Origin of the sequence: Shewanella sp. GutCb (assembly GCF_002836135.1) — a bacterium.
In the GTDB taxonomy this organism is placed as follows: domain Bacteria; phylum Pseudomonadota; class Gammaproteobacteria; order Enterobacterales; family Shewanellaceae; genus Shewanella.
Window position 1 is genome coordinate 173,014 of sequence record NZ_PJBL01000016.1, and the last position, 55,818, is coordinate 228,831.

Sequence of the window (55,818 nt, forward strand, 5' to 3'; positions counted from 1 at the left end):
ACCTTAGTTTCAATCGAAAGCTTTAACTAAAAGCAACACCCAAAGCCCAAAGCCTCTCGCTTTGGGCTTTTTAGTGGGTCTAACCAATTATTCGTTGCCCCCACCATTAAATCCTTGAACCAAAGCAAACTCACCCGTAAGCTGTTTATATCCTGACTTTTTAAGCAAGCGTGTGCCTTCAGTGTCAATGACCTCTTATTCTCAGCGCATCAAAAAATCACTCTCGATCTACTGTCATAAACGGGTTCTGATCCTATTACTTTTGGGGTTTTCAGCTGGCTTACCGCTAATGTTAGTTTTTTCAACACTCTCTTTTTGGCTAAGAGAAGCGGGAGTAGACCGAACGGCTATCGGTTATTTCAGTTGGATAGCATTAGTATATGGTTTCAAATGGGCATGGTCGCCGCTAGTCGATCGAATGTCATTACCTATATTCACTAAGCTACTTGGCCGGCGCAGAGGCTGGATGATATTCGCCCAACTGATCCTGGTCGTTGCCATTGTAGGCATGAGCCAGAGCGATCCTCTGGTCGATATCGAAAAGCTGGCTGTTTTTGCCTTAATGGTTGCCTTGGCATCTGCAACTCAGGACATTGTTATTGATGCATTCAGAATTGAATCTGCGTCAGAAAAGATGCAAGCAGCGCTAGCCGCGGCTTATCAAGTGGGTTATCGCAGCGCAATGATTATTGCGACCGCAGGTGCATTAACCATCGCCGCCTGGATTGAACCGAGTAATGACACCTATAGCTTAGTGTCTTGGCAAACAGCCTATTTAGCCATGGCGGGCTTAATGTCCGTCGGTATCATCACCACGCTATTTAGCGATGAACCCAAAGTAGAATCTAAAGAGGCCGATGAGAAAGAAGCTGAGCTTAAGCAACAGTTTTCGATGCGTTACTCGCCAGCAATAGCGGCCACTCTGTCTTGGTTATATACCGCCAGCGTACTGCCCTTTCTCGACTTCTTTAAACGCTATGGTAAAAGTGCCATCCTAATTCTACTGTTAATATCGACTTATCGGATCTCAGATATTGTGATGGGCGTAATGGCAAACGTATTTTACGTAGACATGGGCTTCTCTAAAGCAGAAATTGCCACACTAAGTAAAGTCTATGGTTTGATCATGACGCTGGTGGGCGCTGGTGCCGGCGGGCTATTAGTGGCTCGGTACGGCACAATGAAAATATTATTTCTAGGCGCATTTTTGGTCGCCACTACCAACTTACTCTTCGCTTATCAAGCCGTCATTGGCTACAACGTGCCTTTTTTAACCCTAGCGATCTCGGTCGACAATTTCAGCGGTGGCGTTGCAACGGCAGCCTTTATTGCTTATCTCTCTAGCCTAACCAGCACCGGCTATAGTGCGACGCAATACGCATTACTGTCGTCCATCATGTTGCTATTTCCTAAGTTTGTTGCCGGTTTCTCCGGCGCGTACATAGATGCTTATGACTACGTGAGTTTCTTTGTTGGTGCCAGTCTAATCGGTTTCCCAGTATTAGGGCTAGTGCTGTTGGTGCAAAAGTATGTCCCCGAGACTCAAACAGTGACCGCTGATGAAAGCACCCAACAAAAAGAGCTCAACAGTTAACGGTGAGCTCTCTTATAACAACATGAGTTGTCGACGCCTTAGGATGAGTCGCGAAAGCGATTAATCCCGAAAGTTATTAAACTGAAACGGTTGTCCAAGATCCGATTCGCGCGCTAGCGCCATAACTGCTTGCAAGTCGTCACGTTTTTTACCGGTAATACGCACCGAGTCACCCTGAATAGAAGATTGCACTTTAAGCTTGCTGTCTTTTATCAGCTTAACCAACTTCTTAGCAATTAATGTTTCGATACCCTCTTTAAATTTCACCTGTAAAGAGAAAGTTTTACCACTATGTATGGCCTTATCAGCAACATCCATCGACTTAGGATCAACATCACGTTTGCTTAATTGCATACGTAAAATATCCACTAACTGCTTACATTGAAAGTCATCTTCGGCAGATAACGTCACCGCATGGTCTTTATATTCGAAACTGGCTTCTTTGCCGCGAAAATCAAAGCGACCTTGCAATTCACGTATAGAATTGTCCACGGCGTTACGTAATTCGACTTCATTTACTTCAGACACGATATCCATTGAAGGCATGCGCTTGATCCTTAAAATTTGATTTGACCGTATTTTACCCACGAAAAGCGATGACTTGAAGAGGTAATAAGGATTAAATTGATACCAAGCATAGTTATAGGTGACTTTATCGGCCTATTTTTTTATGATAAAGGCAAATGACTCCAGTGTGTACGATGTGATCAACAAACAAAATATCTTCAAGCTCGCGTTAGCAATAACCTTAATGGTCGTTAGTTATTTGGTTTTTTCCAAGCCAAATTATAACATCAACAGCATTCCTAACTTTGATAAACTAGGTCATCTCGGCAGTTTTTTTGTCCTATCCTGTCTGACCTATTTTGCCTTTAAACCGAGATGGTATTTACTTGCAGTCGTGTTAGCCGTCTATGCCGTCTTTATCGAAATGGTCCAATCTCAGCTATCTTACCGCAGCGCTTCCGTTGCTGATGTCATTGCTGACATGATGGGTATCGCGCTGTTTTATTTCACGCTATGGCTCTATATAAAGTACTTTAAAGCTGCGAAAGTTATCGACGACAGTGTAGGCTAAGCAAAGAAGCTAATACCTGATAATTAAAGAACATAAATCACTGATGATCTTAGCCAACGATTCAACCTCACCAAATTCGACATTATTAAAGCAGGTCAGCATTGTTGGCGCTGGTGCGATAGGGCAACTGATCTATCACCAGCTAAGCACTGATGTCTCCGCGAGCAAAATAGCAGTTAACGTCATTAGCAGAGCTGCGCATTCACAATTACAACCGCTCACGTTTACCAATCTAGACAATACTGAGTCTACTCAGATTGCAGAGTTTGTTGGCCTAAATGACTATTCGCAGCGATTGCCAGAGACCGATCTACTCATTGTTTGTCTCAAAGCATATCAAGTCTGCGCCGCACTCAAAATAATCATCCCCATGCTCAGCACTGAGTGCAACATCTTACTGTTACACAATGGAATGGGACCGCATTTAGGCGTTGCCCAAATGCTCAACGGGCAGAGCCTTAGTCTTGGCACCACCTCTCAAGCCGCATTAAAACAATCTCAGTGGCATACCAAACAAACTGGCAAAGGGGTCACTCAGCTAGGGACTTTTCACCTGCCTAAGCATTTTAAGCCGTTAGGAACGGCTTCACAGCAAAAGCCTTCTGCCCAGAAAACATTATCTGAATCGCTTAAAAACATACTTTTAACTGCCATACCACAAAGTCTGTGGAGTGAAGAGATCTTGACTATGCTCTGGCAAAAGCTGGCAATCAATGTCGCGATTAATCCACTGACCGCGATCCATAATTGTCAAAATGGTCAGCTTGCACATGAGCAATACCGTGACACCATCATAGCGGCGGTCACAGAGCTGGTAAAAGTCGCAAATGCCGAACATATTCCATTGGAGTTACCTTCAGTGTTAGATAGGGTTTACCAAGTAATAACGCTTACGGCCGACAACTATTCGTCGATGCATCAAGATGTGCTGCATCAACGAACCACAGAAATTGACTCCATTAATGGATTTGTTGTCCAGATGGCAAAACGGCATGGTATTACCACGCCTCAGAACCAACAGCTTGTCGATCAAATCAAGTGTTTAGAGCTGCAATATCGCCGCTAGAACCTGTAACTAAGGACGAGCTTACACGCCAATACCCCATATAAAGCAAGATTCTGAATTCAGACTAAAATTAAGCCATGATCTCCAATTTACAATCTAGTAATTGGCAAGAAAAAGGCGCGTTCGATGCAAAGAGAGCAATGGAATTCAAGAACAGGCTTCATTCTTGCTGCTGTAGGCTCAGCCATAGGCTTAGGCAATATCTGGCGCTTCCCCTATATGGCCTATGAAAATGGCGGTGGTGCGTTTTTTATCCCTTACCTATTTGCCATGCTCTCAGCAGGTATTCCATTTATGATTATGGAATTTAGCCTCGGCCATAAATACCGCGGAGCAGCGCCAAAGGTGTTCGCCAAGCTAGGGCAAAGTATTGGGTTACGACTCGAATGGTTAGGTTGGTTTCAAGTCTTTATCGCAGCGGTTATTGCCGTTTATTATGTCGCTATTATTGGCTGGGCAATGTCCTACTTAGTGTTCTCAGTCGACCAAAGCTGGGGCACCGACACCAATAGTTTCTTTTTCGACGAATACTTAGCGCTAGGCGATAACTCCCCCACTAAGCTTGGTGACCTACAGTTCCACATTGCAATACCGATGACGGTCGCCTGGTCAATAACCACTCTGGCGGTTTATTCCGGTGTGAAAGCCGGCATCGAACGCGCCAGTAAAATAATGATGCCTTTGCTATTTATCATGGTGTTAGTGCTTATAGGTAGGATCGTTATGTTGCCCGGCGCTTTAGATGGGCTCAACTACCTATTTAGGCCTGACTTTAGTAAAATTCTCGATGCTAAAGTATGGTCAGCCGCTTACGGACAGATATTTTTCACCCTCAGTGTTGGCTTTGCCATCATGCTGGCCTACTCCAGTTATTTACCAGAGAAATCGGATATCAACAACAATGCCTTTATGACCGTACTGATCAATTGTGGTTTCTCTATACTCGGTGGGATCATGATTTTTGCGGTATTGGGTTATATGGCTGCTGAACAATCGAAACCGATCACCGAAGTAGTCACCTCTGGGGTGGGACTCGCTTTTGTCACTATTCCTGCAGCAATCAACTTATTACCAATACCTTATATTCTCGGGCCATTGTTCTTTCTTGCCCTAGTGGTTGCAGGGCTTAGCTCGCATATATCGATAATTGAAGCCGTGGTATCCGCGGTGATTGATAAAATCACGATTTCAAGAAAGAAAGCTGCCTTGTTAGTTTGTGCCCTAGGCTATATCACCTCACTTGCATTCTCCAGTAATGGCGGCTTACTGCTATTGGATCTGGTGGACTACTTCATCAACAACGTTGCACTGCTGACCAGTTGTTTGATTGAGCTATTGATCATGGGCTGGCTGTTCAAACTGGCAGATGTCAGAGATTATGTTAATCGCAGTAGCGAGTTTAGCGTAGGTAAGTGGCTTATCGTCTGCTTACGCTTTATTAGCCCTATTATGTTGGCAGGGATCCTGGTCAAAAACCTCATTAATACTATTCAAAATGGCTATGGCGACTACCCCGTCGTCGATCAATTACTTTTAGGCTGGGGTCTTATCGCACTAATGCTTTTTTGTGCCATCTTTATCGGCCTAGTGTCGAATCAACACCTACCACAGGAGCGTAAACCATGAGTACTGGAGCAATCATTATGATGGTACTAGCACTGATCATCACTTGGGGTGGCGCTGCAATCTGTATTGCTATTGCGATGAAAAAATCACACAAAAAATAGCTTATTGGCAAACTACTTGTGCTTGGCTTTATCAGTCTCTAAACTATTATCATCTAGAACACCTATTGCTAAGCCATTGATGAACAAGCCAACATTTTCAATTAAAATGCCTTTACTTACGCCTGATGTCGTACCATCTATCAGCATACGCACCAGTATATGCCTGTACCTTAGCGCCATCACGCTGACGTTATTCTGTGTGCTATTTCTCGATCGCGGCATTGCCAGTTGGATGCATCAGTATAGTCACGCCAGTTATATCTTTAAACCCTTGAGTCAAATGCCGCTACTGTTTGAAATATTATCCGCCTTGGTACTTATCTGCTGCATTACCCCCAAAGGCCGAGAAAAGTTTGCTTCGCTCGCACTCACGCTCACTATTACCTTAATCATGGCCAGTGCCGTTCGTGTGAGTGCTAAGTTTGCCTTTGGTCGTACTTGGCCTGAAACTTGGGTCCATACCGCAACGGGGAGCAATCCATCCTGGATTACCGATGGTGTAGAGGGCTTCCACCCATTTGCCCAAGGGCTCGCTTATAACTCCTTTCCCTCTGGGCATGCCCTTTTTACCTTCGCACTAGTGAGCGTATTTTGGTGGCGGTTTCCACGCTTAAAAGGGATTTGGATGATAGCCATGTTAGGGGCGATAGCTGGACAAGTCGGCCAGAACTACCATTTCTTAGGTGATCTACTTGCAGGGGCAACCTTCGGAGTCCTAGCAGCTCACATATCGATTAACATAAGCCGCTATCTATCGCATAAGTATCAGGCTGGTTAGTTGAATCTAAGAACAGAATTAAGAGTCTCGCGGTATTGAAGTTTAGCGTTAACCCCACATCACTAAAATCGCCGCGATAGCAATCATCACTAGCGCAGCTATATCTTTTATTTTGACCTTTTCTTTTAACCAGAAAGCGGCAATTAACAGCGTAAAGAACACCTCAATTTGCCCAAGTGTTTTAACATACGGCACTGTTTGCAGAGACATAGCGCTAAACCAACCAATAGAGCCTAAACAACTAGTGGTACTGGTTAATAGCGTCAGTTTCGGGCGTTTTAATAGGCTATCAATAGTCCTTCGATCAACCACATAGGCATACAACACTAGTACCGATGTCTGGATCGCAATAACGAACAATAGTACCCAGGCCGCACGGTGAGGAAATGGCAGGTCCAAACTGAGACTAGCAGCTCGTACCCAAAGTGAAGTCAGTGCAAATGCACTGCCACAAGCGATACCTAGCATCACAGTGGGAATGGATATCTGTTTTAACTTATGACCACTGCTCATGATGAAAACAGCAACACCGCCAAGCAAGACTCCCAACCAGCCTAGCCATGATAGGTAAGTGCCAAAAAATACCACGCCAAAAATAGCAGCCATCAAAGCTTCACTTTTAGCTAAACCAGCACCCACTGCAAAGTTTCGCATTTTGAACAGCTTAACCATCAGCACGGTGGCAAGGATCTGCATTACTGCGGCAGCAAGCACATAAAGGCTAAATGTCGGAGTAACAAAAGGCAGCCCGACCGGCTGCCAATAATATAAACCGCCTAAATAAACCAGTGCAATAGGCGTCGCCCATAAAAAGCGCGCCAAAGTTACCGCTGCGGTATTAACGTCTTTACTGAGTTGGCTTTGAAATGCGTTACGCCATGCCTGCATTGACGCGGCAAGAAAAGTAAAAAGAATCCATCCCATCTTATACTGCACACCTAAATTTAGAGGATATTTCGGTCCATTATGCAATGGTTAGCGAAGATACGCTCTGCATTCAGCTAAATAGTGAATATTAGTGAGGATGATAAGGAGAGTGTACTCCATCAAATTAGCTCGATTCATCATCAGTAAAAACCTCGATATTACCAAGCTCCCGATATATAAAAGGCCAAGTTAAATAACTTGGCCTTTTATTAGCTTGCTGCACACATTAACACTGACATTAGTCACTCATTAAATTATAAGCCGTAGCTGTAACTAGACCCTAGCCCTAGCGGTAATCCGATTGACCAATAAAGCAGTAACCAACCACTCCAAATCGTCATTAAGGCAAGGCTAAACGGCAACATCATAGAGATCAGCGTTCCTATGCCAATACCCTTCACATAACGCTGGCAATAGACCACCACTAACGGGAAATAAGGCATCAGTGGGGTAATGATGTTGGAACTTGAATCCCCTACCCTATAAGCGGCTTGCGATAAATCTGGACTGATATTGAGCTGCATCAACATTGGCACCAGTACTGGCCCTATCAATGCCCATTTTGCCGAGGATGAACCCACAAACAGGTTTACAAAACCAACCAGTATAATCATCCCCACAACGGTTATCTCTGCCGGTAAGTTAAGCGCTTTAAGACCACTCGCTCCCTCAACTGCAATTAGCGCCCCAAGATTCGATGCCGAAAATGCTGCTACAAATTGAGCGCAGAAAAATGCCATTACAATGTAATGCGACATACCACTCATCGATTTAGACATTGCTTGCACTACATCACTCGAGTTTTTAAAACTGCCGGTGATATAGCCATACACGAGTCCGGGCAACATAAAAAAGATAAATATCAGCGGTACAATAGACTGCATCAAAGGAGCACTAAAACTGGTAAGTGAGCCGTTACTATCACGCAGAGTTGAGGTTTCTGGCAGAGTTAGTGAGAAAAAGCCCACTATCGCGATTAACATCACTAAAGAGGCACTTCGAAATGCTTTCAACTCTATAGGCGTAACCTTATCCATCGCCGGTAAGTCCACTTCGTCGCGGTTTACCTTATGGGTTCGATTTAGTCTAGGCTCAAGCACTTTATCGGTTAACCACCAAATCAGCAGCGTGATTGGAATACAAGAAGAGGCCGCAAAAAACCAGTTGTTAAGCGGGTTTATCTCAATACTTGGGTCAACAATTTGCGCCGCTGACTGAGTAAAGCTTTGCAGTAACGGGTCAATTCCCGATGGAATGAAGTTGGCACAGAATCCACCCGATACTCCTGCAAAGGCTGCAGCTATTCCCGCTAATGGGTGTCGTCCGACAGTGAAAAAGATAACCCCAGCCAGCGGGATCACCACCACGTAACCCGCATCGGTTGCGGTATGCGAGATAATACCCACCAGCACCACTGCAGGAGTCAGAAACTTTGCCGGCGTTATCTTGAGCATCTGTTTAAGCGCTGTATTGATAAAGCCAGAATGCTCTGCTACGCCAACACCTAGCATAGCGACTAGTACTACGCCTAAAGGAGCGAATGCGGTAAAAGTGCTAACCATGGAGGTTAGGAAGTGAGTGAGCGCATCCGCACTCAGCAGATTGTTCACCACAATTGGGCTGTCAGTGCGTGGGTCTATCGCATCAAAACTGACACCTGACAACAGTGCTGAGAGCCCCCACACTGCAAACATCAGTATTAGAAATAACATCGCCGGATCAGGTAATTTATTACCCACACGTTCAATACCGTCCAGCGCTTTACCTAGCATGCCCTGCGCACCGTTATCAGCAGGGATTTGTGTACTCGCCATAATCAATCCAACCTATTTTGTTTTTATCCGTCTGGCTAAAAAGCGAAAACCTATACATCAGGCTCAACCTCAGCAACGCGGATTTCTTAGTAAACGATAGGATATAATTCGTGGCTTTACCCAAGCTTAAATTAAGCGGCTGATTTTAAATTAGATAGCGTTATACCAATCAGTATCTACTCAGAGTGTTTTTGGCAAACTCATTCAAGGCGAATGGGGGACATAATGGTTATCCCCTTATGAGTACATTCAACGCAGAAGTAGGCAGTCCAAAACACTCCTAATAGGCGAGTTTTAGCGATTCTGATGCGGCGTTAACGAGCTTAAACGTAGAATGACTATGCTCTTCACTCGCGGCCTTGCCTAAGAACCGCTAAATTCTCGCTGAGCGATCAAATCTTTATACTGATTGGTATTACTACTGTTGCAGTTTCAGATAGGCATAAAAAAGCCCCGTTGTTCAACGAGGCTTTAGCAGTAAATAGACTTTAAGTGACAAATTACTTACTGGTATCGATTGGCTCAAATGACTTAACAAGATCATCGACCGCTTTCATTTGTTTTAAGTAGTTTTCTAACTGGTTTAACGGCAATGCACAAGGTCCATCACATTTTGCGTTATCTGGATCTGGATGCGCTTCAATAAACAAGCCCGCTAAACCTAATGCCATACCACTGCGTGCAAGCTCTGTTGCTTGAGCGCGGCGTCCACCAGCACTATCGCTGCGTCCACCCGGCTGTTGTAAAGCATGAGTCGCATCAAACATCACTGGATAGCCTGATTGTTTCATCTCATCCATGCCTAACATATCAACCACTAGGTTGTTATAGCCAAAGCTTGAACCACGCTCACACAATATAATATTGTCGTTACCCGCTTCATTAAACTTAGAGATGATATGACGCATCTCATGAGGCGCTAAAAACTGTGGCTTTTTAACATTGATAATCGCGCCAGTTTGAGCCATTGCCACGACCAAGTCAGTTTGACGTGCTAAGAACGCTGGCAGTTGAATAATATCAACAACTTCAGCCACTGGAGCACACTGATGTATTTCATGAACATCGGTAATGATCGGTAGGTTAAAGGTCGCTTTTATCTCTTGAAAAATCTTTAAACCTTCTTCCATGCCAGGGCCACGGTAAGAGTTAACCGATGAGCGGTTCGCTTTATCAAATGACGCTTTAAATACGTAAGGGATCCCCAGTTTCTGAGTCACTTCCGCGTAAGTCTCGGCAATCTGCATTGCAAGATCACGTGACTCCAGCACATTCATACCACCAAACAACACAAAAGGTTTGTCATTTGCGATTTCAATCGACCCTAAACCAATGGTTTTATTGCTCATCAATCTCTTCTCTCTTGGTGAGCCAAGACCTTTGCCTTGGCGTTATTCAAATTAAATTGTTACCGATAACACTAGGTTGCGACTATTTGCAGGATTTGACCACACATCCATGCCATATAAGTGCCTAAAGCATAGCCCAACACGGCCAGAAGCACACCAACAGGCGCAAGCGCTGGATGGAATGCCGCAGCAACCACTGGCGCAGACGCTGCGCCACCGACGTTAGCTTGACTGCCCACCGCCATATAAAACAGCGGCGCTTTAATTATTTTGGCGACAATGAGCATAAAGCTCGCATGCACTGTCATCCATATTATACCAATCGCAAAGTACCATAGGTTCTCGGCATCGAATAGCTTAGACACATCCATATGTAAGCCGATAGTCGCGACCAAGATATACAAGAATACCGTGGCGACTTTCGATGCACCAGCCGCTTCTAAGTGACGCACAGGGCTGAACGACATTGCCAAACCGATAGTCGTTACAGTGACGATTAACCAGAAGAACTTAGAGGTTAAGCTGTAATCACGTGTCCATGGGTAGTTAGCTTCGAAAAATGGCCCTAAGAAGTCGGCAAATAAATGGGCTAGGCCGGTGATACCAAAACCCACAGCTACAATCATCATTAAGTCATTTAGACTCGGAATGCGTGAGTTCTCGGCATGGTACTTTTCAACTTTGTCTTTCAATGCTTCTAAAGCCGTTGTATCAGCCCCTGTTTTAGCATCGATCTCTTTGGCTTTTGATGCCATAAACAACAATACAGCCATCCATATGTTGGCCACGATGACATCGACGGTCACCATGATAGAGAAGATATCGCCACCGGCTTCGTAAATTTCTTTCATTGCCGCCTGATTCGCGCCGCCGCCAATCCAACTTCCTGCAAGCGTAGTCATACCGCGCCATACAGCCTCAGGGCCTGTCACGCCTAGTACTTCAGGGTTGATGCTAGAGACGATAAGCAAGGCAATCGGACCGCCAATCACAATGCCGACGGTACCCGTCAAAAACATAATAATCGCTTTCGGACCCAGTGACATGATGGCTTTCAAGTCGACACTTAAAATAAGCAGTACTAAACAAGCCGGTAGCAAATAGCGCGAGGCGACAAAATACAGCTGCGAGGTACTACCATCGATAATATTAAAGGTATTGAGCAATGATGGTAAAAAATAACACATCAATAATGCGGGAATGAACTTATAAAACTTCTTCCAAAAAGGGTGACTGCTGTTGCTGGTATAAAAAACAAAACCCAACACAACGGCGAGTATGCCGAGCGCTGTTGCATCATTAGTGACTAATGCGCTGGTGACCGAAGCGGAACTACTCATTGACGCTATCTCCCTGATAATGGCGGTACTTTTATTTACAGTACTTTGCCTAGTTATTATTCTTGCTGTTCAATTTGTTGTTTCATTAATGGCGCATTAGTGCGCTCTAATACTAATGATAGCTTTACTAAAAAAGGGCCGTTAGGCCCTCCTTTTTTTTACACTTAATGGAACGTTTCAACGTCCTCTTTAAGTTCTTTCAATTGCATCTTCACCAGTTCAATAACGGGATCATGTGGACTGTTATCGACAAAATGCTTTAAGTCAGCCGTTGCAACGCTGATACACCCCAACTGCTGGGCAATAAAAGCCCGTTCACGATTGAGGTTAAGATCTTCAGCGTGCCATTGAAGCAGTAAATTACAGCACTCCATCGCAGGCTCAAATTTATGCGCAACAATACTGCCCGCTTTCATCTCATGGATCATGCGTGATACTAGACGCTTGACTGAAACTGGCTTTAAGTAACTAGGCTTTAACGCTGCCGCATTACCAAGCTCACCCCGCACCAATATATGCAACTGGTGCTTGCTAAACTCATTACCGGTTAAAGGGTCGATATAACGAATATCGTCATCAATCTGGCTAAGCAGTACGGTTTGTCCCGGTAAAAGTAACGGTTCAAGTTTCAGATCTAACTGCTTTGCGAGTAGCATTAACACTGTTGCCAGTGTGGTGCTATTACCTTGCTTTGACGTCATGCATTTACCGAGATCTGCCGCCTCAGCACTGTAATAATCTTCGCGAGGACAGAAACCCAAGTCATTATAAAACCAATTGAGTAGCCCAGCTAAACGTTCATGACGATCGACAACATAAAAGCTCAGCACTGAACCCGCAAGTTCAAGCCAAGCCCAGTTAGCATTCTTAGCTTTTGAAAAGCCAAGATGCTCAGCAACTTCAAAAGCCGTTTCGGGTAATTTAATTGAATCGTTAAGTTTCAAGTCAGTCTTCAACCTAACAACATTGCTTGCTTAAACACCGCGAGTTTAGCGGCATAAAACACCCAACCTAAAGCACCTAATGCAGCAAAGACTTTAAATAATTTATTACGATCGGCTTTAAGCGCGATGGTCGCAAGTGCTATGTAAGCAACGACAGCACCTAGTTTCTCGGTCATCCAAGTATCAACAAATGGATACTGCTTAATCGAGAAGCACAAAATCAATCCAGACAAAAGCAGGAAGGTATCGATAACATGAGGCGCTATCTTAATGAATTTTTTGTCCATTATCGGAGACTGACGTAGATGAAGAGAAAAACGTACAATAAAAAACAACACGCTTAACGCAACAAATGTCATGTGAGTATGCTTAAACACAGGGTACAAACTATAGAACGTTTCCATGATTTTAGGTCTTTTGGCCGACAAAGGCGCTAGTGTACCCGATCCCCTTAACCATAACCAATATCAGACAATAGTATCCTGATGAAGTGCGTGAATTTTAGCCATTAGTCATGTCGTTTTTTACAACTGCTTAGCTTAATCAGCAACGAGTATGCGTATTATTTACCACGGCCTCTATTTTTAACACTAAGTTCATATATTATACCGTCAATAAAAAAAGGTGGAGCAGCAAGCGAATGGGTCTATTTACCTCGGACGACAGCAACACATTTGCCCAAGTGGTAAAAGACAAAATTGCATAGTTTAATTGGCAACACTGGGAAGTATCAGAAAGGTTGCCGCTAGGATTAAAGCTGCAGAGTGAAACAGGTGAACTTCTAGCGGGGTTTTCAGGAAGAACCTTTGGCAACTGGTTAATGATTGACAACTTATGGGTATCGGAGAGCTTACGAGGGCAACAAATCGGCCATAAACTGCTTGCTGAAGCAGAAAGTATTGCGCTATCGAGAGGCTGCAAATGTGCCATGCTCGATACGCTAAACTTTCAGGCCAAACCTTTTTATGAAACCAGAGGTTATGACGTTAAGTGGATACAACAGGCTTACCCAGAAACGGGCTGTAAATACTTCATGGTTAAAGCCTTATCGTCATCTTATTTAAGTGTATAGATACAAAAAAGGCACTTTAAAAGTGCCTTTACAATCAGTAATAATGACTCGCTATCTAGGCCAACGACCTAACGTACAGCGATCGTTACTGCCAAAGTCGCGCACTGTGGCCACATTTTCATAGCCTAGCTCAATCAACTTCTCTCTAAGCTCGATAGCTTGCTGATAACCATGTTCAAGTAACAAATAACCGCCTGGCGCTAAATAATCACGGGCGCAATCAGCAATATGAAACAGGTCGGCAAAGCCTTTTAACGGCGCAGTTAAGGCGCTTTTCGGCTCAAAACGTACATCGCCTTGAGAAAGATGTTCATCTTCTTCGTCAATATAGGGCGGGTTAGACACGATCAAGTTAAAATCATAGCACTCGACGGAATCAAACCAATCGCTTTGGAACACATCAACTTGTTCAAGCTTTAAGTTAATACGGTTTTCAATCGCCAGTGCTACCGCCTCGTCGACTTTATCAATAGCACACACCTTCCACTCGTTACGCTCATGCGCTAACGATAATGCGATTGCGCCCGTTCCCGTGCCTAAATCTAATACCCGCGCATTTGCAGCGAGGGGTAAGTTTAGTGCCGTTTCAACTAATATTTCAGTATCAGGTCTAGGGATCAAAGTGGTGGCATTGACTCTAAACGGCAGAGACCAAAACTCTCGTTCACCCACGATATGAGCGATCGGATTACCTCTAAGGCGCTTAGCAAGCATCTGCTTAAACTCAGAGACATGCGCTGAGCCCAAGCTTTTTTCTGGCCAAGTGTAGATGTAGCTACGCGGCTTATTGATGACATGAAGCAGCATGACTTCAGCATCAAGTGACGCTGAATCGGATATGGTTTCTAACTGAGAAGAGGCCCATTTAAGGGCCTCAGATATAGTCAATTGCAAGGAATGTCCTTATTCTAAGATTCAAGCTAACTCAATAGTTCTTGAGTTAGTTGTCACCCAAAGCTGCAAGCATATCGGCTTGATTTTCTAGGATTAGCGGTTCAAGAACCACATCCAAATCACCTTCCATAAACTCATTTAAGCGGTAAAGGGTTAGGTTGATTCGATGCTCACTAACTCGACCTTGAGGGAAGTTATAAGTACGAATACGCTCAGAGCGGTCACCACTACCCACTAAATTACGGCGAGTACTTTCTTCTGAGCTACGACGCTTTTCATCTTCTACAGCTTGAATACGGGCTGTAAGCACACTCATCGCTTGAGCACGGTTCTTATGCTGTGAACGCTGGTCCTGACACTCGACCACAATACCGGATGGGATGTGCGTAAGACGGATAGCCGAATCTGTTTTGTTGACGTGCTGTCCACCAGCGCCTGATGCTCTAAAAGTATCGACTTTCAGATCGCCCTTATTAATTTCAATTGCTTCTGATTCAGGAACTTCAGGCAAAACAACAACGGTACATGCTGAGGTGTGCACGCGGCCTTGAGATTCAGTTTCTGGTACACGTTGAACACGGTGTCCGCCAGACTCAAACTTCAATTGTCCGTATACACCTTCACCGCTGATTTTAGCGATAACCTCTTTAAAGCCACCATGATCGCCTTCGTTAGTGTTCATCACTTCTAACTGCCAGCGTTTACTTTCAACGTATTTGCTGTACATACGGAACAGATCACCAGCAAAAATTGCCGCTTCATCGCCACCCGCACCTGCACGGATCTCAATAAAGCAGTTGTTATCATCATTAGGATCTTTTGGTAGCAATAGGATTTGCAGTTCATCTTCAAGCGATGCTATTGCTGCTTTAGCAATTTTAAACTCTTCCTGAGCCATCTCTTTAAGTTCAGCATCATCCTCTTCCATCATCTCTTTAGCTGACTCAAGATCTTCCTCGGCCTGCTGAAAAGATTTAAAGGTACTGACAACATCCTCTAATTGAGAATATTCTTTAGACAAGGCGCGAAAACGCTCCTGATCGGCAATAACACCTGCATCGCTAAGTAGCGCCAACACTTCTTCATTACGTTCAAGCAAGCCTTCAAGCTTGCGAATCACACTGTCCTTCATTAAAACGCTAACCTTAGTCTTTATCTAATCCGAGCACGGTTCTTAATTGTCCAAGAGAATTGAGATCCCCTCGGCGACTCGCAGCAGTAAGCGCTTGGGTCGGGGCATGGATCAATTTATTGGTCAGCTTATTGGCAAGCTCTAGCAACACTTGTTCGCTATTACCACCTTGGGCCAATTTATTGACCGCTCGCTCTACCAGCTCATCTTTTATCGCCATACTCTGACTGCGATATTCACGGATACTGTCAACCGACTCTAATGAGCGGATCCACTCCATAAATTGATAAGATTGATCGTCTGCAATTAATTCTGCTTGCTCGGCAGCTTCTCTTCGAGAAGCCATATTCTGTTCAATGATGCTTTGCAGGTCATCTACGGTGTATAGGAACGCATCATCCAGATCCGCTACTTCGGCCTCAATATCTCGAGGAACTGCTATATCTACCAACAACATAGGCTGATGACGACGCTGCTTAAGCGCTTTTTCTACCATGCCTTTACCAATGATCGGTAATGGGCTAGCCGTAGAGGATATCACGATATCGGCCTTAGGGAGAAAATCAGGGATCTGTTCTAGCGTAATTGCTGTCGCGCCAAACTCATCACACATGGCTTCGGCACGTGAAAGAGTTCGGTTTGCAACGACCATGGTCTTTACACCATTGTCTTTTAAATGACGGGCAACCAACTCTATCGTCTCACCCGCGCCAACCAATAGTACTTGGGTGGTGCTTAAAGAGGAGAAGATATGCTTTGCCATGCTTACCGCAGCAAATGCAACGGATACCGCTGCGGCACCGATTTCTGTTTCAGTACGAATTTTCTTAGCAACAGAAAAAGTATTTTGAAATAAGCGGTCCATTGTGGACGCAACGGTGCCAGCTTCTTTTGCTTTAACAAAAGATTGTTTAACTTGCCCTAGGATTTGAGGTTCACCAAGGATCAGCGAGTCTAGTCCTGCAGAGACACGCATCAAATGTTTAACCGCTTCCTGATCTTTATATTGATACAGGCAGGGCTCTACATCTGCATGAGAAAGTTGATGATATTCTTCCAACCACCGCACAACATCGGCCTCTTCACCGTTATTACAGTAAAGTTCAGTCCGATTACAGGTGGAAATAATGACGGCTTCACCCGACTGAGTGTGCGACGCTAGACTCTTCATGGCCTCATGAATTTTGTCTGGCGAGAATGCAACTTTCTCACGAAGGTCGACCGTGGCCGTTTTATGATTTATTCCGATTGCTACAAGGCTCATTTGATTATTTCTGGACTCTTGGGCATCTTATTTATGGGTGCCATTCTACTGAATTAGATTTGTTAAAAACAGAATATGCTTAACAAAACCGAATAATAATCTCTGTTCTTACCCATTTTTTCTATTAGCATCACTTTTTTAACTATTTTTACACAGAGATGACTCTCATTTACGCTGATGTTCATTGTACAAATAGTTATTTTTACATATGGGCATTGGTAATTTATCTAACCCCTCGTATCATAAGGGCTCTTTTATATCAGTAATAGATGAATAATTTGAGCAGCTTCACAAAAAACACTTATGCATGGGTGATATTGAGCTTTATTTTTATTAGCGGTTGCTCAACTACCATACCAGACAACTTAGTACCCGTCTCTGTCGACCAAGTCGAACAAGCCCATGCGTGGGAAATGCAGGGCAAGTTAGCGGTGCGCACCGCCGATGATAAATTTAGTACCAACCTGTATTGGTTGCATACCCCATTCTCTAATGAGTTAAAGCTCACCACCATGCTGGGCACCACAGTGTTAAGTTTAACCAGCACAATGGGCAATACAATATTAGAGCTCGATGGCAAGACCTACACCGATACTGACGCTCAACGCTTGCTCACTCGGATCACCGGTTGGACCATTCCCATAGATGCCTTACCACTTTGGATAACCGGTCAGCTCAGCAGTGGCGATGAAATTATTAGCCAAGATGCGCTAAACCGTCCGCTGAGCCTCGTTAATGCCACCCAGCCTCCCCCTTGGAAGGTCGACTTTAAAAGTTGGCAAACCCAGAGCGGTGCCGAGCTACCTCGACTGCTGGATTTAAAACGAGATGACATTCAACTTAAAATACAGATAAACCAATGGCAAGCACTGGCAGCAGAAGATGCCCCCGCGACCAATCGTTCACAACCAAACTCAAGTGAGCCCTCGTTATGACCGCCCCACTGTCTTTGGGCTGGCCCGCGCCAGCCAAGCTCAACCTTTTTTTACACATCAACGGTCGCCGCGATGATGGTTACCATGAATTACAAACTCTGTTCCAATTTGTAGCGCATTGTGATTACCTCGATTTTAAAGTCACTGATAAAACGACCTTGATATTGCATTCAAATATGTCAGACGTTGTTGCTGATAGCGATAACTTAATTCTGCGAGCCGCAAAATCGTTACAAGAGCACACCCAATGTCAGCAAGGTGCCGAGATTTGGTTAGATAAACGCTTACCTATGGGCGGGGGGTTAGGCGGGGGGTCATCTGATGCTGCAACCACATTAGTGGCGTTAAATTCACTTTGGAGAACCGGTTTATCCACTAAGGAATTAGCAAAGATAGGCTTAATTTTGGGAGCCGATGTGCCTGTTTTTATTAATGGTTTATCTGCTTTTGCCGAAGGTGTTGGTGAACAATTGCAGGACGTCACCCCAAGTGAACCTTGGTACCTAGTTTTAGTACCCGATGTGCATGTATCTACCGCTGCAGTGTTCCAAGATCCTGAACTCCCGCGCAACACGCCCAAGCTCACACTTGAGTCTTTAATGGCCAATCCTTGGCATAATGACTGCCAAGAGTTGGTCGCAAAACGTCACCCTCAAGTTGCCAAGACCTTAGCGTGGCTGCTAGAATATGCGCCGTCAAGAATGACTGGAACAGGAGCATGTGTTTTCGGTCAATTCGAGCAAGAGCAACAAGCTAAAGATGTCTTGGCGAAGCTGCCAGCATCGATAAATGGCTTTGTCGCGAAGGGAACAAATAAGTCACCGTTAATGCAGAGATTAGCTCAGTGTTAACGACATCTGGGATATCTTTTCTGTCCCAGCCACAATCATGAAGCATACGCCTGAGGTTCTACAGTGCCTGACATTAAACTTTTTGCCGGTAACGCAACACCTAGTCTCGCTAAGAAGATAGCCGATCGTCTATTTTGTAAACTTGGAGACGCAGATGTAGGCGTTTTCAGTGATGGCGAAATCAGTGTCCAGATTAATGAAAATGTACGTGGTGCGGATGTATTCATCATTCAATCTACTTGTGCTCCGACTAACGATAACTTAATGGAACTGATCGTTATGGTTGATGCACTCCGTCGTGCATCTGCTGGTCGTATTACAGCCGTTATCCCTTACTTCGGTTATGCACGTCAAGACCGTCGTGTGCGTAGCGCTCGAGTACCTATTACCGCTAAAGTTGTTGCCGATTTCCTATCAAGCGTTGGTGTTGACCGCGTATTGACTTGTGACCTGCACGCTGAGCAAATTCAAGGTTTCTTCGATGTTCCCGTTGATAACGTTTTCGGTAGCCCTGTGTTGCTTGAAGATATGTTAGCTAAGAACCTAGACAACCCTGTGGTTGTTTCACCCGATATCGGTGGCGTTGTACGTGCTCGTGCAATCGCGAAGTTACTTGATGATTCAGATCTAGCGATCATCGATAAACGTCGTCCAAAAGCAAACGTTTCACAAGTGATGCATATTATTGGCGATGTTCAAGGCCGTGATTGCATCATCGTTGATGACATGATTGATACTGGCGGTACACTTTGTAAAGCAGCTGAAGCGCTTAAAGAACACGGTGCAAACCGCGTTTTTGCTTATGCTACTCACCCTGTGTTCTCAGGTAATGCGGCGAAGAATATCTTAGAATCAGTCATTGATGAAGTGATTGTGACAGACACTATCCCATTGAGCCCTGAAATAGCGGCACTTGAGAAAGTCACTCAGTTAACAATGTCTACTGTTATGGCTGAAGCGATTCGTCGCGTAAGCAACGAAGAGTCTATTTCGGCAATGTTTAAGCACTAATCACTATTTGATTAAAGCTTAATGCTGAAATAAAAAACGCACTCAATTGAGTGCGTTTTTTGTATCTATTACTTTTCATTTTGCTTTGCCACTAAGCGTTAACCTGTAGTAATACATATCTTAGAGTGATACTTGCTCTCGATGAGCCCAAACCATGGTTTCGCCCCATAGTGGTAGCATCCACACGCCACTGTCATCATCTTGATAAAGTTGCCTGATGACCATACGTTCATTTTGCAGAACATTTTTACGGATCTCTCGGTATATCGTGGCCGATTCTTTCGATATCTGTTGTGGGCTAGTGAAAGAGCGCTCTTTTACATCGACCAGAAAAGTACTAACGACTTTGCCATCAACCTGACTTTTGGTCAGCTTAAAGTCGCCACTAAACTGATACCGAATTGAGATTTCTCTAAGCATATCATCGGTAATACATGCCGCAGCAACCAGCTTACCTCGATTCGCTGAATCAAAAATCAATGACAATCTGACATCTGCGCGCACCACATTTTTACTTTCAGAGTAATAGTACACGTCAGCCCGAAATACATCCTCGACCAAATCTTTATCGGCAGGCTCGAATTCATCTAACAGAATATTATTATAGGTTACCTGCTCCATTCTTAGCTTGGTATCCGCCAACCATTGAATATCTAATGGTGTAGTCGGCGCATTGACCGAGCGCACTAGGTTAAGCGGCTGCTTGTCAATGCATACTTCATTGAATTCGTTACATAAAGCGACTGATTCATAGCGGCCGTTATCAAAAGAGAATAGTTGTTTATCAGTCGAGTTTTGGAAAATGTTGTCATAATTAAACCAATTTTCGACCACATCGTCAGCGCTAATAATTTCTTTACGTTGATTTTCAAGTTGAACCGCATTGAGTAATGATGGGGTTTTCGCCAATGAAAATCGCTTTTGAGTGATTGACGCCACATCAGGTTCGGTCAATAAGGAAAGCTGGTTAACAATTGTTTTAAGCCCTCCCGAAAAGTGCAATCCAGCCACAAAAGTCACGACGACAGCGATGCCAATAAGCCGATAAAGTCTGGGGGTTAATGCCCCCTGCCAACCGGCCACGTTAGCGATTATGGGGTTTATTCGGTGTGAGTTTGGAGCTTTGAACTTGCCAGATGCCGGCTTAACGAAAGTACTGACATTATCGATATCTGTAGAAGTTACTGCTTCGGCATGCTCTATAATGCATAAGCTATAGCCGTAACGGGGGATATTTTTTAACTCTATATCAGTTTGCCCTGCCAGCTTTTTTCGTAAACTGCTCATGCATTGAGTCAATGATGAGGGCGCAACCACTCTACCGGGCCAACCAGCGGCATTAAGTGTCTCTTTGCTAACCACTTCACCCACATGGTTGACTAAGCTTTTTAGTACTTCTAGCTCTGCCAATGATAATGCGCAACGAGTCGAATGATGGATATCAACTAACTCTCTGGCATCTAAATCAATAATTAAAAATTCAGTAATATTCACAATCTAACCTCTACTACTTTTAGTAGATCCCCAAACAACATTTTAAACCATTTTGATAATACTAAACCTGACATAATGCTGAGTTCTGATTAAACAATTGATGCTTTGTTAATATTTGTGATCCCCGTAAAAAAAGACCCTAGCAAAATGCTAGGGTCAAAAAATATTGCAGGGATGAGAGCTTTATTTCAGGTTATGTGATTCCTTCAGGTTGTTTAGATCATGACATACTGCACATGACTCTTCACCAGTATACTGACCAAGTTCGACACCGAACTGAGCGCCATTTTGCTTCATATGACTAACAACGTCTTTACGGACTTGACGGCGGTCTTCACCCTCTTCCGCAGCGCGCTTACCATGACAGCTCAAACATACAGCGGCGGTTGGCGATACAAAAGCATCTGCAACCGCATCGACGGCATAACGTTTGTTACCGCTAGTGTCTTTGCCATTTGCAGGGTCCAAACCGTCATAAGTATCCATGTAGTCAAGATCCAGCGCTAGCGGCTTGCGGCCCACTAAATACTTGGCATCATAACTATCTTCGATATGGCATTTAGTACAGTTAGCTAGGTCAGCTGAGTACTCAACATTACGCTTCCAACCTTCACCACTTTGGTTGGCACGGTTGTTGGCATGCATAGCATGGATCCATACTTTCTGATCCGGGTGACTCATCGTCAGTTGCTCAATATAATCCTCATCACCTTGTTTGGTTTGCGAATTACGGATGACCTGAGTTGGCATATTGTTGGCGTTATGGCAAGCCACACATTCTTCGCCGGCATTAGATGCTGTCGTCCAGTCACGCTCGCCGCGTGGCATCAGGTTCTTCATCATAACCATTGGGTCTAAAGAACCGTCACCATCGGAATCAACCGAGCCAGAGGCGCAAGTGGTACTGAAGTAAGTGCTATCGTTCTTAACTACAGAGTGACAGCTACGACAGTTAAGCGTCATCTGTACAAAACCATCGTCTGAGGTAGTGGTACCATGACAGTCGCCACACAGCTCGTTGGTCACGATTTGACGACGTGGGCGCTCTTCCATCATGCCTTGTTTATTGAAGAAGTGTTGCCAGTTATAACCCGCTGCACCGTTACTCCAATCCGTTTCGCCATCACAATCCTGGATTGTTTCGCCATCTTTGTCGATGCAGAACCAGATACGTGGCGTAACCATGCCGTAGCTATCGTTCAAGTCACCATCGAAAGTATCTTCAAGATCGAATGGGCCGATTTCAAACGTCGTCTTACCATTTTCATAGTTAAGCACGATTGGCTCATCTACATAGCCAGGGAAGTTTTCTTTGTTGGTATGAACACGCAGAACTTTACCACGCTCCATGCCCATATCCTGACCACCCCAGTTGATATAGAACTCGGCGTAGTACATGTACTTAACCAGATCTAACTGCTCATTACGCGTGTTACCATTTTTGTCCAAAATATCGACGGTTAGCTGCACATAGCCAGTCTTATCAGTATCTAGGTTGGCATCGATGTTGGCTTTTGCTTCTGGAGCATCAACCATCTTAGCTTCAGTCACCGTAAGGTGAAGATTTTCACGGCGCTCGTTCTGACCTTTATAGGTAGACAAATGCACCATTTCTAGGGTATCTGGCGTGTGACAATTGGCACATTGTGCATTGTCCTGATATGGCCAGTGGCCAATGCCTTCCTTGAAATTGACGTCTGTATGACAGGTAATACACGTTTCCTGAGTAGGCACGTTCTTCCAGTTTGCAAAATCAGTAGCTTGCTCATTTTCAGCATGGCAGTTATCACAACCACCCACGGGAGCAGGGATCACTCCGATATGTGCTTCATGCGCTAGCATTGGAAATACTTTGCTGATGTCACTGACTTTGTTGTCCGCATGGCAAGAAACGCATGTTTCGACTTCAGTGTATTTACCGCCATGGATACTGAAATCATCATGACAGCTAACGCAGTTTTGGTTGTTGACCACATTCTTAGTATAGAGCGGCTCTAAGCCTTCACCTCTAAAGTCATAGTGCATGTTCGCATAGCTTAACTCAGTTGCTCCTACAGCTTCGCCACCGGTTCTTAGCACTAATCTTAATGTCTTTTCATCAGTGATAGTAAAGGCTGTTTCTGCGCTAACGTCTTTCTCAAAGCTATAGGTATAAGTACCGTCTTGATTATCAAGCAAGCTACCACACTTAGAGTATTTGCTGGCAGGACAAGCTTCAGAGCTGAGCAACTTCCAGTTATTAGCATCCCCCTGAACGCCTTGCTCAAGACCTGAAAGTATAAAACCAAACTTTTCTAACCCTACAACAGGGAGGTCTTTTTCATTGGTGACTGTAAACGTAATATCAGACTGCGCCCCAACAACAATCTTATCTATCGCTACGGTTAATGCCTTTGCATCTGCTGCGACAGGAATGCCAGGTTGACCAGGAGTACCTGCTTCACCATCTTTACCATTTTGTCCGTCATCACCAGAACAACCCGTTAAGGCCAGTCCAATGAAGGCTGCTAATGTCGCAACTTTTATATCGACTCGTTTCATCATCTGTTCCACTCTCTTTTATTTAGCCCTCTTTTTTGGGGCAAACGAAATGTAACGAAACGATTGCAATTAAAGTGTGACAACCTCGGTTGTATTTTGAAACAAATTGGTTAACGAGAAACCCAGCACAAATAAAGCCTTAATCGATAACAATAAGTAACCAAAAGGATGCCAAATAAAAACCAAATGTTAACGCTAGGTGAAAAGCCAACGCTAAAGCGTGATTGTTAGCACTAAGTGAGCTAACAAAAGTTAACAAAAGGCTGATTTGTTACCAAGCATTAGGATTTCAATCTAATTTGCTAACTAGACTCATCGCAGATATGGCAGCACTAGCGCAATGACCCAAAAAATAGATGACTGGATTTAGGGTTTTTAATGCTTGTGCCATTGAAATGTTGCGCTTAAACGTGTTCAAACAGTCGTCACAGCGAGTAACATGACAGCCATTATCAAGACGGGGACATGGAATTAATTGAGTCGCTAGTGTTAAATGCGCTCACACCTCTCAGTCAGCGTAGGCTCAACCTACTTAGGCATACGATACACCGTCTTAAAGTCCCTCAGCATTCTCTGCACGTTGGCAATCGCCCTAAGTGTGATGACTACCATTATGTGCCGTCTCTTATGCAGAGCCTATTTAGATCAGTTGCATTAAAAGTTTGACCATTGCGCGGGAATTCAAAGCCCTGTAAGCAAGGTGGGGGATTGAAGCTAATCGTTATTCTCGGCTCTGGCATCCTCGGTAATAGCTCTATGAATGACTCTCGATAATTGCTCTTGCATTATTCTACCTTCGTCCATCCGTGGACTCGTACCTCCTCAATCTGACCGCCAAGGAGGGTGGAAATGTCTTATTTTGTATGGAACAAAATAGACCATTTAGTCGTATATCCAAAGCCCACAACGAAGCTTAAAGGCCTTTTCCATTTGCTTTAAACGTCGACCGCACTCGTTAAGCGACTCAGATTTTCCACTTCTGCTTTGCATTGGCTTAAGAGATAGTAACTATTTCTTCACCAATGGGCCTTGAATTGAAACGTCTGTAGCGCTCTGAATCGGTCAAATACTTAATGCAATTGGTATCAGGCGTGCAGTCAGAACACTGCTCAATACGCTATTGATGGCAATAACAGTAGCGATTGCTTTAGACAAAGATTGGATCTATGTGGTGCATCGAAAAGGGGGATTTTGAAAAGCAAAAAGCCCGTCTATTAAGACGGGCTTTTTGTGTTTGGCTGGGATACCAGGATTTGAACCTGGGAATGCCGAGATCAAAACCCGGTGCCTTACCGCTTGGCGATATCCCAATTAAACTGTTTAAAACTCGATGGTACGGGAAGAGAGACTTGAACTCTCACACCTTACGGCACCAGAACCTAAATCTGGCGTGTCTACCAATTCCACCACTCCCGCATCGAATTTTACTGCAAGTTTCCTTGCTTCATCTTTATAGCCTGCAACAATACAATTGTCTAGTAGCTATTAAGACAAGGTCAATAAATCAACCTTTTAAAAATGGCTGGGATACCAGGATTTGAACCTGGGAATGCCGAGATCAAAACCCGGTGCCTTACCGCTTGGCGATATCCCAATTAAACTGTGTTGCTAGTAACAAGTCGAAACTCATTACGTCAAAATAAATGGTACGGGAAGAGAGACTTGAACTCTCACACCTTACGGCACCAGAACCTAAATCTGGCGTGTCTACCAATTCCACCACTCCCGCACTGCATCAAGTTTTACATCTAGATTAAGATGCATTTAGTTATAGCGTGTCTAATATCAACATCCACCACTTCCAAATTCTATCAAGTTTACATCTAGATTAAGATGTCTCATATTTTACATCTTGAGAAGATGGTAGCATATTGCCGGGACTTACGAACCGTCTTTGCTACAATCCCACTTTTTACATCCTGAGAAAGATGGTAGCAATGGCGGGACTTGAACCTGCGACCCCAGCATTATGAGTGCTGTGCTCTAACCAGCTGAGCTACATTGCCAAAGATGGCTGGGATACCAGGATTTGAACCTGGGAATGCCGAGATCAAAACCCGGTGCCTTACCGCTTGGCGATATCCCAATTAATCTTTCTTACTAATAACCAGCCTAAGCTCATTACTTTTCAATAAATGGTACGGGAAGAGAGACTTGAACTCTCACACCTTACGGCACCAGAACCTAAATCTGGCGTGTCTACCAATTCCACCACTCCCGCACTGCATCAAGTTTCACATCTAGATTAAGATGGCACTCAGTTATAGCGTGTCTAATATCAACATCCACCACTTCCAAACTGCATCAAGTTTTACATCTAGATTAAGATGTTGCCAACCCTATTTCTGAAAGTAAACTTTCAACTAGTCGGCCATTCTCAAGTTTACATCTAGAGAAGATGGTAGCAATGGCGGGACTTGAACCTGCGACCCCAGCATTATGAGTGCTGTGCTCTAACCAGCTGAGCTACATTGCCATCTATATTTCGTCCCTCTCACTGAGGAACGGGGCGTATTATGCTTATTCAGCGTATTCAGGTCAACTGCTTTTTTTCGCTAATTTAAACTAATCACACTGTTAGGCTATTACTTCGCCAAACTGGGCAACAGATGCGCAATATATTGCGATTTACGCTAATTTAGCAACTCAAAATAATTTTATTTCTTTGATCAAGCCTCTACAAATCGCAACGACAAGCTCAAAATCCAAGCATTCGCCAAGCTTAGCACTAAAAATGAATCATTTTTAACTAGGTTAACAGATGCCCAAATACAAACGCGGCGCTTAAAGATGACTTTAAGCGCCGCGTTTTACATTTTTTTACGGCTATAGCTACCGCAAAGAACTTATACGTTAAATAAGAAGTGCATTACATCGCCATCTTTAACGACGTATGTTTTACCTTCAACGCGTAATTTACCCGCTTCTTTAGCGCCTGCTTCACCTTTATGGGTGATAAAGTCCTCATACGCCATCACTTGAGCACGAATAAAGCCACGTTCGAAGTCAGTATGGATAACACCAGCAGCTTGTGGAGCGCTTGCACCGATTTTAACGGTCCATGCACGCACTTCTTTAACACCAGCGGTAAAATATGTCTGTAGCGTAAGCAAGTCGTAACCAGCGCGGATGACGCGATCAAGACCGGGCTCTTCTAGACCTAAATCGGCCATGAACTCTTCACGGTCTTCGGTCTCCATTTCTGCAAGTTCAGATTCAATTGCAGCGCATACTGCCACTACAACTGCATTCTCTTCAGTAGCGATGGCACGAACAGTATCTAAATGAGGGTTATTTTCAAAACCGTCTTCTGCAACGTTAGCGATATACATCGTTGGTTTAATGGTTAAGAAGTTCAAGTAAGTAATTGCTGCTAGCTCTTCCTTGCTTAAATCCATTGAACGCAACATTTTGCCTTCGTCTAATATTGGGCGCATCTTCTCAAGTACGGCAACTTCAAACTTCGCCTCTGAGTCGCCGCCTTTAGCGCGTTTGGCTTGACGAGTAATAGCACGCTCGCATGAATCTAAATCGGCAAGCGCAAGTTCAGTATTGATAACTTCGATATCACTTGCAGGGTCTACCTTGTTTGCGACATGCACAATGTTGTCATCTTCAAAACAACGTACAACATGGCCAATTGCATCAGTCTCACGGATGTTAGCTAAGAACTTATTGCCTAAGCCTTCACCTTTAGATGCGCCTGCCACTAAACCAGCAATATCTACAAATTCCATTGTTGTAGGCATAACACGCTCAGGCTTAACTATCTCAGCTAACGCATCCAATCTTGAATCAGGTACAGGAACAATGCCTGTATTTGGCTCAATCGTACAGAACGGGAAGTTTGATGCTTCGATGCCTGCTTTAGTTAACGCGTTGAAAAGTGTTGATTTACCAACATTTGGCAGGCCTACGATGCCACATTTGAAACCCATATTGTTACCTTTATATCAATGAATAACCTGGGGGTATTCCCCAAGCATTTGTTTATGCTTTAAAAGAATGCAACCTGTGCATCGCCTTTGCCATATCGTCGTTAAATAAAATCTCTGTCGAGCGCACCGCTTCATCTATAGCAGCGTCCATCATCTCTTGATCCGTTGGCGGAGCCTTACTCAACACATAGTTACTGACCTGGTTTTTATCACCTGGATGTCCAATACCAATGCGTAAGCGATAGAAGCCTTTATCATTAGCCAATTTAGCAATGATATCTTTTAAGCCATTATGGCCACCGTGCCCCCCGCCCAACTTAAACTTTGCAACCCCAGGTGGCATATCAAGCTCATCATGCGCGACCAATATCTCTTCTGGAGCAATACGAAAAAAATTCGCCAATGCGCCAACCGACTTACCACTTAAATTCATAAAGGTTATCGGGATCAATAAGCGGACATCCTTGCCATGCAGTGTCACTCTCGCTGTCATACCAAAGTACTTGCTGTCTAATACTAACGTCGCACCACAGACGCGCGCGAGTTCTTCAACGTACCAAGCACCCGCGTTATGGCGTGTTCGATCATACTGTGCGCCGGGATTTGCTAACCCAACAATAAGTTTTATATTGCTCATAATACTCAGTCTGTGTTTACTTATTCATGTTTTGCCGCACTTAGCCACAAAATTAAAAACGCGGCATTTTAGCACTCAAACCGCGTACCAACAAATTATACGCAAAATGGGCAATATCGCGTGGTAGACATCGCCTGCAAATTTTGCCTGACTCCCCCTAATAAACAAGAAAGCGAAAAGCTGTTATGCAGCTCTCCGCTTTCTTGTTTAATCCTTATATAGGACGGTGACCCATTAAAAACCCATAGCGTATTTTAATACCTGTTTTTTTATTGGGCTGTCAATGTTAGCTAATTTAAGTACGCCATTTCTTAATAGTTTTAGCGGTAAAATGTCGTTGCTAAAACTGGCGTAAAACATATCCATAGCGGTCATCATCAATTGATTATCTCGATAACGGAATTTTTGGTACTGTAGTAGTACTTCAGTACTCCACCAGCCCGCATCGTGCTTTATGTACGACTCGACGGTGGTGATAAGTGCATCAACATCTTTAAAGCCGAGGTTAACGCCCTGCCCTGCTAAAGGGTTAATGGTATGCGCGGCGTCACCAAGGATCACCAAATTGTCGCCATAATATCGCTCGGCATGACGACGAGTCAGCTTAAAGCTCGCTTTATTCATCACTTTAAAATCACGATCTAGCCTCGCTGGAAAATACTGATCAATCTGACTTTTCAAGGCCGCATTATTCAACTGAGACAACTGCGCAATGCGATTGGCATCGTCGTACCAAACCAAAGAGGCATTGTTGCCAGGAAGTGGTAGTAAAGAGCGAGGACCTTTGGGGGTAAATTGTTGCCAGGTAACATCTTGCTCGCCACAATGGGTTTCGATATTAATCAGCATTGCTGACTGACGGTAATCCCAGCCCGTAATACCGATCTTTGCCCATTGCCTAACATAAGAGTTTGCACCATCTGCGCCAACCAATAACCGAGTAGAGAACGCTTGGCCATCCTCAAGCGTAATATCGATAGCATCATTTGCGCGCTTTAACTGACTGATTTTTACTGGACAGAATAGAGTAATATTCTCTAACTGTGCCATACGATGCCATAAAGAGAGCTGGATTAAGCGGTTTTCGACAATATGGCCAAGATGCGAAGTGCCAATTTGATCGGCATGAAATTGGGTGATGCACCCGTCTAATTCCCAAGTTTCGAGTCCTTTATAAGCGACTTGTCGCATTGTGCCTAAATGCTCCAGAGCCCCAAGGCGGTCCAGAAGCGCTTCAGAGGCCGCACTAATGGCAGACACTCTTAAGTCAAGCGGTTGTGAGCTTTCATAAGCTTTGGGCGCAAATGCTTCAACCACTGCAACTTTTAGTCCTATCTGGGCTAAACCAATCGCCGTCGCAGCTCCAACCATGCCGCCGCCAACGACAACAGCGTCATACATACTGCTTTTATTCTTCAGCTGTTCCACAGACCTTAGACTCCTGAAAGATGATCCGACTTATATTGGGAGAAGTTTACACTCAAAAACGATTCTATTTGTCCTTTGCATAGCAAAAATTGATCAAAGTAGCGCTTCTTAAGCAAGGACGATGCAATTAAGCCAAACAAAATATGTCGTTTAATGTCTCAGAGCACTCTAACGTATATAAATGTGTCTGAGACGCCAATGATTAACAACTGGTTACATACCATTCACACTCATATTCAAACCATACCATAGACTCAAATTGTCAAATGGATATATCCCTAAGGAATGAGTGAGAATAATATGAAATCATTAACCCTAGCTACGTTACTAATAACGCTATTCACCCCATTAGCCAGCATCGCGGCAGACTCACAGCAAGATATAGAGCACATGTCCGTCACTTATCGCAGTCCAATGGATTATGCTATTTACCAATATACCACTCATGTATTCAGCATGTTCAAACTGCAATTACGTGCTGACATCCACATACAAGCACGTATGAGTAGCCTGCAAATGGCTCAAGAACAAGGTGTTATCGACAATACTGTTAGTACAGAACAGCAAAAAACCATACCCGTACGTTTAACAAGGGCAATCAAGGCAGCAGATTAATTTCACTCAAACATAGGCTAAATGCTAGCCAGCAGCCCGCATAAGCGTTAAAATATTTCGCTATTTTTTCGGTGCATCTAGAGTGATACAAACTGATGAGTAAAAAACTCCATATTAAAACTTGGGGCTGTCAAATGAATGAGTACGACTCATCAAAGATGGCCGATCTTCTCGACGAATACGAAGGCTATACCCTGACAGATGATGCAACGGAAGCCGATGTGCTTTTGCTCAACACCTGTTCTATTCGTGAGAAAGCACAAGAAAAAGTTTTTCATCAGCTAGGGCGTTGGAAAACACTAAAAGACAAAAAACCGGGCCTTATTATTGGTGTTGGCGGCTGCGTAGCATCTCAAGAAGGTAAGGCAATTAAAGACCGTGCCCAGTGTGTGGATCTTATTTTCGGCCCACAAACACTGCACCGTCTACCAGAAATGATTGACCAGATTAAAGAGGGTAAAAAAGTCGTTATTGACGTCAGTTTCCCTGAGATTGAAAAGTTTGATCGCCTCCCCGAACCACGTGCTGACGGCCCTAGTGCCTATGTTTCCATCATGGAAGGTTGTAGTAAGTATTGCTCTTTCTGCGTTGTACCTTATACCCGCGGTGAAGAAGTCAGCCGTCCATTAGACGATATCATTCTTGAAATAGCCCAATTGGCTGATCAAGGTGTACGTGAAGTGAATTTGCTCGGCCAGAACGTAAATGCCTATCGCGGTGCAACCCACGATGATGAGATCTGTACCTTTGCAGAACTACTACGCTACGTTGCTGCGATTGATGGTATAGACCGCCTACGTTTTACCACCAGCCACCCAATTGAGTTCGGCCAAGATATTATTGATGTTTACGAAGACACTCCAGAGCTTGTGAGCTTCTTGCATCTACCGGTTCAATCTGGCTCAGATTTGATCCTGACGCAGATGAAGCGTGGCCATATGGCTATCGAATATAAGTCTATTATTCGCCGCTTGCGTAAAGCGCGTCCCGATATTCAGATTAGCTCTGATTTCATCATTGGCTTCCCAGGTGAATCTAAGCAAGATTTTGCTGACACAATGAAACTCATCGAAGACATTCAGTTTGATCATAGCTTTAGCTTTATTTACAGCGCACGCCCAGGTACACCCGCTGCCGATCTGCCAGATAACGTCTCACTGGAAGAGAAAAAAGAGCGCTTAGCCATATTGCAAGATCGTATCACTCAACAAGCCATGCGCTATAGCCGCCACATGGTCGGTACAGTGCAGCGCATTTTGGTTGAAGGGCCATCGGTTAAAAACCCAATGGAACTGCGTGGTCGTACTGAAAACAGTCGCGTGGTTAACTTTGAAGGTAAGCCGGAGCATATTGGCGGCTTTGTTGACGTTGAAATTGTTGATGTATACACCAACTCATTGCGCGGTGTATTTGTCCGCGCTGAAGATGAAATGGATTTACGTCGCGACTTACGTCCATCAGATATCGTCGCAAAGTATAAGCAAGATGACGCCATTGGTGTCACCCAATTTACCCCGTCTTAAAAGACTCGATAACCAAGGGTAAACACGTTTATAGGGCGGCATCTTAGATGCCGCTTTTTTCGTCCCTATAATCATTCAAAAATACCATTCGCATTTATTGATTATGCCTCGTAAACTAGAGTGCTCTCGCTCGGTAATATTCTTGAATCTGGAGTTATTTTTTGTCTAATAAGTTAACGACACTCAACCTGTATTTAGAGCCAGCGGAAACACGCAGACTAGCGTCACTTTGCGGTCCTTTTGATGACAACATTAAGCAATTAGAGCGCCGTATTGGTGTTGAGATCAGCTATCGTGACAATCATTTTCAGATAGTCGGCGTACCTAAAAACTGTTTAACTGCCAATAACTTACTCAGAGACTTGTATGTTGAAACTCAGCCTCTTAAAGGCAGCACGCCAGATCTAGAACCTGATACTGTTCATATTGCCATTCAAGAAGCTGTCGCATTTGATATGGAAGCGCCTCGCGATGAGAAAGAGCTTTATATCAAAACAAAGCGTGGTGTAATTAAGCCACGGAATCCAAATCAAAGTGATTATGTGCGTAATATTGTCTCCCATGATATTACCTTTGGTATTGGCCCCGCGGGTACCGGAAAAACATACTTAGCCGTTGCCGCCGCGGTTGATGCACTAGAGCGTCAAGAAGTTCGCCGTATTCTTTTAACGCGTCCAGCCGTCGAAGCGGGTGAAAAACTGGGTTTTTTACCCGGCGACTTGAGTCAAAAGGTCGACCCGTATTTACGACCACTGTACGACGCGCTATTTGAGATGATGGGCTTTGAAAAAGTTGAGCGCCTATTAGAACGTAATGTCATTGAGGTTGCGCCACTGGCTTATATGCGCGGACGCACCTTAAACGATGCTTTTATCATTCTTGATGAAAGCCAAAACACTACAGTTGAACAGATGAAGATGTTTTTAACCCGTATAGGATTTAACTCTCGTGCGGTTATCACTGGTGACATCACTCAGATAGATCTGCCGAAACATCAAAAATCAGGTCTGCGTCATTCAATTGAAGTGTTAGGCGATGTCAGCGAAATTAGCTTTAACTTCTTCCAAGCCAAAGACGTCGTTCGTCATCCTATTGTGGCCAGAATTGTTGAAGCCTATGAAGCCTATGAGCTAAAGAGCCAGACAAGTAAAGGCAATAAAGATAGCCAATATCAGCTACAGGAAACACCCAATCATGACTAATGCACCAACAAGTGTAGATCTCGATCTGCAAATTGCAGTTGATGCCGTTGCACTTCCTTCAGCACAAGAGCTGGAACTTTGGGTGAAAACAGCACTCAGAAGTAGTATGGACCACGTAGAATTAACCATAAGAATTGTCGATTCTGCAGAAAGCCAGATGCTAAATAACACCTATCGCGGAAAAGATAAGCCCACCAATGTGCTCTCTTTCCCGTTTGAAGCTCCACCCGGCATAGAACTGCCACTACTGGGCGATTTAGTTGTCTGTGCAGCTGTGGTAGAGCAAGAAGCAATTGATCAAAACAAACCCCTTACCGCACATTGGGCGCACATGGTTGTACATGGTTGCCTCCATCTGCTAGGGTATGATCATATAGACAATATAGAGGCTGAAGAGATGGAGTCATTAGAGACCCAACTGATTGAAAGCCTTGGTTATAACAACCCTTATGAGGAGCAATAATTGACTCGAAAGAGTCAATAAAACACTATGAGTGACGATATCCCCCCGAGTACCAACGCCTCCAAGAAAGGCTGGTTGGAAAAAGTAAGTCAGTTATTCCAGGGCGAACCCAAAAGTCGCGAAGAATTGGTTGAGGTCATTCACGGTGCAGAACTACGTGAAGTGATCAGCGAAGACACGCGTGAAATGATTAAAGGTGTATTGGAAGTCTCCGATCTTCGGGTGCGGGACATAATGATCCCACGCGCGCAAATCGTCGCACTTCAAATAGACAACACAGTAGAAGAACTACTCTCTACCGTTATTGGCTCAGCACACTCCCGCTTTCCAGTAGTCAATGAAGACAAAGATCATATCGAGGGTATTTTACTCGCTAAAGATCTACTTCAGTATGGCTTTAAGAACAATGAAAAGCCTTTTGAACTTGGGCAAGTTATCCGCCCAGCAGTGGTCGTTCCGGAAAGTAAACGGGTCGACGTATTGTTAAAAGAGTTTCGTTCTCAACGTTATCATATGGCGATCGTCGTCGATGAATACGGTGGAGTGTCAGGTTTAGTGACAATTGAAGACATTCTCGAAGAGATTGTTGGTGATATTGAAGATGAATTTGATCATGACTCAGCTGAAGAGACTGAAATCAAACAAATCTCAAAACAAGTCTATATGGTCAAAGCATTAACGCCGATAGATGACTTTAATGACGCGTTTAGCACTCAATTCAGTGATGAAGAGTTTGATACCGTGGGTGGCTTAGTTTCTCATGCTTTTGGGCACCTGCCTGAACGTGATGAAAATGTCATGATTAAAGGCATTGAGTTTAAAGTCGTCAACGCAGATACCCGTAGATTAATCCAATTACGCGTAAAATTTCCCGATCCAGCTGCTAAAGAGAGCGTTGCCTAGCAATCGGCTCCCTTAACAGCGCCCAATGATGAGGCTGTATGCTGAGTAAATTACGGGCATTCGCCCATCATTCCTATCTGAGATTGGTGCTAGCCTTTGCGGCTGGCGCCATGACAGCGCTTGCTTTTGCCCCCTACTCTATTTGGCCACTTTATATCGTTGCGATGGCATTTGCCCTGCATCAAAGTGCCGGTTTATCTGCAAAACAAGGATTACATTACTGGCTAAGTTTCGGCTTTGGTTGCTTTTGTGTTGGTATTAGTTGGGTGCATGTCAGTATGGACACCTATGGTGGTATACCGCTAATTGCATCGATGAGTTTGATGGCGCTATTGGCACTTTATTTAGCAATCTATCCAGCGCTAACCGGCTATTTACTGCAAAAAATAGCCCCTAAAACCAGTATCAGCCGTAACTTAATGTTGTTCCCTGCGCTTTGGACATTAACGGAATGGGCTAGGGGCTGGGTACTCACTGGCTTCCCATGGCTTTGGGCGGGTTATAGTCAAACACAAGGACCACTGAAGCCCATTGCCTCGATGACGGGGACTTTGAGCTTAAGTTTTATCGTGGCTTTACTGGCCGGCGCATTGGCGCTTGGTATGGTTAAACGCTGGCGCAGTGCACTCATTATTGTGCCTGTAGCTGCAGTGCTCACGTTTATTGCGCCCTATACCTCCACGGTTGAGTCAAAAGGCGAAAGTCTCAGCGTTGCACTTGTCCAAGGTAATATTCCCCAGAGTATGAAGTGGGAGCCCGACGCACTGTGGCCAACAATGCTCAAGTATATGGACTTATCTCGGCCAGAGTTTTCAGCAGATCTCATCGTCTGGCCAGAAGCGGCCATTCCGGCCCCCGAACACATGGTCAAAGATTTTCTTTATAATGCTAATCAAGCGGCTAATTTAAATAACAGTGCCATTATTACTGGGATTATCAGTCAGCGTGGTAACAGCTACTATAATTCACTGATTGTTTTAGGGAATTATGATGCAAAACAACAAGACAAAGGCGATTACTATGGTGAAGAGAAGAATGAATTTAGAAAGCACCACTTGTTACCTATCGGCGAATTTGTCCCATTTGAGTCACTGTTACGCCCTATAGCACCCTTGTTTAATTTGCCGATGTCATCCTTTAATCGTGGTGATTATTTGCAAGATAACTTAAATGCCGTTGGACACCAGATTACACCAGCAATTTGCTATGAAATTGCATTTCCTGAGCAGTTAAGAGCCAACGTAAATGAGCAGACTGACTTACTGTTAACGGTCTCTAATGATGCTTGGTTTGGCACTTCAAACGGACCGTTACAACACATGGAAATAGCTCAAATGCGTTCAGTTGAGCTTGGCAGACCTTTGGTCCGCGCCACCAATAACGGCGTGACTGCTGTCGTCAATGAAAAAGGCGATATCACCCACCAGCTCCCCCAGTTCGAAGCCGGTGTGTTAACAGCAGATATTCCATTGGTTAAAGGCCATACACTCTTCACCCTCTTCGGCCAATGGCCGGTGCTATTACTTTCAGCTCTTCTATTCGGTTTAGTATCAATAAGAAAGTTAAAGACAAACGGATTTACAAAGGCTAAATAACCTCAATATGTAAAAATATGAGATAAAAAAATACCCGTTATAAACGGGTATTTTGCTATCTGCTCTACTCACTAAAAATAACGTTAGACAATAAACTGGTTCAGCAGGGCTTCTTGTTGCTTAACCTGCTTCATCTGAGTCACCATGGCTGCATTAGCCTGTGTGGCGTTATCAGCCACCTCCATGGTTAGATCTTTAATGTTAGACGTATTTTTATTCATCTCTTCAGCAACCTGGCTCTGCTCCTCTGCAGCACTGGCTATCTGAAGATTCATGTCGGTAATATCCTGAATACTCTTGCGGATCTCTTTCAGGGTATCATTTGCCATCAATGCCTTTTCTACCGTGGTTTGGGTGGTGCCACGGCTTTCATCCATCACATTAACAACTGTAGCGACTCCTGACTGTAACTTCTCTATTTTGTCCTTAATTTCCGATGTGGACTCTTGAGTACGCGCTGCCAAGTTACGAACCTCATCAGCAACCACTGCAAAACCGCGGCCCGATTCACCGGCTCTAGCAGCCTCAATTGCGGCATTCAGTGCCAATAAGTTTGTTTGACCCGCGATTTCATTGATGACGCCAAGTATAGATTCTATACTAACAGTGTCTGCTTCTAACTCTTTTACAGCTTCGCTAGCTTGCATAATTTGTTCTGACAGATGATCAATGGAATCCGTTGTTTGATTCACTGCCGCTGCACCATCATTGACGGCAGCATCGGCTTGCTGAACAGCGGATGCTGCGCTCTGCGCATTTCCAGCCACTTCCGATGCAGTTACCGCCATTTCATGCATTGCCGTTGCAAGTTGCTCGATCTCCTGCGTCTGCTGTCCCATCGCACGAGAAGCCGATTTAGCGCCTTCTGCGGTCATTTCAGTCCCAATAGCAACTTCACCACCAATGACTTTTACCTGCTGGATCAAGTCTTGCAATTTGATAACAAAACTATTAAAACTGCTGGCTAAACTCGCGAACTCAACGTCAGATTCAGTGCTCAAGCGTCGTGTCAAATCCCCTTCGCCAGATGCCACGTCTTTCATCGCTTCGTTCAATATTCCCAATGGTTTCATTAGATGCCTGATGAGACCGGCCATCAGCAACGTCGCCACGACCAGAGCTAACAAGGAATAGAAGATAGCGTCACCACGCAACTTGTCAGCAGCGGCATAGATAACCTGTTCATCTAGTACGATACCCAAACTCCAATCTAAGCCGGATAACGGGTTAAAAATAACAGTATGTATTTTACCATCGATGTTGATGTGGCTAGTTTTCTGAGTCACATCCAATTGTTCCCCGAATACCTGACTCATAGGACGTCCATTCATACTCGCATCTGGGTAGGCAATAAAATCGCCGTTGTTGCCTACAATAAAGGCATAACCCGCACCGAATAAGTTCGCTTTGTTACTAATATCCGCTAACGCTTTAAGACTGATATCCGCAAACATAGCTCCCTCAAACTGACCATTTTTAAACAGAGGTGCAGCCACAGACACTAAGATCTCTCCAGTGCTAGCGTCAGCATAGGGCTCGGTAAATAATTGTCGCCCTTTTTGTTTCGCCTCTTGATACCACATTCGCTTGCGAGGATCATAGTTTTGCGGTTGCCAGCTCGCTTCATTGCCGATGAAATGCCCCGACTCCAGCCCCATACCCGCTAAGATAAAATGTTGCTTAATGACAGGCTGACCTAACACTTGCTGAAAATGTTCATCCGAGAGGTCTGACTCGAATAGAGAAGCAGCAAAACGAGTAAGATCTGCTTTTTCGGCCATAACAGCTTCTATATTATTTTTCATCGAATCGACCAACTCAGCCACACTCAGACTGACCTGATCATTTATCTGCTGTTTAACTTGGAAATACTGGTAGCTCGATAAGCTCCCTAGCGACAAGAGCAAGATCAGACTCGCGCTAATAACAATTTTATGTACAAACTTCATGCTAATCCCCAAAAACTACCGATGCTTTACTCGAATCTAAAGCTTGCATCTACAACGACCCAGTCGAACATCTCCATATGATTGACCAGAAATGAATATCATCTATTACTGTTATTAACATCGGCTGCGTTCACGGGTAGCTTTAGTGATTTGTGGTAAAAAAGTATATGGAATGTAACTTTAGGATAGAAAACAAGTAAATAAGCAGAAGTAAATATTGAAGGACCGCATTGTTATTTAAGCAATGCGGATTAATAAGCGTAAAAAACATTCAAAATGACCACGGTATTGAGCTAAGGTGCTAATGCTTCACGAGTAAACTCGCCGTTATCACACTCAGTACAATCAGATAGAACCCCTGGGAATTCGATTTTCGATTCATGGCCACAAGCCGTGCATACCATGGTTCCTTGGCCAACTATTTCGCCCGATACATAATAGCCGTGATGCTTAAAATCTTGTGCCACCTCATGCCATTCAATCTGGCTTCTGTCAGTAATTTCACTGAGCCAATGCCATAACGTATTTTCAACCGTGATCATTGTTGGACTATGACTCAGATCTTTAGCGTTTCTCTCTTGTAGGAAACTGGCGATATCACGTTTTAAAAATTGTTCAACTAAAGCTAACTCTTCAGCCTTTGCTTGCTGTTTAATAGCCAAGTATTCTTTACAGGTCTGAGTCTGACTATATAAACTCTTTACAGTCAGAGAGTTATCGTCACTGTATTGCGTTTTTATTTGTTGAATTAGTGCCTCGTAAAGCGAAAGTAACTCAGTACTTTGTTCACTCATAATAAATACTCCTTAGACGAACCTTTTTAATGACTCACTTCTAGTTTATTCTATGTCGATATAACTCGCGCATAAACAGCGCTAGATCAAACAATGGCCGGAAATACATTGATGCAAGAGCAATATACTCCTTCTGAAATTGAAGCAAAAGTGCAACAGCACTGGAAAGATGAAAAGACATTTGAAGTTACCGAAGATGAAAACAAAGAAAAGTTTTACTGCCTTTCTATGTTTCCTTACCCTTCAGGTCGACTCCATATGGGCCATGTGCGTAACTACACCATAGGTGATGTTGTTGCTCGTTACCAACGACTGCAAGGCAAAAATGTTCTGCAACCTATCGGTTGGGACTCTTTTGGCCTGCCTGCAGAGAATGCGGCAATCAAAAATAATACCGCGCCTGCGCCATGGACTTATGAAAACATCGACTACATGAAGAACCAGCTTAAAATGCTTGGCTTTGGTTATGACTGGTCACGTGAAATAGCCACTTGTACACCTGAGTATTACCGTTGGGAACAATGGTTTTTCACCAAACTTTACGAGAAAGGCCTCGTTTACAAGAAGACGGCATCGGTTAATTGGTGTCCAAATGATGAAACCGTTCTCGCGAACGAGCAAGTCATCGACGGCTGCTGCTGGCGCTGTGATACTACTGTAGAGCAAAAAGAGATCCCACAGTGGTTCATTAAGATCACTGAGTATGCCGATGAGCTTCTTAATGACCTCGACCAGTTAGACGAATGGCCTGAGCAAGTTAAGACCATGCAGCGCAACTGGATTGGCCGCAGTGAAGGTATCGAAATGACGTTCCAGGTTGCTAATAGCGACCAGAGCTTCGATATCTATACCACTCGCCCAGATACTGTTATGGGAGTCACTTACGTTGCTATTGCAGCCGCTCATCCATTAGCAGAGCAAGCTGCAGCGAATAACCCTGCCCTTGCTGATTTTATCGAAGAGTGTAAAAACGCTGATACTACTGAAGCGGCTATGGCTGCAATGGAGAAAAAAGGCGTTGCTACCGGTCTTAATGCTATTCACCCGCTAACCGGTAAAGAAGTGCCTATCTGGGTCGGTAACTTTGTATTAATGAACTACGGTACTGGCGCTGTTATGTCGGTCCCGGCACACGATCAACGTGATTATGAATTTGCCAAAAAATACGGCCTAACCATCGAAGGCGTTGTTAAGCCTATTGATAGCGAACTTGATATCAGCGAAGAGGCTTACACTGATAAAGGTGTACTGTTTAATTCAGCTGAATTTGACGGTCTTGATTTTCAAGCAGCGTTTGATGCCATTGATGCCAAGCTAGTAGCTGAAGGCAAAGGTAAACGTCAAGTGAACTTCCGTCTACGCGACTGGGGTGTTTCACGCCAACGTTACTGGGGCGCACCCATTCCGATGGTCACCTTGGCTGATGGAACCATTATCCCAACACCTGAAGATCAACTTCCTGTTATCTTGCCTGAAGATGTCGTCATGGATGGGATTCAGAGTCCTATTAAAGCTGACAAAGAGTGGGCAAAAACGCAAGTTAATGGTCAGGAAGCTTTCCGCGAAACAGATACCTTCGATACCTTTATGGAGTCATCTTGGTACTACGCGCGTTACTGCAGTCCTCATGCCGATGAAATGCTAGATCCTGCTAAAGCTAACTACTGGTTGCCAGTCGATCAATACATTGGTGGCATTGAGCACGCTTGTATGCACCTATTGTATTTCCGCTTCTTCCACAAATTGTTACGCGATTCAGGTCTAGTGAACTCTGACGAGCCCGCTAAGCGTCTACTGACTCAAGGTATGGTACTGGCTGATGCTTACTACTATAACAATGCAAAAGGCGCACGCGTTTGGGTTGCCCCAAGCGATGTCACAGTGCTTGAGACTGATGATAAAGGCCGTACTGTTAAAGCCGTAGACAGCGAAGGTCATGAGCTGGTTTATACTGGTATGAGCAAAATGTCTAAGTCTAAGAATAACGGTATTGACCCACAAGAGATGGTCAATAAGTACGGTGCTGACACCGTTCGTTTATTCATGATATTCGCCGCGCCACCAGAGCTAACGCTTGAATGGCAAGAGTCGAGTGTTGAAGGTGCACATCGCTTTATTAAGCGTTTGTGGAAAACAGCACATGATCATGTTGCCGCGGGTCCAACTGTAGAATTAGATTTAAAGTCACTTAACGCTGCTCAAAAAGAGCTGCGCCGTGAACTGCATAAAACCATTGCTAAAGTGGGTGATGATATTGAGCGTCGTCAAATGTTCAACACTGCTATCGCGTCGGTGATGGAATTGATGAACCGCTTACAAAAAGCTGCCACTGACACTGAACAAGACAGAGCATTGATGCAAGAAGCATTAAGCGCTGTGACGCGTTTGCTTTACCCTATCATTCCTCACACTAGCTTTAGCTTGTGGAATGAACTGGGCAATACCGGTGCGATTGAAGACGTACTTTGGCCAGAAGTAGACGAAGCAGCACTGGTTGAAGACAGCAAGCTTATTATCGTGCAAGTTAACGGTAAGCTACGCGCTAAAATTACTGTTGCAGCAGATGCAAGCAAAGAAGAAGTTGAAGCGACAGGGTTGGCTGAAGAGGGTGTGGTTAAGCACACTGAAGGCAAAACTGTTCGTAAAGTTATCTACATCCCGGGCAAATTGCTCAACATTGTAGCTAACTAAATGCAGGCTAATTTGCTTTGCACACCGACAATGCAAACAAGGAAGACTAAACAAAGCTTATGCTAATTAAACGCATATTTTTAGTAACCTTAGCACTGAGCGTACTGCTCAGTGCGGGTTGCGGCTTTAAATTACAGGGAAGCTACTCTATCCCTGAACAGCTGCAAACATTGAGCTTAAGCAGCCAAGACGAATACAGTGAATTAACTCGTCTCGTGCGTGAACGTTTAAGACTTAACCGTATTGCCGTTGTTGAGCCAACAGATGAGATCCCAACCGTTCGCATTATTAGCGACTCACTAGACCGTTCAACGCTGTCTATTTATCCAACAGGTAACGTGGCTGAGTATGAGTTGATCTACCAAGTCTCTTTTGCTGTGCAACTGCCAAATGCTGAATCTCAGCGTTTTGAAGTTGATATTCACCGTGATTATTTGGACGATCCGCGTACTGCGCTAGCAAAGAGCCGCGAGATGCAATTGCTGCTCAAAGAGATGCGCAATCAAGCTGCCGATCGTATTATTCAGACTTTGGCTACTATAGAGGTTAATTGATGCGGGTATACCCAGATCAATTGCTGCGAAATATCAGCCCCTTGCCACAATGCTGCCTTATTTTTGGTGATGACCCTTGGCTATGTGAACAAAGCCGAATTGCATTGTACCAAGTCGCTAAACAGCAAGGCTTCGATGAGAAAATTCAATTAACCCAGGAAACTGGTTTCAATTGGAATGAGTTAATCGAGCAATGGCAAGCCATGAGCTTGTTCTCCAGTCGCCGTATTATTGAACTCACACTGCCGACGGCAAAACCAGGCACTGAAGGTAGCGCCATGTTCCAATCTTTAATGCAGATGGATAATCCTGATGTATTGTTGATTTTAACGGGCCCTAAACTTGCTGCAGAACAAACCAAGAGTAAATGGTTCAAATCCCTAGACGCTAAAGGCGTTTATGTTCCGTGTATCACCCCAGAAGGCGCACAGTTTCAGCGTTGGCTTGATACTCGGATCAGCCATTATGCATTGTCTTTATCTCGTGATTCCCGAGAGATGCTATTTGCATTATATGAAGGCAATTTACTTGCCGCGGATCAAGCGTTGCAGTTACTGCAGTTACTCAGCCCAACAGCGCCGATTGAACCGGAGCAGTTAACTCAGTATTTTGAAGATCAGTCGCGGTTTAGTGTTTTCCAGCTAACCGATGCCATGTTGAGTAACCAACAAGACAAAGCGCAACATATTCTGTCACAGCTAAAAAGTGAGGGAGTGGCAATGCCAATCATACTCTGGTCACTATTCAAAGAGTTGGCCGTTTTGCTGCAGCTCAAAACAGCGGAAACCAGCGGCCAACCAATACAAGCCCTTTGGAGCAAGCTACGCATCTGGGACAAACGTAAGCCCTTATATCAACAGGCACTCAAGCGTTTATCACTGTCGCAAGTCAAAACGCTGCTTTCAACCTCATCGGTACTAGAGCTAAAACTTAAGCAGCAAGGCATAGAAGACTGGACCGGACTTAGCCATGTAAGTCTGCTTTTTGATGCTAAAGCTCATAAAGCACTTGAACATATAGCCATAGACTAATCATGAAAATAGGCATTCTAGGCGGTACCTTCGACCCCTTGCATTTTGGTCATCTTCGTCCGGCGATGGAGGTGCAGCAACAGCTTGAGTTGGATGAGATCTGGCTAATGCCAAATCATATTCCGCCGCACAAAAACAGCACCCATGTCAGCACTGATGACCGATTGGCAATGGCGCAAGCGGTATGTAATGAATTTCCACAACTCCAACTATGCGCAATTGAAGCCAGTCGAGAAACCCCCTCCTATACCGTCACCACGCTCACGGCATTAAAACAACAATACCCAATGCATGAGTTTTATTTTTTAATGGGGATGGATTCATTTTTAGGATTACAGAGCTGGTATCAATGGCAGAGCCTATTTGATTTGTGCCACTTAGTTGTGTGTCAGCGACCAGGATGGACACTATCAGATGAGCACCCAATGCAAACGGTGTTAGCTCAACAGAGTGCAATAACAGCAGTAGAAAGCAGGCCAAAAACCGGCGGTATTTTTTGCGTATCAATCACAGAGCAGCCGTTTTCGTCAACTCAGATACGCGCCGATATTAGCAAGGGCTTATCGGTTGATGAGGCATTACCCACCAGTGTCCAGTTGTATATAAAGCAGCATAGACTATATGGCTCAAAGGCTTAGTGCTGGCCACAAAAATCTTCACGGCTAATCTCATTATTTCTAAGCTTCGCTATTAATCTAAACCCTATAACCTGCTATACTATCGCGCTGTCTAAAAATTAATGGGGTATCCGCGTGGAAAGCGCCGAGCTAAAGCAATTTGTAATCGATAAGGTTGAAGACCTTAAAGCTAAAGATATTGTCGTCATGGACATATCAGAGAAATCTAACATCGCCGATTTTATGGTGGTTTGTACAGGTAACTCAAAAACTCATGTAAAATCAATCGCAGAGAACTTAGTGGTTGAATCAAAGCGTGCTGGCCTAAAGATTTTAGGTGTCGAAGGCCGTGAGAGCAGCGAATGGGTTCTTGTTGACCTAGGCGATGTGATCATGCACGTAATGCAAGATCAAACTCGCGACTTCTACCAGCTTGAAAAGCTATGGTCAGAAAAACCTGAATAATGAAAATTCAGTTAGTTGCAGTAGGGACCCGCATGCCAGATTGGGTCGAAACAGGTTTTAAAGAATATCAGCGCCGATTCCCTCGGGATATGGCGCTTGAGTTAATTGAAATCCCTGCTGGCAAACGCGGTAAAAATGCCGATATAACTCGTATCCTCCAAAAAGAGGGCGAGTTAATGTTGGCGGCAATCCCTAAGGGTAACCATATTGTCAGCCTCGATCTTCCAGGTAAAAACCTGAAGACTCCAGAACTGGCGCAACAGATGAACAAATGGCTACTCGATGGCCGAGATGTCAGTCTGTTAATTGGCGGCCCCGAGGGTTTATCTCCTGACTGTAAACAAGCAGCAGCGCAAAGTTGGTGTTTATCAGCGTTAACCCTTCCTCACCCTTTGGTAAGAGTGATTGTTGCAGAAAGTCTTTACCGAGGCTGGAGCATTAATAATAATCATCCCTACCATAGAGAATAATATCGACTTTACATTCAGTTAGTCTTACCTTTACGGGAATAAGATATGTGCCTGGCACCTTTTTTTGAGCAGGAGAAAATGTAAGTGTCCCCTAGAAAGCGCATCACCATGAACGACCATGCAGCTGAGGCCTCGCTGTTTAAACGTCGCGCTCTTTTTACTTTCCTTTGTGTTTTCATTCTGCTGAGCATACTTTTCGTCAATCTGTATCAGCTGCAAATCCTCTCATACAACGATTATGAAACACGATCCAACGATAACCGGATCAGGGTCGTACCTGTAGCCCCGAGTCGAGGTCTTATATACGACCGTAATGGACAGCTACTTGCCGAAAATCAACCTTTCTTCTCTTTGGAAATGGTGCCTGAAAAAGTCGACAACATCAGTGAAACCTTGGACAAACTCGGCCAAATAGTCTCTCTCACTGATGATGAAAAAGAGAGTGTCATTGAAGCACTTAAATACCACCGCCGCTTTAAACCTCTCACCATAAAGAATAAATTGACTGAAGAGCAAGTCGCGGAGTTTAGTGTTAATCAACATCGATTCCCTGGTATTTCGATAGAAGCGGGGTTAAAACGCCATTACCCTTATAATGGCCTAATGACTCATGCGTTGGGCTACGTTGGAAGAATCAACGGTCGCGACAGAACATCGCTTGAGAAAAATAATCAGTGGAGCCGCTACGCCGCCACCAAAGATATTGGCAAACTGGGTATAGAAAAATTCTACGAAAGCATGCTACTCGGTAAACCAGGTCATCTGGAAGAAGAGGTCAATAACCGCGGTCGTACCATTCGTACATTAAAATCAGAGCCACCGGTTCCTGGCCAAGATATATACCTAACCTTAGACCTTAATCTGCAAAAAAAGGCCATGGAATTACTCAATGGTCGCCGTGGTTCGGTGGTTGCTATTGATCCACGCGATGGCGGAATTTTAGCTCTTTTATCAAGTCCAACTTACGATCCAAACCCATTTGTTCACGGTATTAGCAGTAAAGCTTATAACAAGCTGCTCAATTCAACATCACGTCCATTAATTAACCGTGCAACCCAAGGCCAATATGCTCCAGCATCGACGGTGAAACCACACCTTGCGCTACTGGGGCTAGAAAGTAAGGCTATCACACCAAAAACCCGTATTTGGGATCCTGGTTTTTGGCAGATCCCAGGGGTTGAACGCAAATACCGAGATTGGAAGCGTTGGGGTCATGGCTGGGTTGATGTTAACAGCGCTATCGTTGGTTCCTGCGATACCTATTTCTATGATTTAGCCTATAAAACAGGGGTCGATGCCATTGCCAAATTTATGGAACCCTTTGGGTTTGGTGAGCGTACGGGTATCGATATCTATGAAGAATCCGCCGGTATCATGCCATCTAAAGATTGGAAACGTCTGCGCTATAATCAGCCTTGGTATATTGGTGATACCATTTCCGTGGGTATTGGTCAGGGGTACTGGACTACAACCCCACTACAGCTGGCAAATGCTGCAACTATTATGGCCAATAAAGGCCGCCGTTTTGTACCGCATCTACTTAAATCAATTCAAGACCAAACTGCCAAAATTGATTCGCCCACAGACGAACTGGCTCCCATTGTGCTTAACAATCCAAAGAACTGGGACATCATTAGTGAAGCTATGCGGGACACCGCGCACAAATCTCGTTTCAAAGATGCCAAATATACTGCTGCAATGAAAACAGGTACAGCTCAAGTGTTCAGTCTGGCAGAAGATGCTAAGTATGACGCTGATACCATTGATGAACGCTTACGAGACAATGCATTGGTTATTGCCTATGCACCCTATGAGAACCCCACGATAGTACTGGCTGTAGTGCTTGAAAATGCGGGTTGGGGTGGTAAGAATGCCGGCCCTGTAGCACGGGCTCTACTTGATGAGTATTTACTAAGAGATTCATGGGACAAAAAAGAATGAGTGCACACAACCATCGGCAAAATATATGGCAGCGCCTACATATTGATCTGCCTTTGCTCATTGGACTATTAGCATTAATGGGCTTTGGGCTATTTGTTATCTACTCCGCTGGCGGTGAAGACTTAGCCTTAATGGACCGCCAATTAGTGCGTATGGGCTTGTCTCTGGTGATCATGTTTGCCGTCGCGCAAATAAACCCTGAAGTTTTTCGCCGCTGGGCGTTCCCCATCTACATTACGGGAATAATATTGCTACTTGGAGTACATTTTTTTGGCGAGATTAATAAAGGAGCACAGCGCTGGCTCAATCTTGGCTTTATGGAGTTCCAGCCTTCTGAGTTAATGAAACTCGCTTTCCCGATCACCATGGCTTGGTATATCAGTAAGTTCCCACTGCCGCCTAAAAAACGCTATTTAGCCGGCGCTATCGTCATTTTACTGGTGCCAACCTTACTTATCGCCAAGCAGCCCGACCTAGGCACCTCTATTTTGGTCGCGGCATCAGGTATATTTGTATTGTTTCTATCCGGCATGAGCTGGCGAATTGTCGGCGGGTTTATCGGTTCGGTGTTAGCCATGTTACCCGCGCTATGGTTTTTCTTCATGCACGATTACCAGCGAACCCGCGTTCTAACGCTACTGAATCCAGAAAAAGACCCTCTTGGTGCCGGCTACCATATCATTCAATCTAAAATTGCTATCGGTTCTGGTGGGCTTTGGGGCAAAGGTTGGCTAGAGGGTACTCAATCTCAACTCGAGTTTTTACCTGAGCGTCATACGGACTTCATCTTCGCCGTCATTGGTGAAGAATTCGGTCTTATCGGAAGCTTGTTACTGTTGACTCTGTATCTTTATGTCATCGGCCGCGGACTCGTTATCGCTTCACGCGCCCAAACTAGTTTTGCTCGATTATTAGCGGGCAGCATAACCTTAACCTTCTTTGTTTATATTTTTGTAAATATAGGCATGGTTTCAGGCATATTGCCTGTGGTAGGTGTACCACTGCCGTTAATCAGTTATGGTGGTACATCCATGCTGACATTGATGACTGGATTTGGGATTCTAATGAGTATTCATACTCACAGACGATTCATCGATAGATAACCTTCACAGCAACCGAAAACAAATATTAACTCGATAGTGTTTACCGTATTCAGGTATCGCCGTAAACGTTTAATCGACATTGAGGATTGTATAGCAGATGACACTGTTAAACCGTTTTATAACACCCTTAGCGCTCACCATTTTGTCGGCTTCCGCATTCGCAAACGTCATAGAACCCTCTGTCGATGAGCTAAAAGCTGAGTTTATTCAAACACAAAGCGCTAAAGGCTTTAGTGATGCCGAAACTAAAGCCTTTATTGATAATGCGGAATTTAACCAAGCCGTTATTGACGCTATGACCAAGCCTTGGGAAGCTAAACCTTGGCACCAATACTATCCGATTTTTCTTACCGAAAAACGTCTCGCGGCAGGGCTAGCATTCTGGAAAGAACATGCCGAAACCATCGATAAAGCCGCTAAAGAGTTCAATGTTGATCCGCAAATAATTGTCGCCATAATCGGAATAGAAACTTTTTACGGCGGTTATATGGGCAACTACCCGGTTAAAGACGCTTTATACACATTAGGGTTTCATTACCCCCCGAGAGCAACCTTCTTCCGCAGTGAGTTTGCTAACCTGCAAGCATTAGTAAAAGAAGAGAAGCTTGATATCAATAGCCTAAAAGGCTCGTATGCCGGTGCGATGGGATTTGGCCAGTTTATCCCCTCGAGTTACCGTCACTACTCCGTAGACTTTGATAATGATGGCAGTCGAGATCTACTCAATAGTCCGGTTGATGCTATTGGCAGCGTCGCAAATTACTTTCATCAACATGGCTGGCAACAAAACCAGCCAGTGGCAGTAAAATTAACCTTGACTAAAGAACTGCCTGCTGCGGTAAAAACATGGGCTGGAGAGAAGATGCACTACACGATTGCGGATATTTTATCACCCAGTGTAGCGCTTGCTAAATCGATGGATATAGATGTATCTCAACCCGCACTAGTGGTTAAGCTAGAACAAACTGACAAAGATGAGTACTGGCTAGGCTTAAAGAATTTCTACGTCATCACCCGTTATAATCGAAGCCCTCTTTATGCGATGGCGGTATACCAGTTTAGCCAGGAACTTGAACAAGCTTATGCAGCGCACTAACGCCCTTGTTGTTATCTTATTAGCCGCTATTTTGGCTGCTTGCTCTAGCAGCAACCAAAACAGCCGCTACGATATTGCCGATGATAAAGCGCCAGCAACGGCGCCAGACGTATCAAAAGTCGAAGACGCTCATCCAAAGTTTGAACCCTATAGCCGTGGCGGCAATAAGACTAATTACACTGTTCGCGGTAAAAACTATCAAGTCATGGATAGCAGCCAAGGCTATCAAGAAAAAGGCATTGCCTCCTGGTATGGCGCTAAGTTTCATGGCCATTTAACTTCTAATGGTGAAACCTATGATATGTACTCAATGTCAGCGGCACACAAAAGCTTGCCACTGCCGAGTTATGTGAGGGTCACTAACCTAAAAAATAATAAAAGTGTCATTGTTCGAGTCAATGATCGCGGCCCTTTTCATGAAGACCGACTCATTGATTTATCCTATGCTGCCGCCCATAGACTCGACATGCTAAAAACCGGCACCGCCAATGTAAGCCTTGAAGTGATCTACATTGCCAACCCGGAATCTATTGCATTAGCAGAACTTAAAGGGACTGAACTACATTTTATCCAAATTGTGGCGTCTTCTAACAAAACACGCCTAGAAACCTTAGCTAAAGATCTTGAAAAAAAATACCAAGTAAACAGCCGGTTGCAAGAATCTAACAATCTATACCGCTTGCAGCTTGGTCCGATTGGACAAGCGCAGTTAGCGAGCAAACTGACAGAAACACTCAAACAGCAAGGTTATCCACAAAGCTACTTGATAACTGAATGAAACAAGATTAATGAACCTAGCGCGAATTAGCTTGTCGACTAATGATATACTTTGCGGAACTTCGCTTTCATCATTCCTAAAAATAAAGACGTGCATGATTAATATGAACTTATTAGACCAACCTATAAAAACGCTTTTGCTCGCGACCTCAATCGCCGCATTTTCTGCACAAGCTGCCCCAGTTATGACACCAAATGCACCGACTGTTGCGGCTAAAGCCTATGTCTTGTTGGATTACAATACCGGGCAGATCATTGCAGAAAACAATGCATACGAAAGCCTTAATCCTGCGAGCTTAACTAAAATGATGACCAGTTATGTCATTGGTCATGAGATAAAAGTTGGCAACGTATCACCTTCAGATGAAGTGACTATTAGTAAAAAAGCTTGGTCAAAGAACTTCCCTGATTCATCAAAAATGTTTATCGAAGTCGGTAAAACTGTTTCGGTGGCAGAGCTTAACAAAGGCATTATCATTCAATCTGGTAATGACGCTTGTGTCGCAATGGCTGAGCATATCGCCGGTACAGAAGACGGCTTTGTTGACCTGATGAACTCATGGGCAAAACAATTAGGCATGCAAGATAGTTATTTTGAAAACTCCCACGGACTTGATTCAGAGAACCATAAAAGCACAGCTTATGATATGGCTATCTTAGGCGCTGCTATCATTCGTGATGTGCCTGATGAATATGCAGTCTACAAAGAAAAATCCTTTACTTATAATGGCATCAAGCAATATAACCGCAACGGTCTTTTGTGGGACAAGAGCCTAAATGTCGACGGTATAAAGACTGGCCACACCTCTGGCGCAGGCTATAACCTTGTGACTTCAGCGACCAAAGATGGCATGCGTCTTATTTCAGTCGTCATGGGTACCAAGAGTGAGTCAGCTCGTAAAGCAGAGAGTAAAAAGCTGCTTAATTACGGCTTCCGCTTTTTCGAAACCGTCACTCCTTACCAAGCAGGTGATAGTTTCGTTACTCAAAAAATTTGGTATGGCGATAGAGAAACCATTGATCTTGGCGTTACCACTGATACACCCATCACGATTAGCCGTGGGCAAGCCAAAAACCTACAAGCCAACTTTGAGCTAACCAAAGAGCTTAAAGCGCCTATCGCCAAAGGCGAAACGGTTGGTCGCATCTACTTCCAGTTAAATGGTAAGGATATTGCGCAGTTCCCACTTGTAACATTACAAGAAGTGAACGAGGGCAGTTGGTTTAGTCAACTCATGGATTACTTTAAGCAGATGTTTGAAGGTTGGTTGAGCTAATCAGACAAACGCGATTATAAGCCACCTCAGGGTGGCTTTTTGCGTTTAATAGCTTTGATATTACCTAGAACCAATTGCATTAAGTAAGTCGTCAATTCAGAAACGCTCAACCTTTTCAATTCAAGGTACATTGGCGAGAGAATGGTATTCCCTTGTGAGCCAATGTAAAGCAGAAGTGGAATGCCTGAGTGCTTCCCTTTGGGTGGGTTTCAAAGCGCTGCATGCTGCGGCAGAATCTCTTGCTATAGAATAACTATTAACTTCAAGCTTCCGACTTGCCTTCAGCGCTTTGAACTCCCACTGAATGAACAGATACTTAATGCAATTGGTATTAGTACACTTGAATTCGCTATAATTGACACCATATAACAGTTAGAGAAATTGCTGAGAGTAAAAAAATGTTAGATACTAAATTTGATGAATTAATGGAATTCCCAAACTCATTTCCATTCAAAGTTGTCGGTGAAGCTCACGAAACTTTAGCCGAACGTGTTGTTTCTGTTGTCCAACAACATGCTCCAGGCGATTACTCGCCAAGCACGAAAGTCTCAAGTAAAGGCACTTATCACTCAATCACCATTCGAGTAACGGTCCTTAGTAAAGAACATGTAGAAATTTTATACGTCGAACTTGCCAAAATAGAGGGTGTTAAACGCGTCTTATAAATATTACTCGTTGCTGATAAATGTGATCTGTCTTACATTTATCAAATTGAGGCGTATAATAGCCACACTTATATTTGGGGGAGAGGTTGCCCTTGCTAGAAAGCGTTTTGCATATTCGACATCTTGGTAAGCAAGATTACGAATCAGTGTGGCATGCGATGCAGCACTACACAGATAATCGCGATGAAAACAGTCCTGACGAGATCTGGATTGTTGAACATACGCCCGTCTTTACTCAAGGCCAAGCTGGCAAGAGTGAGCATATCCTCAATCCTGGAGACATCCCAGTTATCCAAGTTGACCGCGGCGGTCAGGTGACTTACCACGGCCCAGGACAATTGGTTGTTTATCCTCTGTTAGATATTAAACGACTCAAAGTGGGTGTACGACAACTCGTCACTCATATTGAACAAAGTATTGTCAACATGCTCAAACGTTATGATGTAGAAGCTTATGCTAAAGCTGATGCACCTGGCGTGTATGTGGAAGAACGAAAAATTGCATCACTCGGTCTACGGATTAGAAAAGGATGCTCTTTCCATGGATTGGCTCTCAATGTAGATATGGACATGTCCCCCTTTCAACGCATCAACCCATGTGGGTATGCCGGAATGGAGATGATCCAATGCAAACAGCTCGGTGGACCACAAACTGTCGAAGAAGCTGGAAAACAGTTAATAGAAACCCTTAGCCACGAGCTTGGTTTAAGCAATCTAGTTCATCATCAAGGATTACCAGAATCATTATGAATAGGCCTGAAAGATTACAACCTGGCGTTAAGTTAAGAGACGCAGACAAGGTTTCCCGCATTCCAGTGAAAGTTGTCCCTTCTGAGCGCGACACCATGCTGAGAAAGCCCGATTGGCTGCGCGTTAAGCTACCCGCTTCTAATCAGCGTATTACAGAGATAAAACAAGCCCTACGTAAGAATGGTTTGCACTCAGTTTGCGAAGAAGCGTCATGCCCTAACCTGTCTGAGTGTTTCAACCACGGTACAGCCACCTTTATGATTTTGGGTGCTATCTGTACTCGACGTTGTCCTTTCTGCGACGTTGCACACGGACGCCCACTAAAGCCTGATGGAGAAGAGCCGAAGAAACTAGCTCAAACCATCAAGGATATGAAGCTTAAGTACGTGGTAATCACCTCAGTAGACCGTGATGACCTGCGTGATGGTGGTGCACAACACTTTGCTGATTGTATTCGCGAAATCCGCGTATTAAATCCTGAAATTAAGATTGAAACCTTAGTGCCTGATTTCCGTGGCCGCATCGATAAAGCGCTCGAGATTTTAGCGACTGAGCCGCCAGATGTGTTTAACCACAACTTAGAAACAGCGCCGATGCACTATCGTAAAGCGCGACCAGGTGCGAACTACCAATGGTCACTCGATCTACTTAAGAAGTTTAAAGATCGTCATCCTGACATACCGACAAAATCAGGGCTAATGATGGGATTGGGTGAAACTAACGAAGAGATAGCGCAAGTGCTGCACGATCTTCGGGCTCACAATGTTGAGATGCTAACCTTAGGTCAATACTTGCAACCATCAAAATTCCATCTGCCAGTCGAGCGCTACGTGCCTCCAGCAGAGTTTGATGAGTTAAAAGTATTAGCAGAAAGCATTGGATTTACCCATGCAGCTTGTGGACCTTTAGTTCGCTCAAGCTACCATGCAGACCTGCAAGCACAAGGTAAAGAAGTTAAATAGCTTCACTTGTGTCAGCGATAAAAAGATAAAAAAATAGCGCCTATCTGGCGCTATTTTTTTATCTACAATTCATACAGATTATGCGTTCTAAAAGGTCAAAGTCATTAATATGGCATCTTCAGGTTCGCCTGCGGTCTTATAGTAAGCTTTACGCACCCCTGATTGCTCAAAGCCAGCCTTTACATATAACGCCCTAGCACCCACACCAGACTCTCGCACTTCAAGCATAAACGTTTCAGCCTCTTTAGCTTGAGCTTGTCTAATCACAGTATCAAGCAAGGCTTTGCCGTAACCTTTACCTTGATGCTTAAGCTCAACACAGATATCCATTAAGGTCGCATCTTCAAAAATCTGATGCAATATCGCAAAGCCACACAACTCATCGCCTTCATATACACCTAAGCAAGTATACAAAGGCCCAAAGCAACTCTTTATTGTCGACTCAGACATCGGGTGACTATGCGCACTGGCCGCTATTAGCGCCATCTCAGGCGTCGATAGTTCAGTAAGAGGGATAACGGTCACTCTGAATCCTTTTTAACGATAAAGGGCTGCATATTACGCCATAGTAACTTTTTAGCTTCAGGGTTAGATTCAATCTCATTAATCGGAGCCGAGATTAATATATTGTCAACGCTGTCCACTTGTTTACCGCGCATATCCCAAATGACTTTTGAATTTGATTCAGCACTTGTGGCAAAACGTACATGCTTACGATCGTAACCAAGCATCTCAAGCACTTTAGAAATGATGGGGCTGTCAGTCTCAGTCAGCCTACGCGGACTCACCAGTACGGTTGATACCTCAGCCTTCAATTTAGCTTTTACCCAACGGGTAATCCCCATTGCATCTAAGTAGTCATTCGATTTCATGCTGGCTCAAAAGAGAATAAAGGTGAGTAAGGATAACAGTTCACTCGCAAGCTTGTGAAGCCATCTAATCCTAACGTTGAGGTTTCTAAATTCCAGATGCAAAAAAGCCGAGCGAATGCTCGGCTTTTTCTAATTTGGCAGGGGTGGGGAGACTCGAACTCACAACATGCGGTTTTGGAGACCGCCGCTCTACCAATTGGAGCTACACCCCTGTTGACGAGACGCATTATGCGTAAACAGACCTAAAAGGTAAAGTACTTTTTTATATAAAAGCTATCGACTGCAGGTTTTTCGGTCAACACACGCATAACAGCGTAAATGTGTAGAAAGCAGCCCAAATAGCAGCACCAAAAAAGAGTGAGAAAATAGCGGATGCAAAAAAGCCGAGCTAATGCTCGGCTTCTTCTAATTTGGCAGGGGTGGGGAGACTCGAACTCACAACATGCGGTTTTGGAGACCGCCGCTCTACCAATTGGAGCTACACCCCTGTTGAAGTCGTTACTATGCGTAAACAGACTAAAAAGGTAAAGTACTTTTTAAGGCAAACTCTCTGACTGCCTTTTTTTCAATCAAGAAAGCAATAAAGCAAACCCAATTATGCTCTTTCGACACACTATATATTTCCGTTACTGGCCAAGTTGCTAGACGAGAAAATACAAGAACTCTAGATTAACTCTAAACATGATGCTTCAACTATCACTATTTTAGGAATATCTATCTAATTGGCACTATAATCCCATCTGTATCTAACAGATATTATCTTAATTTTAGAAGTCGATTTAGCATTGTCCATTACCACTCTACTAAGCTTCTGCTATCGAATAGTCAGTCATGGTAAGCATAAACCAATGCTTATAATCGACAGTAAAATCTAGTCATCATATTTTATGCGACCAAGTCCTAAATACTGCGTTAACTGAAGTAATTAACGCCACCTTCTAGAGTTCTATGCTGATAATCCCCTATTAACAACGGGCTGTTCAATCTCTTTCGAGACCGATCTTAGAAAGAGTGGCGCCTGAAAATGTTCGATTCGCAACTGGGTTATATCGCCCACAACACGATTATGCCGATGCTATTGCCCTGCATTCCATCGTTCCGGCAATTCAACAACGTAAAAACGCCCAAATCGCAGACGTAAAAAAGCCCGTTGCGTTAGCAACGGGCTGTTCACTCTCTTTCGAGACCCATCTTAGAAAGAGTGGCGCCTGAAAATGGTCGATTCGCATCTGGGTTATATCGGCCACAACACGATTATGCCGATGCTACTGCCCCTGCATTCTGTCGTTCCGGCAATTCATCAACGTAAAAACACCCAAATCGCAGACGTAAAAAAGCCCGTTGCGTTAGCAACGGGCTGTTCACTCTCTTTCGAGACCCATCTTAGAAAGAGTGGCGCCTGACAATGTTCGATTCGCACCTGGCTATATCGGCCACAACACGATTATGCCGATGCTACTGCCCCTGCACTCTGTCGTTCCGTCAATTCAGCAACGTAAAAAACGCCCAAATCACAGACGTAAAAAAGCCCATTGCGTTAGCAACGGGCTATTCACTCTCTTTCGAGACCCATCTTAGAAAGAGTGGCGCCTGGCAATGTTCGACTTGCACCTGGGTTATATCGGCCACAACACGATTATGCCGATGCTATTGCCCAGCATTCCGTCGTTCCGTCAATTCAGCAACGTAA

The 55,818-nt window shown here is 44.2% G+C and carries 51 protein-coding genes, 10 tRNA genes and 1 pseudogene (1 of these 62 only partly in view); 33 read left to right on the top strand and 29 right to left on the bottom strand.

What is annotated here, in order from left to right; all coding sequences use genetic code 11:
• Together CXF86_RS09265 and CXF86_RS09270 are read left to right on the top strand one after the other, a co-directional pair.
• Positions 1–7: the final stretch of a hypothetical protein gene (locus CXF86_RS09265; RefSeq protein WP_101089947.1), read on the top strand. 314 nt of this gene lie to the left of the window's left edge; only the last 7 of its 321 coding nucleotides appear in the window; the start codon falls outside the window, past its left edge; it ends in the stop codon at positions 5–7.
• Between the two features lie 180 nt (positions 8–187).
• On the top strand, positions 188–1,594 hold the full coding sequence (locus tag CXF86_RS09270; RefSeq protein ID WP_374702331.1) for an AmpG family muropeptide MFS transporter: 1,407 nt from the start codon (positions 188–190) through the stop codon (positions 1,592–1,594).
• Between the two features lie 60 nt (positions 1,595–1,654).
• Here the strand turns inward: CXF86_RS09270 and CXF86_RS09275 are convergent, their stop codons facing one another.
• Positions 1,655–2,140: a YajQ family cyclic di-GMP-binding protein gene (locus CXF86_RS09275; protein ID WP_101089946.1), complete on the bottom strand. Its 486-nt coding sequence runs from the start codon at positions 2,138–2,140 to the stop codon at positions 1,655–1,657.
• Between the two features lie 124 nt (positions 2,141–2,264).
• Here CXF86_RS09275 and CXF86_RS09280 point away from each other — a divergent pair, with 124 nt between their 5' ends.
• The 5 genes from CXF86_RS09280 to CXF86_RS09300 all read left to right on the top strand — a co-directional run bounded on the left by CXF86_RS09280 (position 2,265) and on the right by CXF86_RS09300 (position 6,243).
• Entirely contained in the window at positions 2,265–2,672 is a 408-nt protein-coding gene (locus tag CXF86_RS09280; RefSeq protein WP_374702332.1) for a VanZ family protein, read from the top strand.
• A 43-nt stretch (positions 2,673–2,715) separates the two neighbouring features.
• Positions 2,716–3,738, top strand: a complete 1,023-nt coding sequence (locus CXF86_RS09285; protein WP_102038822.1) for a ketopantoate reductase family protein — start codon at positions 2,716–2,718, stop codon at positions 3,736–3,738.
• 126 nt (positions 3,739–3,864) lie between these two features.
• Positions 3,865–5,364 (top strand): sodium-dependent transporter, encoded by a 1,500-nt coding sequence (locus CXF86_RS09290; protein ID WP_101089944.1) that lies wholly within the window; start codon positions 3,865–3,867, stop codon positions 5,362–5,364.
• Complete coding sequence (locus tag CXF86_RS09295) at positions 5,361–5,465, top strand: methionine/alanine import family NSS transporter small subunit (RefSeq protein ID WP_102038823.1); 105 nt, start codon at positions 5,361–5,363, stop codon at positions 5,463–5,465. The genes CXF86_RS09290 and CXF86_RS09295 overlap by 4 nt, the downstream gene beginning before the upstream one ends.
• A gap of 79 nt (positions 5,466–5,544) precedes the next feature.
• Entirely contained in the window at positions 5,545–6,243 is a 699-nt protein-coding gene (locus tag CXF86_RS09300; RefSeq protein WP_102038841.1) for a phosphatase PAP2 family protein, read from the top strand.
• Positions 6,244–6,291: 48 nt separating this feature from the next.
• Here the strand turns inward: CXF86_RS09300 and CXF86_RS09305 are convergent, their stop codons facing one another.
• The 6 genes from CXF86_RS09305 to CXF86_RS09330 all read right to left on the bottom strand — a co-directional run bounded on the left by CXF86_RS09305 (position 6,292) and on the right by CXF86_RS09330 (position 13,021).
• A complete protein-coding gene (locus CXF86_RS09305; RefSeq protein ID WP_102038824.1) occupies positions 6,292–7,167 on the bottom strand; it encodes a DMT family transporter in 876 nt (291 codons plus the stop codon).
• Between the two features lie 257 nt (positions 7,168–7,424).
• Positions 7,425–8,984, bottom strand: a complete 1,560-nt coding sequence (locus CXF86_RS09310; protein WP_102038825.1) for an AbgT family transporter — start codon at positions 8,982–8,984, stop codon at positions 7,425–7,427.
• 500 nt (positions 8,985–9,484) lie between these two features.
• On the bottom strand, positions 9,485–10,333 hold the full coding sequence (gene kdsA, locus CXF86_RS09315; RefSeq protein WP_101089939.1) for a 3-deoxy-8-phosphooctulonate synthase: 849 nt from the start codon (positions 10,331–10,333) through the stop codon (positions 9,485–9,487).
• Between the two features lie 71 nt (positions 10,334–10,404).
• Positions 10,405–11,673: a DUF819 family protein gene (locus CXF86_RS09320; RefSeq protein ID WP_102038826.1), complete on the bottom strand. Its 1,269-nt coding sequence runs from the start codon at positions 11,671–11,673 to the stop codon at positions 10,405–10,407.
• A 164-nt stretch (positions 11,674–11,837) separates the two neighbouring features.
• The gene (locus CXF86_RS09325; protein WP_101090033.1) at positions 11,838–12,617 is read right to left on the bottom strand and encodes a transglutaminase family protein; all 780 of its coding nucleotides are present in this window, start codon (positions 12,615–12,617) and stop codon (positions 11,838–11,840) included.
• Between the two features lie 8 nt (positions 12,618–12,625).
• Entirely contained in the window at positions 12,626–13,021 is a 396-nt protein-coding gene (locus CXF86_RS09330) for a SirB2 family protein (protein WP_101089937.1), read from the bottom strand.
• Positions 13,022–13,257: 236 nt separating this feature from the next.
• Here CXF86_RS09330 and CXF86_RS09335 point away from each other — a divergent pair.
• A pseudogene (locus CXF86_RS09335) lies at positions 13,258–13,689 on the top strand (GNAT family N-acetyltransferase).
• Positions 13,690–13,740: 51 nt separating this feature from the next.
• Here CXF86_RS09335 and prmC read toward each other — a convergent pair.
• The 3 genes from prmC to hemA are packed head-to-tail and all read right to left on the bottom strand — an operon-like array spanning position 13,741 to position 16,979.
• Positions 13,741–14,583: a peptide chain release factor N(5)-glutamine methyltransferase gene (gene prmC / locus CXF86_RS09340; protein ID WP_101089935.1), complete on the bottom strand. Its 843-nt coding sequence runs from the start codon at positions 14,581–14,583 to the stop codon at positions 13,741–13,743.
• A 46-nt stretch (positions 14,584–14,629) separates the two neighbouring features.
• Positions 14,630–15,715 (bottom strand): peptide chain release factor 1, encoded by a 1,086-nt coding sequence (gene prfA, locus CXF86_RS09345; RefSeq protein ID WP_101089934.1) that lies wholly within the window; start codon positions 15,713–15,715, stop codon positions 14,630–14,632.
• A gap of 13 nt (positions 15,716–15,728) precedes the next feature.
• Positions 15,729–16,979, bottom strand: a complete 1,251-nt coding sequence (gene hemA / locus CXF86_RS09350; RefSeq protein WP_101089933.1) for a glutamyl-tRNA reductase — start codon at positions 16,977–16,979, stop codon at positions 15,729–15,731.
• Positions 16,980–17,248: 269 nt separating this feature from the next.
• On the opposite strand from hemA, the gene lolB reads away from it, so the two are divergent.
• The 3 genes from lolB to CXF86_RS09365 all read left to right on the top strand — a co-directional run bounded on the left by lolB (position 17,249) and on the right by CXF86_RS09365 (position 19,776).
• The gene (gene lolB, locus CXF86_RS09355; protein WP_101089932.1) at positions 17,249–17,914 is read left to right on the top strand and encodes a lipoprotein insertase outer membrane protein LolB; all 666 of its coding nucleotides are present in this window, start codon (positions 17,249–17,251) and stop codon (positions 17,912–17,914) included.
• Entirely contained in the window at positions 17,911–18,765 is an 855-nt protein-coding gene (gene ispE, locus CXF86_RS09360) for a 4-(cytidine 5'-diphospho)-2-C-methyl-D-erythritol kinase (RefSeq protein ID WP_102038827.1), read from the top strand. Before lolB ends, ispE begins: the two co-directional genes overlap by 4 nt.
• 63 nt (positions 18,766–18,828) lie before the next feature.
• Entirely contained in the window at positions 18,829–19,776 is a 948-nt protein-coding gene (locus CXF86_RS09365) for a ribose-phosphate pyrophosphokinase (protein WP_101089930.1), read from the top strand.
• Positions 19,777–19,896: 120 nt separating this feature from the next.
• On the opposite strand, the gene CXF86_RS09370 is transcribed toward CXF86_RS09365, so the two are convergent.
• From CXF86_RS09370 to CXF86_RS09430, 13 genes are all read right to left on the bottom strand, one after another.
• Positions 19,897–21,270: a winged helix-turn-helix domain-containing protein gene (locus CXF86_RS09370; protein ID WP_180961040.1), complete on the bottom strand. Its 1,374-nt coding sequence runs from the start codon at positions 21,268–21,270 to the stop codon at positions 19,897–19,899.
• Positions 21,271–21,453: 183 nt separating this feature from the next.
• Positions 21,454–23,814, bottom strand: coding sequence for a multiheme c-type cytochrome (locus CXF86_RS09375; RefSeq protein ID WP_101089928.1), 2,361 nt, complete (start codon positions 23,812–23,814; stop codon positions 21,454–21,456).
• 1,232 nt (positions 23,815–25,046) lie between these two features.
• A tRNA-Gln gene (locus CXF86_RS09380) sits at positions 25,047–25,121 on the bottom strand.
• A 21-nt stretch (positions 25,122–25,142) separates the two neighbouring features.
• A tRNA-Leu gene (locus CXF86_RS09385) sits at positions 25,143–25,227 on the bottom strand.
• Between the two features lie 103 nt (positions 25,228–25,330).
• Positions 25,331–25,405 (bottom strand) — tRNA-Gln (locus tag CXF86_RS09390).
• A gap of 50 nt (positions 25,406–25,455) precedes the next feature.
• A tRNA-Leu gene (locus tag CXF86_RS09395) sits at positions 25,456–25,540 on the bottom strand.
• Between the two features lie 200 nt (positions 25,541–25,740).
• Positions 25,741–25,817, bottom strand: a tRNA-Met gene (locus CXF86_RS09400).
• A 5-nt stretch (positions 25,818–25,822) separates the two neighbouring features.
• Positions 25,823–25,897: transfer RNA gene (locus CXF86_RS09405), tRNA-Gln, on the bottom strand.
• A gap of 50 nt (positions 25,898–25,947) precedes the next feature.
• Positions 25,948–26,032, bottom strand: a tRNA-Leu gene (locus CXF86_RS09410).
• Positions 26,033–26,210: 178 nt separating this feature from the next.
• Positions 26,211–26,287: transfer RNA gene (locus CXF86_RS09415), tRNA-Met, on the bottom strand.
• A gap of 370 nt (positions 26,288–26,657) precedes the next feature.
• Positions 26,658–27,749 (bottom strand): redox-regulated ATPase YchF, encoded by a 1,092-nt coding sequence (gene ychF / locus CXF86_RS09420; protein WP_101089927.1) that lies wholly within the window; start codon positions 27,747–27,749, stop codon positions 26,658–26,660.
• Positions 27,750–27,801: 52 nt separating this feature from the next.
• Positions 27,802–28,386 carry an aminoacyl-tRNA hydrolase gene (gene pth, locus CXF86_RS09425; protein ID WP_101089926.1) on the bottom strand — a complete coding sequence of 195 codons (585 nt, stop codon included), beginning with the start codon at positions 28,384–28,386 and terminating at the stop codon, positions 27,802–27,804.
• A gap of 234 nt (positions 28,387–28,620) precedes the next feature.
• Complete coding sequence (locus CXF86_RS09430) at positions 28,621–29,787, bottom strand: FAD-dependent oxidoreductase (protein WP_102038842.1); 1,167 nt, start codon at positions 29,785–29,787, stop codon at positions 28,621–28,623.
• 327 nt (positions 29,788–30,114) lie between these two features.
• Here CXF86_RS09430 and CXF86_RS09435 point away from each other — a divergent pair, with 327 nt between their 5' ends.
• The 6 genes from CXF86_RS09435 to lnt all read left to right on the top strand — a co-directional run bounded on the left by CXF86_RS09435 (position 30,115) and on the right by lnt (position 36,115).
• The gene (locus tag CXF86_RS09435; protein WP_101089925.1) at positions 30,115–30,429 is read left to right on the top strand and encodes a hypothetical protein; all 315 of its coding nucleotides are present in this window, start codon (positions 30,115–30,117) and stop codon (positions 30,427–30,429) included.
• 95 nt (positions 30,430–30,524) lie between these two features.
• Positions 30,525–31,952 (top strand): tRNA (N6-isopentenyl adenosine(37)-C2)-methylthiotransferase MiaB, encoded by a 1,428-nt coding sequence (gene miaB, locus CXF86_RS09440; protein WP_101089924.1) that lies wholly within the window; start codon positions 30,525–30,527, stop codon positions 31,950–31,952.
• A gap of 161 nt (positions 31,953–32,113) precedes the next feature.
• Positions 32,114–33,154 carry a PhoH family protein gene (locus tag CXF86_RS09445; protein WP_101089923.1) on the top strand — a complete coding sequence of 347 codons (1,041 nt, stop codon included), beginning with the start codon at positions 32,114–32,116 and terminating at the stop codon, positions 33,152–33,154.
• Positions 33,147–33,617 (top strand): rRNA maturation RNase YbeY, encoded by a 471-nt coding sequence (ybeY, locus tag CXF86_RS09450; protein WP_101089922.1) that lies wholly within the window; start codon positions 33,147–33,149, stop codon positions 33,615–33,617. Before CXF86_RS09445 ends, ybeY begins: the two co-directional genes overlap by 8 nt.
• Positions 33,618–33,644: 27 nt before the next feature.
• Positions 33,645–34,520, top strand: coding sequence for a CNNM family magnesium/cobalt transport protein CorC (gene corC, locus CXF86_RS09455; protein WP_101089921.1), 876 nt, complete (start codon positions 33,645–33,647; stop codon positions 34,518–34,520).
• Between the two features lie 38 nt (positions 34,521–34,558).
• Entirely contained in the window at positions 34,559–36,115 is a 1,557-nt protein-coding gene (lnt, locus tag CXF86_RS09460) for an apolipoprotein N-acyltransferase (protein WP_101089920.1), read from the top strand.
• An 83-nt stretch (positions 36,116–36,198) separates the two neighbouring features.
• Here lnt and CXF86_RS09465 read toward each other — a convergent pair whose 3' ends face one another.
• Positions 36,199–38,064, bottom strand: coding sequence for a methyl-accepting chemotaxis protein (locus tag CXF86_RS09465; protein WP_102038829.1), 1,866 nt, complete (start codon positions 38,062–38,064; stop codon positions 36,199–36,201).
• A gap of 293 nt (positions 38,065–38,357) precedes the next feature.
• The gene (locus tag CXF86_RS09470) at positions 38,358–38,858 is read right to left on the bottom strand and encodes a zinc ribbon-containing protein (RefSeq protein WP_101089918.1); all 501 of its coding nucleotides are present in this window, start codon (positions 38,856–38,858) and stop codon (positions 38,358–38,360) included.
• Between the two features lie 111 nt (positions 38,859–38,969).
• Here CXF86_RS09470 and leuS point away from each other — a divergent pair, with 111 nt between their 5' ends.
• The 14 genes from leuS to lipA all read left to right on the top strand — a co-directional run bounded on the left by leuS (position 38,970) and on the right by lipA (position 53,256).
• Positions 38,970–41,549 carry a leucine--tRNA ligase gene (gene leuS / locus CXF86_RS09475; RefSeq protein ID WP_102038843.1) on the top strand — a complete coding sequence of 860 codons (2,580 nt, stop codon included), beginning with the start codon at positions 38,970–38,972 and terminating at the stop codon, positions 41,547–41,549.
• Positions 41,550–41,608: 59 nt separating this feature from the next.
• Complete coding sequence (lptE, locus tag CXF86_RS09480; RefSeq protein ID WP_101089917.1) at positions 41,609–42,103, top strand: LPS-assembly lipoprotein LptE; 495 nt, start codon at positions 41,609–41,611, stop codon at positions 42,101–42,103.
• On the top strand, positions 42,103–43,134 hold the full coding sequence (holA, locus tag CXF86_RS09485; protein WP_101089916.1) for a DNA polymerase III subunit delta: 1,032 nt from the start codon (positions 42,103–42,105) through the stop codon (positions 43,132–43,134). Before lptE ends, holA begins: the two co-directional genes overlap by 1 nt.
• A gap of 2 nt (positions 43,135–43,136) precedes the next feature.
• The gene (gene nadD, locus CXF86_RS09490) at positions 43,137–43,772 is read left to right on the top strand and encodes a nicotinate-nucleotide adenylyltransferase (RefSeq protein ID WP_102038830.1); all 636 of its coding nucleotides are present in this window, start codon (positions 43,137–43,139) and stop codon (positions 43,770–43,772) included.
• Positions 43,773–43,886: 114 nt separating this feature from the next.
• Positions 43,887–44,216, top strand: coding sequence for a ribosome silencing factor (gene rsfS / locus CXF86_RS09495; RefSeq protein ID WP_101089914.1), 330 nt, complete (start codon positions 43,887–43,889; stop codon positions 44,214–44,216).
• Entirely contained in the window at positions 44,216–44,686 is a 471-nt protein-coding gene (gene rlmH / locus CXF86_RS09500; protein WP_101089913.1) for a 23S rRNA (pseudouridine(1915)-N(3))-methyltransferase RlmH, read from the top strand. Before rsfS ends, rlmH begins: the two co-directional genes overlap by 1 nt.
• A gap of 84 nt (positions 44,687–44,770) precedes the next feature.
• Complete coding sequence (gene mrdA, locus CXF86_RS09505; protein ID WP_102038831.1) at positions 44,771–46,627, top strand: penicillin-binding protein 2; 1,857 nt, start codon at positions 44,771–44,773, stop codon at positions 46,625–46,627.
• Positions 46,624–47,730 (top strand): rod shape-determining protein RodA, encoded by a 1,107-nt coding sequence (gene rodA / locus CXF86_RS09510; protein WP_101089911.1) that lies wholly within the window; start codon positions 46,624–46,626, stop codon positions 47,728–47,730. The genes mrdA and rodA overlap by 4 nt, the downstream gene beginning before the upstream one ends.
• Before the next feature lie 97 nt (positions 47,731–47,827).
• Positions 47,828–48,826, top strand: a complete 999-nt coding sequence (mltB, locus tag CXF86_RS09515) for a lytic murein transglycosylase B (RefSeq protein WP_102038832.1) — start codon at positions 47,828–47,830, stop codon at positions 48,824–48,826.
• Positions 48,813–49,604 (top strand): septal ring lytic transglycosylase RlpA family protein, encoded by a 792-nt coding sequence (locus CXF86_RS09520; protein WP_102038833.1) that lies wholly within the window; start codon positions 48,813–48,815, stop codon positions 49,602–49,604. The genes mltB and CXF86_RS09520 overlap by 14 nt, the downstream gene beginning before the upstream one ends.
• A 103-nt stretch (positions 49,605–49,707) precedes the next feature.
• Positions 49,708–50,880, top strand: a complete 1,173-nt coding sequence (locus CXF86_RS09525) for a serine hydrolase (RefSeq protein ID WP_101090030.1) — start codon at positions 49,708–49,710, stop codon at positions 50,878–50,880.
• 398 nt (positions 50,881–51,278) lie between these two features.
• Positions 51,279–51,545, top strand: coding sequence for a DUF493 family protein YbeD (ybeD, locus tag CXF86_RS09530; RefSeq protein ID WP_101089908.1), 267 nt, complete (start codon positions 51,279–51,281; stop codon positions 51,543–51,545).
• A gap of 92 nt (positions 51,546–51,637) precedes the next feature.
• Positions 51,638–52,294, top strand: coding sequence for a lipoyl(octanoyl) transferase LipB (lipB, locus tag CXF86_RS09535; RefSeq protein WP_101090029.1), 657 nt, complete (start codon positions 51,638–51,640; stop codon positions 52,292–52,294).
• Positions 52,291–53,256, top strand: coding sequence for a lipoyl synthase (lipA, locus tag CXF86_RS09540; RefSeq protein ID WP_101089907.1), 966 nt, complete (start codon positions 52,291–52,293; stop codon positions 53,254–53,256). Before lipB ends, lipA begins: the two co-directional genes overlap by 4 nt.
• A gap of 87 nt (positions 53,257–53,343) precedes the next feature.
• Here the strand turns inward: lipA and rimI are convergent, their stop codons facing one another.
• From rimI to CXF86_RS09560, 4 genes are all read right to left on the bottom strand, one after another.
• The gene (rimI, locus tag CXF86_RS09545; RefSeq protein ID WP_102038844.1) at positions 53,344–53,742 is read right to left on the bottom strand and encodes a ribosomal protein S18-alanine N-acetyltransferase; all 399 of its coding nucleotides are present in this window, start codon (positions 53,740–53,742) and stop codon (positions 53,344–53,346) included.
• Between the two features lie 35 nt (positions 53,743–53,777).
• Positions 53,778–54,128 (bottom strand): DNA polymerase III subunit psi, encoded by a 351-nt coding sequence (locus CXF86_RS09550; protein ID WP_101089906.1) that lies wholly within the window; start codon positions 54,126–54,128, stop codon positions 53,778–53,780.
• Between the two features lie 135 nt (positions 54,129–54,263).
• Positions 54,264–54,340: transfer RNA gene (locus CXF86_RS09555), tRNA-Trp, on the bottom strand.
• A gap of 199 nt (positions 54,341–54,539) precedes the next feature.
• Positions 54,540–54,616, bottom strand: a tRNA-Trp gene (locus CXF86_RS09560).
• A gap of 523 nt (positions 54,617–55,139) precedes the next feature.
• On the opposite strand from CXF86_RS09560, the gene CXF86_RS09565 reads away from it, so the two are divergent.
• Both CXF86_RS09565 and CXF86_RS09570 read left to right on the top strand, forming a co-directional pair.
• On the top strand, positions 55,140–55,340 hold the full coding sequence (locus tag CXF86_RS09565) for a hypothetical protein (protein ID WP_102038834.1): 201 nt from the start codon (positions 55,140–55,142) through the stop codon (positions 55,338–55,340).
• Positions 55,341–55,342: 2 nt separating this feature from the next.
• Complete coding sequence (locus CXF86_RS09570) at positions 55,343–55,531, top strand: hypothetical protein (protein ID WP_102038835.1); 189 nt, start codon at positions 55,343–55,345, stop codon at positions 55,529–55,531.
• Positions 55,532–55,818: the final 287 nt, after the last annotated feature.

Coding starts and splice junctions, on each gene's coding strand:
- CXF86_RS09270 (WP_374702331.1), top strand. CDS start 188: ATGACCTCTTATTCTCAGCGCATCAAAAAATCACTCTCGATCTACTGT.
- CXF86_RS09275 (WP_101089946.1), bottom strand. CDS start 2,140: ATGCCTTCAATGGATATCGTGTCTGAAGTAAATGAAGTCGAATTACGT.
- CXF86_RS09280 (WP_374702332.1), top strand. CDS start 2,265: ATGATAAAGGCAAATGACTCCAGTGTGTACGATGTGATCAACAAACAA.
- CXF86_RS09285 (WP_102038822.1), top strand. CDS start 2,716: ATGATCTTAGCCAACGATTCAACCTCACCAAATTCGACATTATTAAAG.
- CXF86_RS09290 (WP_101089944.1), top strand. CDS start 3,865: ATGCAAAGAGAGCAATGGAATTCAAGAACAGGCTTCATTCTTGCTGCT.
- CXF86_RS09295 (WP_102038823.1), top strand. CDS start 5,361: ATGAGTACTGGAGCAATCATTATGATGGTACTAGCACTGATCATCACT.
- CXF86_RS09300 (WP_102038841.1), top strand. CDS start 5,545: ATGAACAAGCCAACATTTTCAATTAAAATGCCTTTACTTACGCCTGAT.
- CXF86_RS09305 (WP_102038824.1), bottom strand. CDS start 7,167: ATGGGATGGATTCTTTTTACTTTTCTTGCCGCGTCAATGCAGGCATGG.
- CXF86_RS09310 (WP_102038825.1), bottom strand. CDS start 8,984: ATGGCGAGTACACAAATCCCTGCTGATAACGGTGCGCAGGGCATGCTA.
- kdsA (WP_101089939.1), bottom strand. CDS start 10,333: ATGAGCAATAAAACCATTGGTTTAGGGTCGATTGAAATCGCAAATGAC.
- CXF86_RS09320 (WP_102038826.1), bottom strand. CDS start 11,673: ATGAGTAGTTCCGCTTCGGTCACCAGCGCATTAGTCACTAATGATGCA.
- CXF86_RS09330 (WP_101089937.1), bottom strand. CDS start 13,021: ATGGAAACGTTCTATAGTTTGTACCCTGTGTTTAAGCATACTCACATG.
- prfA (WP_101089934.1), bottom strand. CDS start 15,715: ATGAAGGACAGTGTGATTCGCAAGCTTGAAGGCTTGCTTGAACGTAAT.
- hemA (WP_101089933.1), bottom strand. CDS start 16,979: ATGAGCCTTGTAGCAATCGGAATAAATCATAAAACGGCCACGGTCGAC.
- lolB (WP_101089932.1), top strand. CDS start 17,249: ATGAATAATTTGAGCAGCTTCACAAAAAACACTTATGCATGGGTGATA.
- ispE (WP_102038827.1), top strand. CDS start 17,911: ATGACCGCCCCACTGTCTTTGGGCTGGCCCGCGCCAGCCAAGCTCAAC.
- CXF86_RS09375 (WP_101089928.1), bottom strand. CDS start 23,814: ATGATGAAACGAGTCGATATAAAAGTTGCGACATTAGCAGCCTTCATT.
- ychF (WP_101089927.1), bottom strand. CDS start 27,749: ATGGGTTTCAAATGTGGCATCGTAGGCCTGCCAAATGTTGGTAAATCA.
- pth (WP_101089926.1), bottom strand. CDS start 28,386: ATGAGCAATATAAAACTTATTGTTGGGTTAGCAAATCCCGGCGCACAG.
- CXF86_RS09430 (WP_102038842.1), bottom strand. CDS start 29,787: ATGTATGACGCTGTTGTCGTTGGCGGCGGCATGGTTGGAGCTGCGACG.
- CXF86_RS09435 (WP_101089925.1), top strand. CDS start 30,115: ATGAAATCATTAACCCTAGCTACGTTACTAATAACGCTATTCACCCCA.
- miaB (WP_101089924.1), top strand. CDS start 30,525: ATGAGTAAAAAACTCCATATTAAAACTTGGGGCTGTCAAATGAATGAG.
- ybeY (WP_101089922.1), top strand. CDS start 33,147: ATGACTAATGCACCAACAAGTGTAGATCTCGATCTGCAAATTGCAGTT.
- corC (WP_101089921.1), top strand. CDS start 33,645: ATGAGTGACGATATCCCCCCGAGTACCAACGCCTCCAAGAAAGGCTGG.
- lnt (WP_101089920.1), top strand. CDS start 34,559: ATGCTGAGTAAATTACGGGCATTCGCCCATCATTCCTATCTGAGATTG.
- CXF86_RS09465 (WP_102038829.1), bottom strand. CDS start 38,064: ATGAAGTTTGTACATAAAATTGTTATTAGCGCGAGTCTGATCTTGCTC.
- CXF86_RS09470 (WP_101089918.1), bottom strand. CDS start 38,858: ATGAGTGAACAAAGTACTGAGTTACTTTCGCTTTACGAGGCACTAATT.
- leuS (WP_102038843.1), top strand. CDS start 38,970: ATGCAAGAGCAATATACTCCTTCTGAAATTGAAGCAAAAGTGCAACAG.
- lptE (WP_101089917.1), top strand. CDS start 41,609: ATGCTAATTAAACGCATATTTTTAGTAACCTTAGCACTGAGCGTACTG.
- holA (WP_101089916.1), top strand. CDS start 42,103: ATGCGGGTATACCCAGATCAATTGCTGCGAAATATCAGCCCCTTGCCA.
- nadD (WP_102038830.1), top strand. CDS start 43,137: ATGAAAATAGGCATTCTAGGCGGTACCTTCGACCCCTTGCATTTTGGT.
- rlmH (WP_101089913.1), top strand. CDS start 44,216: ATGAAAATTCAGTTAGTTGCAGTAGGGACCCGCATGCCAGATTGGGTC.
- rodA (WP_101089911.1), top strand. CDS start 46,624: ATGAGTGCACACAACCATCGGCAAAATATATGGCAGCGCCTACATATT.
- mltB (WP_102038832.1), top strand. CDS start 47,828: ATGACACTGTTAAACCGTTTTATAACACCCTTAGCGCTCACCATTTTG.
- CXF86_RS09520 (WP_102038833.1), top strand. CDS start 48,813: ATGCAGCGCACTAACGCCCTTGTTGTTATCTTATTAGCCGCTATTTTG.
- CXF86_RS09525 (WP_101090030.1), top strand. CDS start 49,708: ATGAACTTATTAGACCAACCTATAAAAACGCTTTTGCTCGCGACCTCA.
- ybeD (WP_101089908.1), top strand. CDS start 51,279: ATGTTAGATACTAAATTTGATGAATTAATGGAATTCCCAAACTCATTT.
- lipA (WP_101089907.1), top strand. CDS start 52,291: ATGAATAGGCCTGAAAGATTACAACCTGGCGTTAAGTTAAGAGACGCA.
- rimI (WP_102038844.1), bottom strand. CDS start 53,742: ATGGCGCTAATAGCGGCCAGTGCGCATAGTCACCCGATGTCTGAGTCG.
- CXF86_RS09550 (WP_101089906.1), bottom strand. CDS start 54,128: ATGAAATCGAATGACTACTTAGATGCAATGGGGATTACCCGTTGGGTA.
- CXF86_RS09570 (WP_102038835.1), top strand. CDS start 55,343: ATGGTCGATTCGCATCTGGGTTATATCGGCCACAACACGATTATGCCG.